Raw genomic sequence first — 57,671 nt, forward strand, 5'->3', positions numbered from 1 at the left:
AGCATGGATTGTTTGAAAGGGGAATATGCATGGAAGAAAGTGTGAAGGTTTTAGTCGTCGATGATGAAGATAGGATTCGGCGCTTATTGAAAATGTACCTTGAAAGGGAAGAATATACCGTTGATGAAGCAGAAAACGGAAAGGAGGCCCTGGAAGCTGCCTTAAAAGAAGATTACGATGTGATCATCCTTGATTTGATGATGCCCGAAATGGATGGTATCGAGGTTTGCCAGGAATTGAGAAAAGAAAAGAATACACCCGTCATCATGCTTACTGCGAAGGGTGAGGAATCAAACCGGGTTCAGGGATTCGAAGTAGGTGCAGACGATTATATCGTCAAACCTTTCAGTCCGCGAGAAGTGGTTCTCCGTGTGAAAGCAGTGCTGAGAAGATCTAAAGCAGTAAGCTACAATGAAACTGATACGCAAGCGAAGAATATTCTTGTGTTCAGTCATTTGACCATTGATTATGACGCACATCGGGTAACCGCAGATAATAAAGAAGTGAACCTGACACCAAAGGAATATGAATTGCTTTGCTTTTTGGCCAAGTCTCCGGATAAAGTGTTCAATAGGGAACAGCTCTTGAAAGAAGTGTGGCAATATGAATTCTTTGGAGATTTGCGAACAGTTGATACGCACGTGAAGCGTCTTCGAGAAAAGCTGAGCCATGTTTCCAAAGCAGCTGCAAAAATGATTGTCACCGTTTGGGGTGTCGGTTATAAATTTGAGGTGGAGGATGACTGATGTTTTGGCGTAGTGTAGTCGGAAAACTAGCAATAACGATTTTATTGCTAGTTTCTTTCGTTTTATTTGTTTTGACCATATTCTTGTTGGAGTTTTTCGAGAACTTTCATTTGGATGAGGCGGAAAAAGATATGCTGCAAACTGCATCCAAAGTATCTGATATGGTCGAGCAATATGGGGATTCTCCGCTTACCATAGACACAGCCAGCCGGATCAAAGACCCGGCGACAAGGCTTGTCATTTATTTTCCGGATGGAAAAACGTGGGTCTCAGACAGCGACGATAATGGACTGTCCTCGATAAGCAAACAGTGGTTGCTAAAGCAGACCAGGCAAAAACAAGTGCTTGAAAAAAATCAAAAAATGAAAAAACAAGTAGCGCTTCCCGACCACAAGTCTGGTGCATTGCTTGTCGGAGCACCTATTAATGACCGGCAGGCAGGTGTTTTCGTATTTCAATCACTATCAGTCGTGGACCAAACTAAAGCTGAAACAACCAAAATTATTTTTTTGGCTGCCGGAATCGCCATTATTTTGACAACGATTTTTGCGTTTTTCCTGTCAACGCGGATCACCTCGCCGCTGATCAAAATGCGGGAAGCAGCGTTTGACCTTGCAAGGGGTGAATTCAATACGAAGGTACCGATCTTGACCCATGATGAAATTGGAGAGTTGGCAATGGCCTTCAATCGAATGGGAAGACAGTTGAAATTTCATATCAATGCTTTGCGCCAGGAAAAGGAACAATTTGCAGGTATTTTAAGCTCTATGGCCGATGGCGTTGTCACTTTAGGCAGAAATGGGGAAATCATTGTTGCGAATCCACCCGCAGAATTGTTTCTGGATGCATGGGATTTTGGAAATGATACAATTATCAGCAACGAGAAAGATCGAAGGCTGCCAGCGGAATTGAACGATATTCTGCAAGAAGTCGTGCAATCAGAAAAAGAAGTTTCTAAAGAAATCAATCTGCAGGGAAGAACCTGGGTAATGATTATGACACCTTTATACGATCAGTCCTATGTTCGCGGTGCAGTCGCTGTAATCCGGGATATGACAGAGGAACGGCGTCTGGATAAACTGCGTAAAGATTTTATAGCGAATGTGTCGCATGAATTACGGACACCAATTTCTATGCTTCAAGGCTATAGTGAAGCGATTGTCGATGATGTCGCTGAGTCTAGAGAAGAGAAAAACGAGCTCGCTCAAATCATCTATGAAGAGTCTTTGCGTTTGAGCAGACTTGTAAACGAGTTACTTGATTTAGCCAGGATGGAGGCGGGCCACATCCAGCTAAATAAAGAGGATGTCAAATTAGATGAATATATCCAACGCATCATGCGAAAATTCAAAGGTGTTGCAGATGATAATATGATCAGCCTCCAGCTGCATAATCATTTAGTGAAAGACCACAGCTATTTCGATCCGGACCGCATCGAGCAGGTCTTTACGAATTTGATTGATAATGCGATTCATCACACTGATAAAAATGGCTTTGTGAAGGTAACCATCGATAATCATGGAAGCAAACTCTCTGTTTCTATAGAGGATAGTGGCAGCGGCATACCTGAAGAAGATTTGGCTTTTGTCTTCGAAAGGTTCTACAAGGCTGACAAATCCAGAAAAAGAAATAGTAAGAAGAAAGGAACCGGGCTTGGTCTGTCCATCGCAAAAAATATTATTGATGCACACCACGGCATGATAACAGTTAAGAGTAAATTAAACCACGGGACGACATTCTATTTTGAAATACCTGATGAAAGCTAATAGATTTTTGGCTTCGGCTATATTTACTACATGAATGGCGGTACAGGACGTTAAAAACAATATGGAGGAACAATATCGTGAAGAAATTTTTACTTCGCTGTTTTATGTTGGTTTTATTGACAGGCCTGCTAGGTGCCTGTTCGGTGCATGAAAACCAAAATGGCAGTGGTGATGGACAAACACAGCATCCCAAAAGCGGACAATCAAATGGAACGACTGTTAAAACCGAGTCTGTAAATATCATTTTGTCAGAAAATAAGGGAGAAACAACCATTGGGCAAAAAAAGATTGCAGTGAAGAAAGGCGATATTTTAATGGATGTTTTAAAAGAAAATTTTAAAATAGAAGAAGATAAAGGTTTTATCAAGAGTATAGATGGCATTGCACCAAAAAAAGGAGACAAGAAGGCTTGGATGTATTCCGTGAACGGAAAAATGGCGAAGGTTGGTGCGACGGATTATAAACTAAAACCCGGCGATGAAGTTGTTTTCGATCTGCAATCTTGGGAGTGAGCACTGTGAATATTTATAAGCTTACTTTGCTTGCCTTATTGGCGGCTCTGGGGGTAGCTGGACGTTCTTTTTTAGGGTTTATTCCGAACGTTCAGCCAGTTACCTCTTTAATCATCATTTGTGGTTTCCTACTGGGACCTATGTCAGCTGTGATGCTTTCCGTTCTCATTACACTGGCGTCCAATTTATTGCTTGGGTCAGGTATTTGGACCATTTGGCAAATCATATCCTGGTCCCTTATTGGACTGGCAAGCGGTTTGCTGGGTAAATATATATATCGCATGCGGCTGTATATGATTGCGATTTTTTCTGTGTTTTGTGGTTATTTTTATGGGTTCCTTATTTCACTTACAATGTATAGAATCTCGGGAGATTTTTTTCTTGCATACTATTTTTCCGGTCTGCCATTTGATACTTATCACGCATTAGGAAATGCCATTTTCATTTTCTTACTGTTTCCGATACTGTCAAAGTTCATCCGAAAATATGCCGCGAATCGCTTTGATATACAACATATCAAGGTGAAATGAATTGGCTTTTCGAAAGCCCGCTGTACGTTTTATTCATTGGCCACTGGCTGGAGAGCCATGGAAGGCAGTATCGGAAATATGAATTGAATCGCTCGGACATCCTTCATAAGCATCCAGGACATCGTCAATCAGGTCATCCGGTATTACGCTTGTTCCCTGGTTATTATCAAGCAATACTTGCGCAATGCCTTCTTCATCATATTCAAAAACCTCAGGCGCAGTTAACCCGCATGCGCCGCAAGCAATGCACGTATCCTTATCTACAATCGTGTATTTGTATTCCATTATCATTCCTCCATATTCCTTATGTTCAAATATTAAGGCTGGTTCAACGATTGAATGGATGACATCCTTCATTAAAAAGCTGCATACCTCGATATGACAGGAACATCATCCTTGAACCCGTCTCGGCAAAGTTGATACTATATAATAGATTGTAAGACGAATAACGTCCATATTCAATGAAAAATGACTTTTTATGAAGTGAATGGGAGAGACCTCATGGAAAAATATTTTTCTGTCATTATTGTCCATGCCTGTTTGCATATGCAACATGCGCGAAGCTATACAGCTATTTATCATTTATTGCAGGGAAAAAAATCCATACAGACACTGCAAGATGCGAAACTTTTCGATATGGAATCACTTCTTGGTGTATATAAACGATTATCCATCCCGGATTTCAAGCAGGAATTGCGAGAGTTGCTATATCATGGGATGATTGACTATGGTGTTGAGAACAAAAAAATAATCCACGTGACAGAACTGGGAAAGAAACGGCTTGAAGAATCCAATGCGAAGAGCCTACTGAGTCGTTTTCGTGGAATGGATTTTGCCGGAAAAGATGACATATTCATATTAAGATTAATGCTGCTGATACAGACATTGACAAATAGCAAAAAAGGGAATATGTCTTTTATACCCGTTGCTGATGATGAAGCTACCACCGGGTGGGTAAGAGCATTCTATTATAAGTATGCCGGGAAGCAGAGCCAGTTGCTGTCACTGCTATACAAGGATTTGCTTTTGGCATTAGCAGGATTGCCTGAACGAGAATGCGCAATGTTAGTGGATCAGCTGACAGGTTATGAACATTATGGATTAAGCACTTCACAGCTGGCAGAAAAATACGGTTTAAGCAAGCATGATGTAGTACTTTTATTGGCTTCAGTAAGGCATCTTATGCTGCATAATATCTTGTCAGCCCCACATCGGTTCAATATATTGCCCGCATTGCTCGACTTCATGCAAAAGAAACATGAGGTGATGACAAACACGGCCAATAAAACATACATGTTATATAAAAAAGGATATAATATGGAAAAAATTGCAGAAAAGCGCCGATTGAAAATCAATACGATTCATGATCATTTGGTAGAAATCGCTTTGTATGATCCGCAGTTTAATATTGATCCTTTCGTCCCCAAAAACATACAGCGTGTCATAGAAAGGGTAGTCGAGAATAACCCTTCCTTTAAATTAAGTACGATTAAAGAACAAGTGGGAGAGGATGTCAGTTATTTCCAGATTCGGCTAGTCCTTTGTAAACAGAAAACAAAAGAATAAACGGGGTAACTAAATGGAAAAATCCAGTAAACTTGAGCAGCAGCTTTTCAAATACTTTCATTTACGTGAATTTCGTGCAGGTCAAAAGGAAATCATCAGAGATATACTTCAGGGAAAAGACGTGCTCGGTGTTTTGCCAACAGGATCGGGAAAATCGATTTGTTACCAGTTGCCTGCAATGATGACCAGGGGGCTTACGATTGTCGTTTCACCACTTATCGCATTGATGATCGACCAAGTAAAACGAATGAAAGCCATTGGTTTGAAACGTGTAGCAGCGGTGAACAGTTTTTTGCAGGCTGAGGAACGCAGGTATATCTTGCAGCGTTTAGATGAATACAAATTGTTATTCGTATCACCGGAAACACTGCAGCAAAGGCAATTTCTTGACCAAATTTGCAACATTCATGTTCATACATTTGTCATTGACGAAGCCCATTGCATTTCTCAGTGGGGATATGAATTCAGGCCGGATTACATGCGCTTGGGAGAGGTTATTGAAAAACTAGGCAATCCAACAGTTCTTGCGCTCAGTGCTACGGCTACAGAAGAGGTGCAAAGAGATATTATACATGTTTTAAAAAAACCTGGAATCAATCGGCACATTTATCCAATCGATAAAGAGAATTTGGTATTCATGACGGAAAAGGTAGAAAATGAGAATGAAAAGCTGGAGAGCATCCTATCTTTGATAGCCCGTTGTTCGGGCCCGGTACTGGTATATTTCTCCAGTCGCCAAATGGCTGAAAAAATCGCTTCGCACATTTCCAGGCGGTCTCAGAAGAGAGTTGCCGCGTATCATGGTGGACTTGAACAATTGGATCGTTTATTGATTCAGCAACAGTTCATGCTTGGGCAGTTAGATGTGGTTTGCTGTACAAGCGCATTTGGAATGGGAATTGATAAGAGTGATATTCGTATGGTCATTCATTACCACATGCCACCGGATATTAAATCCTATATACAAGAGGCCGGACGTGCCGGAAGAGACGGGAAAAAGAGTCTATGTGTGCTGTTTTACGCAGAACATGACGAATTTTTGCTTCAACAATTGGTTGATATGGAAATCCCTTCTGAGGAGCTCATCACTCAGGCAGTACAAGTGTTTAAAAACGTAGATAAGTATTTGCCCGATTTTCAAGAGGAGTCATTTATAAGATTGCTTGGTCTCACAGAGTCTCAATGGCATTTCTTGCAGAATCAATTTGAAAAACATGATATGATGATAGGACATCATCATTTATTCAATGAAAAACAATGGAAAATCATAGAAGCGGGTATGCAGTCGCAAGCTAGTTCCCGCCGAACCCAGAAGAAGAAACGAGTATATGAAATGCTTGCTTTTATACATACTGATAAGTGTCTTCGTGCAGCACTATATAGACATTTTCAGTCCGACTTTACACAAACACCTATTTGTTGTAATAATTGTGGTTTTTCGTTTAGCGATTTAGATTTTCCTGTGAAACAGTCGGCACGTGAACTTGAAGCACCCTGGAAACAGAAGCTGCGGGATTTAATGTTAATCAACGACACAGACGAATAGAACCGGATAGACGCTTTTACCCTATACGGTTCTATAGCGATGGCCACGGCCATTTTGTGTTCATACACTGTCATTATCCTGTAAACATATTGCCAGGTGAGCCATTCTATATTGAAAGCGGGGGGAAGGTAGTGAAACAACGGAATAGTGAAAGCAGGGAGAGACAGTTTTCTTCGCAGGAGCAAACTTTGCTCACGGATGATCGTACAAGCGTACAACCTGAACAGGATGAAATACAGATTAGAGAAATGGATGTTCTAAACTTACCACCGAGGAGCGAAGTACATCAACATGCCGAGACAAGCTTCCATTTGAAGTTGAAACGTCCGCTCGCCCGTTTTATCATTGTCGTTTTATTGCTTGTATTACTATGTGTAGGAGGCATTTATTTGCAAAAGACGGGAATCATCGATATTATTTCTATATTCAAGTAGGTGATTTCATTTTGAATGATACATAGAAGAAGGCATGAGAGATTCGATTTATCCCGAAATCAAGCCAAAACATCTCATCCATTCCGATTTTGGTATCAGGCGTCTATAGGATGGCACTGTGAAGTTTCCAATAATAATATCAATAAATAGCGCATACTTTTGCAGATATTGAAGAGACTCGTCCATTGTTCATTATACCCTTCATTTGATCACACCAGCCCAGCTTCAAATGGTTCAAATCCTTGGTACATGCATTGCAGCATTTCGAACATTTGAAGTCGGCTATGCATCTCTTGTATTATAAAAGCTATGTCTCCTAATAAGGTTGTTTTTCTAAATAACAAAGAAGACTTGTATTTAAATCGCTATATATGCTGCATAGATCTGTCCAATCAGAGAAGGTCATTTTGCTTGGCACGCAGTATTCCCACATGCTTATGTGGTATGATGAAGAACTTATGTTTTTGTTCATTAGTAAAGACAATAAATGCCGTTCAACAATTTGAAAATCAGCATATACTATAAGAAAAGCTGGTCAAAATTCCACTGGTCAAGGGAGGGTACTTACATGCGCATCGAGCGGGTCTCCAATAATCAATTTACAATGTTCCTTACCTTTGATGATCTGATAGAACGAGGTTTCACCAAAGAGGATTTATGGTATGATGCAAAAGATGTACGTAATTTGTTTAGCGATATAATGTATGAGGCTAGTTTTGAGCTGGGTATTGAATTAGCTGGCAGTTTGCTCGTACAGGTGTATCTCATGCAAGCGCAAGGAATGCATGTCACTGTGACGCAAAAAGTTGCTGATGTGGATTGGGAAGACGATTTCATTGAAATGAAAGTGACACTTGATGAAAGCAATGAACTGCTTTTTTCATTTGCAGATTTTGAGCATGTCATCCAGGTTTCTCATTGCTTGGCCAATCTGAAAATTGGCGGGGGCTCTGTGTATCATATGAACGATAGATATTATATGCTATTTGAAAAAGCTGATTTAAAGCATAATATAACAGAGGATGTTATTGCAGTAATGTCAGAGTTTTCAGTGCCGAGTATTCTGACTTCTCACCGTTTGTTAGAATATGGGAAAACCATCATAGCAAATGACGCAGTGGATCAGATCATTCATCATTTCAAATGAAACAAAAAACCAGCGCATCCGTGTGAGGGCACCGTTTCCGGAACCGCTTTCACTTTCGGGTGGGAAAATGACTTTATTGTATTGCATATTTATGATGAAGGTGTATACTAATCACTGAGTAATGCATTATTACACTAATTCATTAGATATATCTAGGAGGTAAATTCATGGTAGCCGATCATGCAGCAGATTCTGCCCAAGAAAAACGTAAAGAGACAGATGTTCTCGAGTCAACAAGGACAGTCGTGAAGAACGCGTTGGAAAAATTGGGTTACCCTGATGAGGTTTTTGAATTATTGAAAGATCCGATTCGGATGATGACTGTAAGGATTCCAGTTCGAATGGACGACGGTACAATGAAAATGTTCACTGGTTATCGGGCTCAGCACAACGATGCCGTAGGACCAACCAAAGGCGGTGTGCGTTTTCATCCTGACGTGACAGAAGATGAAGTAAAAGCATTGTCCATTTGGATGAGTCTCAAAGCCGGGATAGTCGATCTTCCCTATGGCGGTGGGAAAGGCGGTATCATTTGTGATCCGAGAGAGATGTCTTTTCGGGAACTGGAAGGTTTGAGCCGCGGCTATGTGCGTGCGATCAGCCAAATTGTAGGGCCGACGAAAGATATTCCCGCACCAGACGTCTTTACGAATTCACAAATCATGGCTTGGATGATGGATGAATACAGCCGTATCGATGAATTCAACAGTCCGGGCTTCATCACGGGAAAACCGATTGTTCTTGGAGGATCTCATGGCAGAGAATCTGCTACTGCAAAAGGAGTTACGATCGTCATCAATGAAGCTGCCAAAAAAAGGGGCTTGGATGTAAAAGGAGCAAGAGTGGTTGTACAAGGATTCGGCAATGCAGGAAGCTTTTTATCAAAATTCTTGCATGATGCAGGTGCAAAAGTAGTCGGCATTTCTGACGCTTACGGTGCTTTGCATGATCCAAATGGTTTGGATATCGATTATTTGCTTGACCGTCGCGACAGCTTTGGTACGGTTACAAAGCTTTTTGACAATACAATTTCTAATAAAGATCTGCTTGAATTGGATTGTGATATTCTTGTTCCTGCTGCAGTCGAAAATCAAATTACAGAAGAAAATGCCCATCGCATAAAAGCTGATATAGTGGTAGAAGCGGCTAATGGGCCAACGACTATGGCTGCAACAAAAATTCTGACAGAACGCGGAAAATTACTTGTACCCGATGTATTGGCATCCGCAGGAGGAGTCACTGTATCTTATTTCGAATGGGTACAAAATAACCAAGGGTATTATTGGACAGAGGAAGAAATTGATAAAAAATTGCATGAAAACATGATTAAGGCGTTTAACGCCATTTATAATACATCGCAGACACGCCGTGTGGATATGCGTCTGGCGGCTTACATGGTCGGTGTGAGAAAAATGGCAGAAGCTTCCAGGTTCCGTGGTTGGGTATAACAAGCCAAATTGGCTTCATTTTAAAACGAAATGAATGACGGGCAAACTCTTATCTAGTATAATCAGATAAGAGTTTGCCTTTTTGCGAAAAGAAAAATATTCATGCTAGAGAAAGTAAAGTTTTTATTGTGAAAATGAAAAAGGAAGTGCAATACATGCAAAATGAAGAAGTCATCATCATTGGCGGTGGGCCTTGTGGTTTGTCATGTGCGATTGCGTGTCAGGAAAAAGGGCTTCATCCATTGATTATTGAAAAAGAGAATATCGTAAATACGATTTATCAATTCCCAACCCACCAAACATTCTTTAGCTCCAGTGATAAGCTGGAAATAGGTGGCATACCTTTTGTGAATGAAAAAAACAAACCAGTACGAATTCAGGCATTGACCTATTACCGGACTGTAGCGCAACGGAAACAGCTTCGTGTCCATTCATTTGAAAGAGTCACTGGAATACAAAGAAAAAATGGCCGCTTTCTCATTTCCAGTAAAAAACAGGGCAATAAAACAGGAGAGTATATGGCAACCAATGTCATCGTCGCTACTGGTTATTATGATCAGCCTAACTATATGGGGATTCCTGGAGAGGATCTCGATAAAGTGATGCATTATTTCAAAGAGGGTCACCCTTATTTGAACAAAGACGTTGTCATCATCGGGGGTAAAAATTCGGCAGTGGATGCTGCAATCGAATTGCATAAAGCAGGAGCTAACATAACTGTGCTCTATAGGGGAGACACCTATTCCAACAGTATAAAGCCATGGATATTACCGGAATTCGATTCGCTTGTTCGCAAAGGCCTCGTTGAAATGAAGTTTAATGCCTGTGTAAATAAGATCACCGAGTCACATGTATTTTATGAGGTGAACGGGATTGAAAAGAAAATAGAAAATGATTTTGTGTTTGCTATGACGGGTTACCGCCCGGACATTTCTTTTTTACAAAATGCAGGTATGGAAATTAATCCGGCCAACGGTAAACCAATTTATGACCAAAAAACGATGGAAACTAATATTCCTGGGCTATATATCGCTGGTGTAATTGCTGCCGGATATAACAATAATGAGATATTTATTGAAAACGGACGCTTTCATGGGGAAATGATTGCTAATCATCTTGTTTGAAGAAAAAAATTAGATGTTGTGACATCGCGTCATAAAAGATTCAATTTGTATCATTGTTGTCATAAAAATAAAGCGACTGAGCTTTTTATTAATGATATGGATTCCTCACGTATTGCCCGAAATAGTGTTTATCATCGTGCTGAAAATCACTCATTTTTCAATAGGAACGCTTTGCCTTTTCAGCGAGAAAATATGCTGTGGTGGGCAATGGTTCCTTTTTGTTTTTAAGCAGCCAGAACAGTTGACAAGCGTATACAGCCTCTGGATCGGGCCAGGTATGATACTTCACCAGTCAGAAAGCTTTAATGACGTCTCCCTTCTGTGAATCCGCCATGTACCCTTTCCCAAGCATATCCCGCCTGAAGCAATTGTTTTTCGGAAAAATGATTTCCAATGAATTGCATGCCGACTGGAAGTCCTTTGTGATCTAATCCCATTGGTACAGATAGGCTTGGCACCCCAGATAAATTGGCAGGAGAAGTAAATGGCAAGCAGCGTTTGATAACCTCTAAATTCTGGTCAACCCAATTCTCAGCGAACGCTGGTGTCGTAATCGGTATAGTTGGACCAAGCAGGATATCGACATTTTTAAAGGTCTCATGAAGTACATCTACCATTTTTCTGCGTGCTTGTTGTGCATGAATGTATTGTGTTGTGTTCGTGAGTGTACCAGCTAGGAAAAAACTCCGGATGTCTGGCGAATAATCCCCGGGGCATGTTTTCAACCAGCCGGAGTGTAAAGAGGAAGCTTCTCCAGTTACGGTTATATAGCCTGCGAACGGCGACATGGTTAGTTCGGGGATAACTATTTCTTGTATTATTGCGCCCAAATTTTGCAGTCTAGCTATTGCGTCATTGAATAGTTTCTCAACATCGGGGTCCAGTCCCTTTAAGTAATATGTAGGAATTGCTATTTTAATACCCTTTATCCCTTTGTGAAGCTCCTTTGTGTAATCAGGGACAGGAATGCGGACACTTGGCGGATTGTTTGCATCATAGCCTGCCATGTATTGCAGCAAGATTGCCAAATCCGAAATCGACCGTGCCATTGGGCCGGCATGATCCAATGACCAAGCTGTGGGAAAGATACCTTGTGTGCTAATGAGTCCAACAGTTGGCTTCATTCCATAAATGCCGCACATTGCTGCCGGCAGGCGGATGGAACCGAAAGTATCTGTTCCGGTTGCCAGTGTTGCCAGTCCTGCTGCCAGAGCTGCACTACTGCCACCACTTGATCCTCCTGGCATATGGCCCATATTCCATGGATTACGTGTTGTACCGAAGCAAGGGTCGGTCCCAGTCGATCCAGCCGCAAGTTCATGCATGTTCGTTTTCCCCAACATGACTGCCCCTGCTGCGTACAATTTGTCAACAACTGTCGCATTTTTATCTGGAATGAAAGTGGCAAAAAGTTTAGAGCCAACTGTCGTACGTATATCTTTTGTAAAGTAATTGTCTTTGATACCGACAGGAATGCCGTGCAGGGCGCCTTTATAGTGACCTTGCATGATATCTGTTTCTGCTTTTTTCGCTTGAAAAAGGGCTATATCGAAAAGGGGAGTAATATATGCCTTGAGAGTGGGATCAATGTGGTGAATGCGGTTGACGATATGTGTTGTCAATTCTACCGGAGATAGTTGCTTCGATTTGATCAAAGGGGCAAGCTCAGCAGCCTTCATAAAGGCCAATTCAGTCATTTCAGCAGCTCCTTATCAACAATCAAGAATGGAAATTCATGATAAGGAAGCGGAAATCGGTCTAGTGAAGGTTGTTCCTGAATAATCGTAAATAAAATAGAATGGATATAGGGGATATCATCCTCACAGAACGAAAAACCATACATTTTCAGTGTCTGCCGTATATAGTTTACTTCGTTCATACGACTTTTCCCTCCTATTTCTGACGTTGAAAAATAAAAAGATAGTGGGAAATAGGGATGGCTACTTCCCACAATTACGCAATTTATGTTCTGTCCCAAAATCGTTGTTCGGCAATTGCGGCTGCAAAGTCTTTTCCAAAGTCAGTGCTGTTATCTGCGAATACTACTCCTGCCAAGTTGTTCGCTTGCGAAGTTTGAATATAAGTTCTCCCTGAGGAAGCAACACCAATTGGTTTATAATGGGTGTACGCCACTTGTACGAAAGACAGGATATCCTGCTGGAATTTGGCCTGGTTTTTAGAATTGCCTCCAACGATGTATAGTGCATCAACCAAGTAAGGACTGCCAGTAAGAAAGGTTTTATCCACTTTGAGCTCTGTACCGCTTGCTCCTCTGACAGCACCAAGCTGTTCACTGATTATCTCGATAAAGACCCCATATTTCTGCAAAGTTTTAAGTGTATGCAACACTTCATTTTCATTGAATCCGTTGCCAATCAACACACCTACTTTTTGCGTATATGCATATTTAGGGGTATTAGCCTGGCTGAGAGAAGGGTAACTTGCAGAAACAGGTAAATTTTCACCACTCGGTCGGTCTACACCAACATTATCAGCAACGATACATGCCATCTCTTTATCGACCTTGACAAGCATATCAACCATTTGCTGGCGAACTGAAACGCTCTTTACACTTCCAATCTGATAGCTTAAACCTTCAATCGTATGCTGTTTTTCAACACGCGTCAAACTGTTCCAAAAAATTCGCGGCTGGGAAAAATAATCCTTAAATGAATCACTTCTGGCTCTAATTTTGTACCCCTCTACTTTTCCAGGGTAATCCTTATATCCGCCTTCTTCCGGGGGCACTGTGTATGGGGTGTTGTCTGCCAGTGAATTTTTATGGTAGTTAACTTGGTCAACATCAATTCGCTGCCTCATATAACCTCTTCGTTGGTTATTATGAAACGGACAAATAGGTTTATTAATTGGCAATTCAACATAATTGGCGCTGCCGAGACGATGCTGCTGTGTATCTCTATATGCCATCAATCTTCCTTGCAAGACAGGATCATTGGAAAAATCGATGCCAGGAACAACATTAGCTGGATTAAATGCAACTTGTTCAGATTCGGTAAAGTAATTATCAATATTTCTATTCAATGTCATCTTACCAATAATCTGGACAGGTACAAGCTCTTCCGGCCAAAATTTTGCTGGATCAAGTACATCAAAGTCAAATGCGAATTCATCCTCCATCGAAATCAGCTGTACACCTAATTCATACTCCGGATAAGCTCCACAGTCAATCGCTTGCCTCAGATCGCGACGGTGAAAGTCCGGGTCGAGTCCGCCGATTTTCAATGCTTCATCCTGAAGAAGAGAATGGACACCTAATACTGGCTTCCAAACGTACCTCATAAAGGTTGCTACTCCTTGTTCGTTCACAAACAAATACGTATTAATCGACCAAGACTCCATCATTCGATAGCTTCTAAGAATACCACGGTCAGACATGATCCACAGCACCATATGAAGCGCTTCGTCATTATTGGCTACATAATCCCAGAAACGATCGTGTGCCCCGGAAGCTGTTGGGATATCATCAGCTTGCTTTGCCTGATACGCATGCATCGCATCCGGAAATTTCATCGCGTCCTGATTGATTAATACAGGCATAGCTATCGTTGTCAGATCAACATTCCCTTCTTCTGTATATAGCTTTACACCCTGGCAACGTAAATCCCTTGCAGTATCGTAGGATCCTTTAGCGCCCTGAACAGTTGAAAAACGGATGGTTAATGGCGTTTTTTTTCCGGCTTCTTGCAGGAATCCCGCTTTCGTCACATGCCTCATGGACTGATAGCATTCAAACTCTCCGTATGCACTATAACCTCTGGCATGGACAACCCTTTCTGGTATTTCTTCGTGGACAAAATGTGACATCTTTTCAAAAAACTCATAATCCTGACGTAAACTAGGACCACGTATACCGGCCTTTAATTGATCCTGGTCCTGGGATCTTTTTTTTCCCTCCTGTGTCGTCATTGGCTTCCCTGAATCTTGGATACGGTTTTGATCTAGTTGCTGTTGTTTGATGTTATTATTAACAGGCTTTTGGTTTCTCGATGACTTTTCATCCATGCAATCACCTATCCTCAAATTATTTGACTCCATTTGTAATTTATGTAATCAGTACCAGGAATATTCTAATTTGGAAATGCTTACTATAATTAAATACAATATGATTTAACATAGATTGCCACGTTTTGTAAGTAGCGATATCCTGCAATAAGAAAGAAAAGATACGGGAAATGGAAATGAAACAGAGGAGGGGGATTGACCTGGAAAATCACTTTTACAACAAAACAAAAAAGCCGGCTGTCTCAAAAAAGTCAATAAAATGAAGGGCAGTCCTATGCATTTCTTTTTTTGAGCAGACCGGCTTTATGATAAACACTCTCGTCAAACCCCGTTTTTGAAAAAATCGTCGATTAGGGAGTGCTGTTTTGTATATTCGAGTGCGATGAGTAATTTGATCCGTGCTTTGGGTCCGGTGAGACCATTCGTGAAAATAATTCCCATATCCTTCAATTGTTTGCCGCCGCCATCATAACCATATGTCGGCTGGACAATTCCCTGATAGCAACGGGAAACCAGTACGATTGGGATTTCGTCCTCAATCACTTTTTGCAGCGCTGAAACTGTTTGTTTCGGGAGATTGCCTTGTCCCATTCCTTCAATGACTAATCCATCAGGCTTCAAAAGATGGATGGCTTGAATAACTTCCTGATCCATGCCCGCAAAAGCTTTTAATAAATAGACTTTTTTACTGATTTTGTTTACATTTTTATAGAGTGGTCTTGGCAATGTTTTATGATGGAATAAGACCATATCACTTGTGACCAATCCAATCGGGCCGAATTGCGGACTTTGAAAGGTGGCAATGTTGCTGGTCGATGTTTTAGTCACGTTTGCTGCTGTATGCACTTCATCATTCATAACCACCAGCACTCCTTGATTTGCTGCATTTTCCGAAACAGCAGTCCGGACTGCGGCTATTAAATTATATAATGCATCAGAACCGATTTCGTTGCTGGATCTCATTGCTCCGGTAATGATAATCGGTTTTTCGGTATCCATGACCAAATCCAGAAAGTACGCTGTTTCTTCCAGCGTATCTGTTCCGTGAGTAATGACTATTCCGTCATAGTCAGCTCTTTTTCCAGCGATGAATACTGCTAGCTCAAGCATATGAGCAGGAGTTATTTGCGGGGAAGGGAGAGAGTAAATAATCTCTTCATCGATTTCCGCAATATCTATAAGCAGATCAGAAACACCTGATAAAGGATGCACATTGGCCGGTAAAACACTGCCGGTTTGTTCGTCTTGCAGCATGGAAATCGTTCCGCCAGTATGTATGATCAATACCTTTTTCAATTCTATCACCCTAATTTCTTTCTTGAATTAGTATTCCCAACGAGTACTACTACATGTTACGATATCTATGAAATAAAACCACTGCTCAGCAGGCTGTTTTCCTGGAGTTTTCACAGCCATGCATGATAAATATGAAACGGGGCCAATACATATGTTTGCCATCTTATCAGCGGGGGTCGCTCCCGCTTTTGCCTTGATGTCATTTTTTTATTTGAAAGATCGCTATACGGAACCGTTGGCATTGATTCTCAGAGTTTTCATTTTAGGAGCGCTTCTCGTATTGCCGATCATGTTTATACAATATGCATTCCAAACGGAATGGCATGAATCTACTTTAATAGAATCATTTTTTATTGTTTCGTTATCAGAAGAATTTTTTAAATGGTTTATGTTCATCTATGTTATCTATCATCATACAGAATTTGACGCCCACTATGACGGGATTGTGTATGCTGTAGCCATCAGTCTGGGATTTGCCACAGTGGAAAATATACTTTATTTATTTGTCAATGGCATTCAGTATGCTTTTACAAGAGCTATTTTTCCAGTATCTTCCCATGCACTGTTCGGTGTGTTGATGGGATATTATTTTGGTAAGGCTAAAATGTATGACTTAAACAGGAGAAAAAACATATTCTTTGCATTCCTTTTCCCGTTCCTGCTCCATGGCACCTATAATTACATATTGAAAATAACAAGTGTAAATTGGTCGCTGCCGCTTGTACCTTTTATGATCATTCTCTGGATGATGTGCCTGCAGCGCATGAAAAGCGCAGCAGTGAAAACCCAGCCGTGAGGTTTCAGCAATCATAGTCTATAACAATAAACAGCCGCTGCCGCTTCAGGCAGCGGCTGTTTACTTATTCACCATGTATATCAAATTCACTGCCTGCATGATAAAGCAAGATACAAATTTGAGCCGCGATGAATAATTTAGCAACGATATCAAAAAATAGGCAAAACCGGATCAATATAGCAGGAGGAAAAAATATGACATTTAGAAGATGGGTTGCACTATTGATTATTTTAACCTTTTTTTCATTGGCCCTGCAACCTGTATTGCTTCACAAGCAAAAAGCTTACGGGTTTAGCTCGCAGGTGATTGCGAATGGAGCTATTGGGGACGATGTGATCGAACTGCAGGCAAGGTTGCAGTACCTTGGATTTTATAAAGGAAAGATTGATGGTGTATTTGGCTGGGGTACATATTGGGCATTGAGAAACTTTCAACAGGAATTTGGAATGAAGGTGGATGGCCTTGCGGGGACATCAGTGAAACAAAAGCTGGCAAAAGCAAGCAAATACGATAAGAATTATGTCAAAAAGCAAATGTATGCACAGAAGGATTTCACCTATTACGGAAGCAGTAATAATGGCAAGCAAAACACGCAGCAAACCAATAGCAAACCCGCCAGTGTCCCTCCAGGTTATTCGCAAAACGATATCAAACTGCTGTCAAATGCTGTACATGGAGAAGCAAGAGGAGAACCATATGAAGGGCAGGTAGCTGTAGCGGCAGTTATTTTGAACAGGGTTGACAGCCCTTTATTCCCTAATACGGTTTCCGGTGTCATATTCCAGCCTGGAGCGTTCACAGCGGTTGCTGATGGCCAAATTTGGCTGACTCCGAATGAAACCTCCAAAAAAGCGGTGATTGATGCGATCAACGGCTGGGATCCGTCAGGAAATGCCATTTATTATTTTAATCCTGATACAGCAACTTCGAGTTGGATTTGGAGCAGGCCACAGATTAAAAAAATTGGCAAACATATATTTTGTAATTAGAAAGGGTGATAAAAATGATTCGTTCCATCCTAATCGGCATATTGGCAGTTGGCGTAGCAGCGACAGCTTTTTGGGGCTACAAGGAACATCAAGAAAAAAATGCTGTATTACTGCAAGCGGAAAATACCTACCAGCGATCCTTTCATGAGCTTTCCTATCGGATGGATATCCTTCATGATAAGCTTGGAACAGCAATAGCGATGAATTCTGACTCAAGTCTTTCACCACAGATGACCGATATTTGGCGTGTGTCTTCAGAAGCACTTACGAATGTGGGGCAACTGCCGTTGACCTTATTACCTTTTAACAAGACAGAAGGTTTCTTGGTTGACGTTGGGAATTTCACTTATAAGACGGCGATACGGAACTTAAGTAAAGAGCCTTTAAGCAAGGATGAAACAAATAATTTGAAAAAGCTTTATCAGCAATCCGGTAATATAAAAGAAGAGTTACGTGATGTCCAACATGCCGTGTTGGACCATAACCTAAGGTGGATGGATGTACAGTTGGCTTTGTCCACACAGGATGAAAAATCAGATAATACGATTATCGATGGTTTGAAAACTGTTGAAAACACAGCGAGCAATTACGCCAATGAGGACAATCCATCACCTTTCATGCAAGCCTCCAATAAAAGGGAATCGTTTCAGAATCTGTCAGGAACAAAAATAACAAAAGATCAGGCATTGGATAACGGCAGCCGATATTTTGGAGTCGACAAACGGGATATTAAGGTAGCTAAAAATGGAAAAGGGGCAGCTTTGCCTTCTTATTCGCTTTCCTATCAGGATGGCAGAAAAAGAGGTTATATGGAAATGTCTCAAAAAGGAGGACACCTTATTTCGTTGCTTGTAAGCAGACCGATGACAGAAAAGAAGTGGAGCCTTTATGATGGGGCGAGAAAAGCACAAGATTTTTTGAAGGAAAACAAGATGGACGACATGAAATTGTATCAAAGCCAGGAATACGATCACACTGGTGTTTATTCCTTCTTGTATGAACAAGACGGGGTTAAAATCTATCCAGACAGCGTCAATGTCAAAGTAGCATTAGATCGTGGAGAAGTGGCAGGCTTGACTGCAGATAACTATTTCAAGAACCATGTCAAGCGAAATTTGCCAAAACCGAAGATCCCGGTTGAAGAAGCAAAGAAAAAAGTAAATCCGGCGTTGCATATTCAGGAAGATTCGATGGCGGTCATCGATAATGATTTGAATGAAGAGGTACTTGCGTATGAATTTCTCGGTGTAATGAATAACAACACCTACCGCATTTATATCAATGCGTTGGATGGCAATGAAGAGAAAGTGGAAAAATTGAGTGAGGCTGCTGTAAGCACATCATAAGCTGGTATCGGGGAAAAGACATTTTTCTTTTCCCTTTTTCCACTTTATTTGTCATAATATACGTATACATATAAAATTTTTGCGAATAAGGTGGTATATATGGAGCTTGGACAATTTATAAATCTGGAAATAAAAGATGCAAGCAGCCGTAAGCTGTTGAAATACCGCAGCAAAATCATTGATAAAGATAAAGATTTTCTTTATATCACCTACCCCGTGGAAGAACAAAATGGAAAAACAGCTTATTTTCCTTTAGGGACACATTTTCATGTTTCTTACATCGGTTCTGAGGAGAAAGTTTATCACTTCACCAGCGAAATATTGAAAAAAAGAAAGAAACCAATCCCAGCCATCTGTATCGCAATTCCAAAGGATAATGAATTGAAACGGATTCAGCGTAGAAAATTTGCGCGCATCGAAATTGTTTCAGATGTAGCCATCCATTCCACGGACGATTCTTTTCAGCCGTTCACAACAGTAACTACCGACCTCAGTGGAGGCGGCCTTGCATTCATCATACCTAAGCATATCAATATACATAAAACTTCAGTGAATATATGGCTGGCATTTGAACTTCATCGCAATATGTCTTACCTGAAAATTACAGGTGATATTGTAAGAATCATTGATGATGGAGACCACCATATCCGGTCAGCCTCGGTATCGTTCAAGGATTTGACCAGGAATGAAGAACAGATTATTATCAGGTATTGCTTCGAGAAACAGAGACAAGCTCGAAGAAAAGAATTGACATGACTATTTATAGATAAGCTGTTAAGGAATATGCCATAAATTCTCATGGTGTGTTATATTTATTTAGTGCATGAATATGATTTGAAATGCTTCATTATTTACAGGAGAGGAATGAATGGTTTGACCTTGAAAAAAACAATCCAAATCGCCATTGACGGACCTGCAGCTGCTGGAAAGAGTACTGTAGCCAGGAAAGTCGCTCAAGAATTGAAATATATCTACATTGATACAGGCGCCATGTATAGATCTATCACTTTAAAAGCGCTGCGGCATCATTTGGAGCTTGAAGATGAGAGGGTATTAACAGATTTGCTGAAAAAGACAGATATAGAATTGATACAAACTGAGGCGGGACAACGTGTGAAATTAGATGGGGAAGATATCACAGAGGATATACGCTCTCAAGAAGTATCCAATCATGTCTCCATTGTTGCCAAGCACCCGCTCATTCGTAAAGAAATGGTTTTCCGCCAAAAAAAACTGGCGGCTGAAAAAGGCGTCGTAATGGATGGAAGAGACATCGGTACGCATGTTTTACCAGAGGCGCAAGTGAAGATATTCCTGATTGCTTCAGTAGCGGAAAGGGCAAAAAGACGTCATATTGAAAATACGCAAAAAGGTTACGCTTCTGACCTTGAAGAGATTAAAAAGGATATCCAGAAAAGGGACGAGCTAGACAGTAAGAGAGAAGCCGCACCATTGATTAAAGCAGATGACGCAGTGGAAATAGACACGACATCTCGTTCCATCGAAGAAGTAACTCATCTTATTTTGCAAACAGCTGAAAAGAAAATAAATGATAAAACAAAAGAATCTTGATCACTTTTCATATTAGGGAAGTTGAAATTGGGGATAAATAGAGAGAATCGAGAAATTATTCGATAAATACAACTCCTTTGCTTGACAAATAAATACAATTATTAGAAGTTATAAAGAAGGGGTATATATTCACTAAGTGAGATGTACTTATATATTTTTTATAAGAAGGTATGTTTGAAGGAGGATATTTCATGACAGAACTTAACAATGATGTTCCAAATTTTAAACCGGGGGATAGTGTGAAAGGCACTGTTGTAAAGCTTGAAGACAAACAGATCCTTGTCGATATTGGTTACAAAACAGAAGGGATTGTACCGTTAAACGAGCTTTCCAATCTTAAAACAGAAAATCCCGGCGAAGTCGTAAATGTTGGAGACGAGCTTGAACTAAAGGTTAAAAAATGGAGCGATGATGAAATCATCCTTTCCAAAAAAGCACTGGATTCCGAGAAGGCATGGAATGACTTGGAAGAGAGGTTTGAAAGTCAATCCATTTTTGAAGTGGAAGTCAAAGAGGTCGTTAAAGGCGGCTTGGTAGCAGATGTTGGTGTTCGCGGTTTTATTCCAGCTTCCATGGTAGAAACATATTTTGTAGAGGATTTTAGTAACTATAAAGGCAAAACACTTTCGGTTAAAGTAGTTGAATTGGATAGAGGCAAAAATCGTGTGATTCTTTCCCACCGAATTGTTGAAGAAGAGGCAGAGGCTGCCAAAAAGAATGAATTACTTCAATCCATTGACGAAGGGCAGGTACTTGTTGGCACAGTAAGAAGATTGACCAATTTCGGTGCTTTTGTCGATCTTGGGGGAATAGACGGACTGGTGCATATTTCACAATTAGCCCATGAGCATGTAGACAAAGCCTCTGACGTTGTTTCAGAAGGGGAAGAGATCAAAGTGGAAGTGTTGTCCGTGGACAGAGACAGTGAACGGATTTCATTATCCCGTAAAAAAGTGCTGCCTGGCCCATGGGAAAATATCGAGGAAAATATAAAACCTGGTCAAACTGTCCAGGGGCTCGTCAAAAGATTGGTCAGCTTTGGTGCCTTTGTTGAAGTCTTGCCTGGCGTAGAAGGTTTAGTGCATATTTCACAAATAGCAAATAGACATATCGGTACCCCGCAGGAAGTACTCGAAGAGGGACAAAAAGTAGAGGTCAAAGTGCTCGATATCAACGAAAATCAGGAAAGAATGTCTTTGAGCATGAAAGAGGTAGAACAGGATAATGAAGAGAAAGAAATTCAGCAATACACAAAAGATGATGAAGAAAGCGGTTTTCATTTTGGCGATATCATCGGAGATAAGCTGAACAAATACAAATAACGAGGGAACTTGGCATTCGCTATATATTTGGTGAATGCCAATTTTTTTGATTCATTTTCCTGCTTTACAAAAGGTATATGCATATGGAAAAGGGATTTTACTTTTTCTTAAAGTGAAGAAGTTAATCAAAGCGACACATAAATGGTGAAACCAGGTTAGTGGTCAATTTTCTGACAATTATTAGCATCTTATCCTCACGTCCCGCAGCCATAATGAAATGGCGTCCATCTCTCACGAAAACACATGTGCCACGGTTGAAATTGTTGATAGCATCATTGACAAATGATATACAGTAAGCCCTCAGTTTAAAAATTTCTTTTTTCAGACATAATGAATACGGATAAAGCAACTTGTGGCATTTTTGTAAACATATTCGTTGTCAGTGATGGTCCATATTGTACGTAGGAGTTGAAAAAAGTTGGCTGAGGGTGTGCATTTTTTTTGGTTAAGTTGGATGTTTTGGGTGATAGCAGCTTGCTTTATGCCCCACTCAAGGAGAAATACCTTGGTAAAAGTGTGGATATTGGCCGCAATCGCCACAGCGAATACTTATTTAATTGTTGGGCAACTGACGTTATCTGCCACGTTAATGATACTTTTGACTGGTGCTTTTTTGCTGATTACAAAAACATACGCTACATATCTGAATTTGTTTACAGCTTTTACGGTAATGATCGTATATGACTGCATTTTGATATGGGAACACGAAGTACCAATGTGGCTGATTATGCCCAAATCTTTATTTTTACCCTTAATAATCGTAACCATTATCTTATATGTAGCAAAAGGTTTGATGAAGAGGGTGGCGATCGCAGTAGTCGGTGTTTGTGGAGGAGATTTATTTTATGGTGTGATGCTATCAAGTTATCATATCCCATATACCGCAGGAAGCAAAGCTTTTTTGGATGATTTTGTCGTTATTGTGGCTGTAATTATATGTCTTCAAATCCTTCATGAAATGTACTCATATGGAATGAAGCTCTTGCACAAACATACAACAGCCCCAGCAATATTGGAACAAAGGAAAAAAGATGCTCGCTAAACATACAAGGACAGCCTGTTCAGAATAAATATTTTGATTGTTTATATGATGTTCTTTTGCTAGAATGAATAAAGTCAATGAACAAGAGAAAGGATGTTCCTTTCATGAGGAAACCTGTTGTAGCAATTGTAGGCAGGCCGAATGTCGGTAAATCGACAATATTCAACCGGCTTGTCGGTGAGAGAATTTCAATCATAGAGGATAAACCGGGAGTAACCCGAGACAGGATTTATGCGCCTGCTGAATGGCTGGCTACAGAATTCGATCTGATTGATACTGGCGGTATTGATCTCGGAGACGAGCCACTCCTTGTACAAGTTCGTCAGCAGGCAGAAATCGCCATCGATGAAGCCGATGTAATTATTTTTCTGCTCAATGGCAAAGAGGGGATTACCGGCGCTGATGAAGAAGTGGCGAAGTTATTATTTAAATCCAATAAACCAGTGGTGCTGGGTGTCAACAAAATGGACAACCCTGAAATGAGAAATGAAATTTATGAATATTATGCAATGGGATTTGGAGAGCCTTTTCCGATATCAGGTTCTCATGGGCTTGGACTTGGTGATTTGCTTGATGAAGTTGTCAAACATTTTCCAAACATGGAAGACAATGATGATGAAACGGATACAATCCATTTCAGCCTGATTGGAAGGCCAAATGTGGGCAAGTCCTCACTAGTCAATGCGATTCTGAATGAAGATAGGGTAATTGTCAGTGATATAGAGGGGACAACCCGCGATGCGGTAGACACGAAATTGGTAAAAGACGGAAAAAATTACATCATTATTGATACGGCCGGTATGCGAAAAAAGGGCAAGGTTTATGAAACTACTGAAAAGTACAGCATATTGCGTGCCCTTAAAGCAATCGAGCGCTCGGATGTTGTCTTGATACTGATTGACGCAGAGACTGGCATTAGAGAACAGGATAAGAAAATAGCTGGTTATGCGCATGACGCAGGAAGAGCGATGGTAATCGTTGTCAATAAGTGGGATACAATCGAGACAACTGAGAAATCCATGAAGGAATTCGAAAGCAAAGTACGTGCACATTTTCAATTTCTTGATTATGCTCCGATCGTATTCTTATCGGCTAAAACCAAAAAAAGAATTCACACTTTACTGCCAGCAGTCCAGACAGCCAGTGAAAACCATGCTAAACGTATTCCGACAAATGTGCTGAATGATGTTATAATGGATGCGATAGCTTTGAACCCTACACCGACAATCAAGGGGCGAAGGTTGAAAATTCTTTATGCTACCCAGGTTGCGGTTAAACCGCCGGCCTTTGTTGTTTTTGTCAACGATCCGGAACTGGTGCATTTTTCGTATGAACGTTTCTTGGAAAATAAAATCCGGGAGGCATTTGGATTCATTGGCACTCCTATAAAATTATTTGCCCGCAAACGTCAATAAGGAGGACATAAAAGTGAGCAAAATCGCAGTCTTAGGCGCAGGAAGCTGGGGAACAGCTTTGAGTATCGTACTGGCTGATAATGGCCACGAAGTACGTTTATGGACTCATCGTAAAGAACAGGCCGAACTAATTAATGAAACACACAAAAATGAAAAATACCTTGAAATCATGATTCCTGAACAAATCAAAGCATATGATGATCTAAAAGCTGCGACTGATGGTGTAACAGCGATTGTTCTCGTCGTACCGACAAAGGCAATTAGAGAAGTATGTCATGAACTGGACGGCATACTGACCCATTCGCCGCTGCTTATTCACGCTTCGAAAGGTATTGAACCAGGATCATTAAAGAGAGTCTCACAAATGATCGACGAAGAAATGGCTGTCTACAATTATGAAGATATCGTTGTTTTATCAGGTCCAAGCCATGCCGAAGAAGTAGCGAAGAGGCATCCAACGACAGTTACCGTCGCGTCTTTGAATGAAGATCACGCTAGCATAGCACAGGATTTGTTTTTTAATGAAGCATTTCGTGTCTATACAAGTAATGACATGATTGGTATCGAATTAGGCGGTGCCCTCAAAAATATTATCGCTCTCGGTGCAGGAATATCTGATGGCTTAGGTTACGGCGATAACGCGAAAGCGGCTTTGATTACAAGGGGACTTGCCGAAATAACAAGGTTAGGCACCTCGCTTGGGGCTAATCCGCTTTCCTTCCTTGGATTGCCAGGTGTCGGGGATCTCATTGTCACATGTACAAGTGTGCACAGCCGAAACTGGAGAGCTGGCAATATGCTCGGAAAAGGAAAAAAACTGGATGAGATCCTGGATCAAATGGGCATGGTTGTTGAAGGTGTCAGAACTGCTGAAGCAGCATATAAATTCGCAAAAGCTGAGGGTGTCGAGATGCCGATCACATCCGGGATTTATCAAGTCCTTTATGAGGATAAACATCCTAAAGAGGTTGTAGAACAGCTGATGAATCGCGATAAGCGTGAAGAAATGGATGATTTGGCTTCTCTTTTACGAAATAAATACACACGATAAACTTTCACTTTGCATATACTGTCATGAATCATGGACAATATGCAAGGAGGAGAATGTGTGAACAAGAAGGGCAATTTATTCGACAAGATCAATCAAAAGACCAATATCGACCCCGGGGAAATCTATAAAGTTGCCGATTCAGTGAAGAATGCTGATTTTTCTGATGAACGTACAGTCAGAAATCTCGTACGGAGATTGGCTAAAATGGCGAATAAACCATTACCTAAAGAAAAAGAAGACAAACTAGTACAGTCTATTGTTTCCAATAATGTGCCGACCGATATGCAATCTTTGAGTAAAATGTTTAAAAAGTAACCGATTCTGGGCAAGTGAGGATGCATAACCTGACAGAACTGCATAAAATACAACGAACAAGTATTCATGCAATAGAGTTGTGATTGGGTATTATTTAGTCAGACCGAGATGAAGGTATGCCCCGGTTCATCTCGGTTTTTTTTGCAGTTTTGTATTCTCACGTTTAATATGCTTCATTCCATGACAGGCTTTATGTTATAATACGTGTGCTATACAGAATAGGAGTGAATGCAATGATGTCAGCCGGTTTGAAAGAATTGACCTCTTTTGTTGGAATAGCTTTGCTAATCCTGGCTATTGTCTTTATTCAAATCGCCAGAAACAAACTTAGTGGATGGTTTGCAAGAATCATTTCACTGCTCGCTTATCTATGCTTGGTCGTCGGCGGTCTCATAGTGGTTTACATTGTCTTTAGCGGCCCTACCCAGTAGTGTATCAGCAGGAGGAAAGCAAAAAAATGAAATATACATATGTAAAAATGGCAATTGGATTATGTTTGATTTTCTTTTTAAGTGGATGTTTATATCCTAAAGAAGAGTTGGATAAGAATAAAGTACCAAACCAGGATCAGCTGGATGCAATACAAAAGGCTGTAGATGAATATAGAGAGCAAACAGGCGGCCTGGTGCCAATTAAAACCAAACCGATGGAAACGCCGTTATATGAGAAATATATTGTCGATTTCACCATGCTGAAAGAGAAAAATTTAATTAGTGAGACGCCAGGGAATGCTTATGAGAATGGCGGTATCTATCAATACACCTTAATCACTCCAGAAAAAAATCCGACTGTTAAATTAATTGATTTAAGGATGTCTGAAGCCATACGTGATATCAATATAAAATTGGATCTTTATCGTGATAAACATTTGTATCCGCCGTTTGGAAAAAAAATAGCCTCAAATGTATATACGATAGACTATAAGAAATTGGGGCTGAACGAAGCTCCTTATGTAAAAAGCCCTTATTCTCAAAAAATCCTTCCGATTGTGATCAATACGGATGGAGATTTGTATGTAGATTATGGGAGTGAATTGGCTGACGCGCTGAAAAAGTACAAACATCATTATAAAAATGGTGACGATATCAGGGATATACTGGCCGAAAATACTCCCTTTGTCCCCGCTTATTCTTTGCCATATACAGTTAAAAACGGTGATCCGGTCTTCTTGAATAAAAAATAACAAAGAATTTCAGCATAAAGAAACGCTTGCAGCATATATTGTTGCAAGGGTTTTTTTGTGTAGCTTTTAAAAAGGGAAGTAAAGATTTTATTTGCAATAGCAAGGCATATTTCAATAGGACAACATCATAGACTTGTAATGTCAATAATCGCAGGAGCTACTTATGTGAAATTGCAAGTGAGATCGGGAGGGGATCGTTTGGAAAAGGTTGATATTTTTAAAGATATTTCAAAAAGAACGAACGGCGATATCTACCTGGGCATCGTTGGGGCTGTCCGTACTGGAAAGTCCACATTCATAAAGAAATTTATGGAACTGCTCGTTTTGCCTAATATCGCTGACGAAAGTGAAAGAGCCAGGGCACACGATGAGTTGCCTCAAAGTGCCGCAGGAAAAACCATCATGACAACAGAGCCGAAGTTCATTCCGAATCAAGCTGTATCAGTCCATGTTGATGAGGGGCTCGACGTCAATGTTCGTTTAGTGGATTGTGTGGGTTACGCAGTCGATGGGGCAAAGGGATTTGAAGATGAAAATGGACCAAGGATGATCCATACACCCTGGTATGAAGACCCAATACCATTTCATGATGCTGCAGAAATAGGCACCAGGAAGGTCATCCAGGAACATTCAACTATCGGTGTTGTAGTCACCACTGACGGGTCGATCGCAGAAATCCCGCGCTCAGATTACTGTGAGGCTGAAGCAAAAGTTGTGGAGGAGTTAAAAGAGGTAGGCAAGCCATTTGTGATGGTGATTAACTCGACTAATCCAACCAGCCAGCAAACAGAATTGTTAAGACAGCAATTGGTCGAGGATTATGATATTCCCGTATTGGCAATGAGTGTGGAATCCATGACAGAACATGATGTATATAATGTCCTGCGGGAGTCACTGTTTGAATTTCCAGTATTGGAGGTAAATGTAAATCTTCCAAGCTGGGTGATGGTACTTCGAGAAAAACACTGGCTTCGCCAAAACTATCAGGATGCAATACAAGCTACGGTAAAAAATATCAGACGTTTACGCGATGTAGACCATATTGTAAATGAGTTTGCAGATTATGATTATATCGAACGTGCAAATATTGCTGGAATGGAAATGGGCGAAGGTGTGGCAGAAATTGACCTGCATGCTCCTGACAGACTTTATGATGATATCCTGAAAGAAATTGTAGGGGTTGAAATTCGAGGAAAAGATCACCTGCTTGAATTGATGCAAGACTTCTCCTATGCCAAACGTGAATACGACCAGGTTTCCAGTGCATTGCAAATGGTTAAACAAACAGGCTACGGCATCGCAGCACCCAGCCTTGAAGACATGCAGCTGGAAGAACCGGAGATCATACGTCAGGGATCCAGATATGGGGTGAGATTGAAAGCTGTCGCTCCTTCGATCCATATGATCAAGGTAGAAGTGGAGTCCGAATTCGCACCGATAATTGGTACTGAGAAACAAAGTGAGGAACTCGTAAGGTATTTGATGCAGGATTTTGAAGAAGATCCGCTGTCTATTTGGGAATCCGATATATTTGGCAGATCGCTTAGTTCCATTGTCAGAGAAGGCATACAAGCAAAAATCGCACTGATGCCGGAAAATGCACGATATAAATTAAAAGATACACTGGAGCGAATCATCAACGAAGGTTCAGGCGGACTGATTGCTATCATACTATGACGCTCCCATGCAACAGCAACTCAATTCTGGTTGCTGTTTTTTTTATGCAGTCCTGAAATGATGAAGTTTTCGTTTATTTGGGTCTCCCTGAAACAGTTATCCCGGAAGAGGAATAATAGTTTTTAACTTTTTTTCATACAACGGCAGTAATTGAAGTATGCATGACGTATATCTTTCAGTAAGGCTTGAGATACTTGCCGGCTTTGTGGTGACCCGTTTTTCAATGAAAATATGAAATATCAGGTCCAAAAACAAGAATTTCATAAAAAAACAGATGAAATTATGATGTTTTTGTTGAAATTTCTCTTCATCTCGGTTATTATAAGCCTTGTCACCGTTGAAGTAATGGTGATTTCCCAGTATAAAAACCGGCAACTTGGTGAACAAATGAGGATATAAGTAATTTGTTCCAGACATTCTTTTAAGAGGAGGTGAATATCATGAACAAAACAGATTTGATTAATACTGTCGCTGAAAAAAGCGAGCTTTCCAAAAAAGATGCTTCCAAAGCTGTTGATGCAGTATTTGATGCTGTCATGGATTCACTTAAAAATGGTGAAAAAGTACAACTGATTGGTTTTGGAAACTTTGAAGTACGTGAACGCTCAGCACGTAAAGGTCGTAATCCGCAAACTGGAGAAGAAATTGAAATTCCAGCAAGCAAAGTACCAGCGTTCAAACCAGGTAAAGCCCTTAAAGATAGCGTAAAATAATACAGCTTACATAGGGCTGATAATAGGGTGCGTTTATGCGCACCCTATTATTTTTGTTTTTTGGCGTATTGTTACATAGAAAAACAGGGAATATTATAGAGAAATTGTTCCTGTAAACAAATCTCGCTGCATTTTTTACGTCGTACATTTTTAAGTGTCATGTTTCTTACTAGTATGTTTTGACAATACGCTGGAAATAGGCCATATTTGATGGAGTGGACACACATTTGTACGGACTGGCGTCAAGTCCCAACGTTATCATGGTGTTATTCCACCCAGTTTTAATAGAAAAAGCATTAACTTAGCATTCATTGAAATAAAAGGAGGAACTCATAAGGTGAACAGCGAGGCATTCAATAAAACCGACTTTTTTGTTATTAAGGCACTGGAAGATGGGGTGAATGTGATCGGCTTAACAAGAGGCTCCGATACACGTTTTCATCATACAGAAAAGCTTGATAAAGATGAGATAATGATCGCTCAGTTTACCGAGCACACATCTGCTGTCAAAATCAGGGGCAAAGCAGTGATACAAACCAGCCATGGAGAACTATCCAATATGGAAAAGTAAATGTCATAAGAACATTCACCTGATTATCCAACTCCTTTAGATTATGATATAATGTCTAGAGTGCTCATAAGGTATAGTCGAAAGGTTCGGGTGATTGTTTTGCATCAGATCATGTCTGAGATTGAGGAACTGAGAACACTAACAGAAAACGAAATCTATCACAAATATATGGAGTATTATATAGGCAAACCCCGGATAAACACGGAAAAATTATATGTATTATACAGCATAATGCAAAACGTACCTCTTCCGGAAATGAAAAAAAAACGCATTATCGTTACTGCTTCTTTGGTACAGCTTGCTTTAGATACGCATGATCTTGTTCCTGAAGACCATAAGGCAGAGGCCGATCAAGATAGAATATATACGCAACTTTCTGTTCTTGCGGGAGATTATTACAGTGGGCTGTATTATCAATTGCTCGCAGAAATAGGCGAAATTGGTTTAATCAGTGTTTTATCTACAGCGATCAGAAAAATAAACGAAGCAAAAATGAAGCTCCATTATAACGACTTCAGCAGCGAGAAAGAGCTAATCACGATCTTGAAAGAAATTAACGGCACTTTGTATGTGCATTTATCTGATTATATTGGGCCCGAACGAATCGCGGGATTTTTGAAAGAGTGGCTGTTTTTCCTTTTTTTGTCCGAGGAACAGAAACAGTATTTGCCGCTTTTTGAAAAAATAGCAGAAAACAACAAACATTTGCATCTGGATACCAAGGCAATTCGCCGGAAGAGCTTTGAAGAAGTTGTTGAATCAGCAAAACAGCTGCCGGCACCATACCAAGATTTACAAATGCATGCACGAACATTATTGAATAACCGCTAATCTCCAGTTGGAAAGGGAATGCTTTTATGGAACAAACAAAGGAAGAACGTGTACATCATGTTTTTGAAAAAATATATGATAATTATGATGCCATGAATTCTGTTATCTCTTTTGAAATGCACAAATCATGGCGCAAGGATGTCATGGAACGCATGCATGTGCAAGAAGGAGCTGCCGCCTTGGACGTATGTTGCGGTACAGGAGACTGGTCCATTTCACTGGCACAAGCTGTAGGGGATAATGGAAAGGTGTGCGGACTGGATTTCAGTGACAATATGCTGTCAGTAGCCGAACAAAAAAAACAGCAGCTTCAGTTGGACAATCTCACCTTTATACATGGCAATGCAATGAAACTCCCTTTTGAAGACAATACCTTTGACTATGTGACGATTGGATTTGGTTTGCGAAATGTGCCGGATTATTTGACTGTACTAAAAGAAATGTGCCGGGTGGTCAAGCCAGGCGGCCTTGCAGTCTGTTTGGAAACATCACAGCCGACGCTTCCAGTGTACCGTCAGGGCTATTACTTTTATTTTCGTTATATCATGCCTTTATTTGGTAAGTTTTTCGTGAAAAGCTATAAGGAATATGCATGGCTTCACGAATCCGCGAAAAATTTCCCTGACAAAAACAAATTGACCCAGATGTTCTTCGATGCAGGTTTTTCATTTGTGGATGTGAAGAGCTATACCGGCGGTGTGGCTGCAATGCATATGGGACATAAATCAATATAGACTTTTCTATAATCGGTAAAAGGTGAAAACCATGAAATTAGCTAAAACTTACAGTTATTTAAAAAAAGATCTGGAAAAAATTGAAACCACACTTGATGAAATCATACAAGCGGATCATCACATCCTGAATAGTGCTTCGAAACATTTACTCAAGGCTGGCGGAAAGAGAATCCGGCCACTATTCGTGCTGCTATCGGGGCAATTCAACCAAGCTGATAAAGAGCAGATTAAAACCATAGCGGTTTCTTTAGAACTGATTCACATGGCTACGCTTGTACACGATGATGTGATTGATAATGCCGCTATCAGAAGGGGCAAGCCCACGATCAAAAAACAATACGGTAACCGGGTCGCTATGTATACTGGTGACTATATGCTGGCACTGGCTTTGGAGAATATAACCAAAATCGATAATCCGCACATTCATCAAACATTGTCGAACGCCTTGGTAGAAGTCTGTATCGGTGAGATTGAGCAGATGAGATATAAATACATATGGAATCAAAATTTGCGAACGTATTTACGACGTATTAAAAGAAAAACCGCTTTACTGATTGCTACAAGCTGCAAACTCGGTGCACTGGCAGCAAACCTGTCAACGGCAGAAGTCAATAGACTTTATAAATATGGTTATTATATCGGAATGTCTTACCAAATCATAGACGATATACTCGATTTCACCTCAAATGCCAAAGAATTGGGCAAACCTGCTGGAAACGATTTATTACAGGGGAATGTAACTTTGCCGGTGCTGTTCGCTATGCAGGACAATCAATTCAAAAAGAAATTGCAGCGCGTATTTTCAGATGGGCAAACATCGTCGGAGAAGGAATTTGCAGGGGTGATTGCAGACATCAAGAAATTGGGAGCAATTGAAGCATCGTTTCGTATCAGCAACCTTTATCTTCAAAAAGGACTCAAATCACTATCTGCACTTCCTGATAGTCAATCGAAAAGGACTTTGGAAACTATTGCCCGTTATATAGGCAAACGGCGTTCATAAGTTATTGTCATATTCTTGAAAATCTGATAGAATTTTAACGGTTGAGTAAGTATTCATGACAAATGAGAGGTGCAAACATGGAAAAGACATTTTTGATGGTTAAGCCCGACGGTGTACAGCGCAATTTGATTGGAGAAATTGTACATCGTTTCGAGAAAAAAGGCTTCAAACTTTGTGCGGCAAAGCTGATGCAAATTTCAGATGAACTAGCAAAACAACACTACGCTGAACATAAAGAACGTCCATTCTTTGGCGAGTTGGTCCAATTTATCACGTCTGGTCCAGTTTTTGCAATGGTCTATGAAGGGGAAAATGTGATAAAAACAGCCCGTGAAATGATGGGTAAAACAAATCCGGCAGAGGCCGCTCCTGGAACTATCCGTGGCGACTATGGTATAACAGTGGGGAAAAATATCATCCATGGTTCCGATTCACCAGAAAGTGCCGAGAGAGAAATCAACTTGTTTTTCAGTGAAAGCGAAATCCTTTCATATACAAAACAAGATAATGACTGGATTTACTGATTCTCTCCATCAAGAGACCGTCCATACAGCCGCGTTTGGTCCCAAGCTAAACGTGGCTGTATTTTGTTAGAATGTCTTTGGAAAAGAGATGATTAGATAATGATTGATGACTACGCTGCGTTTACATACTTGATCAAAAAGAAATTGAACATCGACCTTTCATTATATAAAGAAAAACAGATGAGACGAAGACTCACTTCATTACGGGATAAGCAGGGTTTTATGGACTTCAGCTCTTTTTTTAAAGGTATGGAAGAGGATGATAGTTTATTGGCTGAATTCACTGACCGAATCACCATCAATGTGTCGGAATTTTTCCGTAATCCGCAACGATGGGAGATCTTAAGAGAACGTATCATACCACGTCTAATTTCAGAAAGAAAACAGTTATCAATTTGGAGTGCTGCTTGTTCGACGGGGGAGGAACCATATAGTCTGGCAATAACGATGAAGCATTTTTTCCCCCATATACCATTTACTATTCATGCCACGGATATGGATGAAAATGTGCTGCAAATCGCTAAGCTTGGCACATATAAACAACAAGCATTGAAAGAAATGCCGAAAGAGCTGATTCATCGATATTTCACATTCGAAAATGGCATTTACACTATCGACCCAGCTTTAAAATCGAACATTACATACCATAAACATAACCTGTTAGCAGATACATATCCAAAACATGTAGATTTGCTTGTCTGCCGTAATGTTTTAATCTATTTTACCGAAGAAGCTAAACAAAATATTTATCGTAAATTTAGTGAAGCTTTAACAGTGGGGGGGATATTGTTTGTAGGCAGTACAGAACAGATTTTTCACCCGGACGAACATCATTTTTCTTTAGCCGATACTTTTTTTTATAGGAAAGCAAAATAACTTTTTCTCTTATCGTCGCAGATAAGAGTTTTTTAATTGGTTATCAGAATGACAGCGTGATGTGTCGAGGTAGTTACAACACTAACCTAGTGCAGTATAGCTTTCTTATTCATCGACGAGAAAGGATTATAAATTTACTGCGTCTGGAAAATTCTACTAAATTGAGGCATTCCAATCTTTGAGACAAATCAAGTTTTTTTAAAAAATCTACGTTTTAGGTGGATAGATTAACAAAAATATTTTAATATGTGATATATTAGGTAAAATCATGATGAAGGAGTTGGGATAAAATGCGTTACCTTACAGCAGGGGAATCCCATGGCAAGCAATTGACAACCATTATTGAGGGTGTGCCGGCCAGAATGCCTATCACACCTGATGATATCAATGAATCGCTGTTGCGCAGGCAAAAAGGGCATGGTCGCGGGAAAAGAATGCAAATAGAAAAAGATCTTGTGGATATTACGAGTGGTGTGCGCCATGGTTATACACTCGGTTCGCCAATTTCACTCGTTATACATAATGATGATTTTAAACATTGGACTGACATCATGGGAGAAGAGGCTCCTGAAGAAGATAAGAAAATCAGAAGGATTGTTACCAAACCTCGCCCGGGTCACGCTGATCTCAACGGAGCTCTTAAATACGGACACCGCGATATGCGTAATGTACTGGAGCGCTCATCTGCGAGAGAAACTGCAGCGCGGGTTGCTGCAGGTGCAGTTGCCAAAATTATGCTTAAGCAGCTGGGAATAGAGGTTTGCGGGTATGTGAGGGAAATCGCAGGTATTATTGCTGATGATTCAATAAACTTACCGATTAAAGAAATGCAAGAAGTTTCAGAGCAGTCTCCCGTCAGAGTCTTAGACAAAAAAATTGAACAGCAAATGATGGATGCGATTGATAAAGCAAAAAAAGATGGTGATTCCATCGGAGGGGTCACAGAAGTATATGTTACCGGGATGCCTGCTGGAATCGGGTCTTATGTACAATATGACCGTAAGCTGGATGGACGCCTCGCAGGAAGCGTCATGAGCATTAATGCATACAAAGGCGTCGAAATCGGAATCGGTTTTGAAGCAGCTCGGAAGAACGGCAGTGAAGTACACGATGAAATCGCTTGGGAAGAGAAAAAGGGGTACTACCGTAAATCCAATCGTCTTGGAGGATTTGAAGGTGGGATGACCAACGGCATGCCACTCATCATTAAGGGGGTCATGAAGCCGATACCTACCCTTTACAAACCATTAAAGAGTGTTGATATCGATACAAAAGAACCCTTCACCGCCAGCGTGGAACGTTCTGATTCATGTGCAGTTCCAGCTGCAGCAGTCGTGATGGAACATGTCGTGGCATTTGAATTGGCCAATGCCTTGACAGAAACGTTTACCAGTGATCAATTTCCGAAATTACAACAGGAACTGGAGCGTTACCGGGAAGAAATCAGGTGTTTTTAAGTGTTGACCATTCAAGTGAAATCGTCGAAGAATGAGTACCCGATTCATATCGGAAAAGCCCTGTTAAAACATTTGGATGAATTAATCCCTTCTCATTATACGTCTGTATTCATCGTAGCAGATCAAACTGTCGCTAGCTTATATCTCAATCAAGTAATCAGCGGAATAAACCGCAAGAATGTCCATACGACAGTCATAGCTTCTGGAGAGACAAGCAAGAGTATTCATACATTTTACAACTTGCATACGGAGGCAATTAAAGCAGGACTTGACCGCAAATCTCTTATTATCGCTTTAGGCGGCGGGATGGTAGGGGACTTGGCAGGTTTTGTCGCTTCCACATTCATGCGGGGAATAGACTTCGTTCAACTGCCGACCACTATTTTAGCACATGATAGCAGTGTTGGGGGAAAAGTGGCAATCAATCATGAAGCAGGAAAAAATCTGATTGGAAATTTCCATTCTCCAGCAATGGTCATTTACGATGTTGCAACATTGCAAAGCCTGCCCGAAAAGGAAATCCGTTCTGGGTTCGCCGAACTGATGAAGGAGGCGATGATTGCGAATAACGGGTTTTATGATCAGCTGCTTTCTACAAAGCTACACAAACTTGATTATAGTTTCCTCACAGATTTCCTTACGGAGGGAATGCGGATCAAAGCGAAAATTGTGGAACAAGATGAAAAGGAAAATGGCGCTCGGAAGTTTTTAAATTTCGGGCACACTTTGGGACATGCACTGGAAGCCGAACTTGGTTATGGAAAAATGACCCACGGAGAAGCGGTAGCGAATGGAATGTTGTTTGCAGCAACGGTGAGTGAGCGACTGTACGGATGCGATCTGCGATTCAAGGAGTTATTGGGGTGGATGAGACAAAATGATTATCCAATTCTGCACGAAAATATGGATTGTGATAGTCTCTTGCTCCGAATGAAAACTGATAAAAAAAATATCTCTGGTCATGTACAGATGGTGCTGCTCAAAAAAATTGGCTGTCCTGTGACGAGGGAACTGGAGGATCATATACTCTTGGCGTATTTGAAAGAATTTTTGGGGGAGATGAGTCAGAGATGACACGTGGAATTAGAGGTGCGACAACTGTCAATAAGAACAATTATACGGAAATAATCTTTCATACCAAGGAATTGCTCAGAGAAATGACAATAAAAAATAATGTATCGCCCGAAGATATTTCTCATATGTTCATCTCGGCGACCAATGACATTACTGCAGCATTCCCGGCTAAAGCAGCCAGGGAGTTTCCGGGGTGGGGCCACGTTCCTGTAATGTGTATGCGTGAAATGGAAGTTCCCGGAAGTCTAGAAAAATGTATTCGAATCATGATGGTGGTAAACACTGAAAAGCCACAGACAGAAATGAACCATATTTTTCACCGTGATGCGAAAGAACTGCGTCCTGATTTGATTGCAGAGAAAGAGAGATGACCTTTTTCATGGAAAAACAAAAAATTATCGACAGTTTAAAACCGTATAAACAAGGAATGCAGATAAATGAAGTAAAACAAAAATATAATCTGGACAACATCGTAAAACTTGCCTCCAATGAGAACCCCTATGGTTTTTCATCGCTGGCAAAAGATGCGATCGTTTCTTCAATCAACGATATGGAATTGTATCCTGACGGTTATGCTGGCGCATTAAGGAGTGCTGTCGCAGAAAAAATTGGAGTCCATGAAAATCAACTTGTATTTGGGAGTGGCTCTGATGACTTGATCGGTCTGATTTGCCGCACTTACTTATATCCAGGTGCAAACACTATTATGGCTGCGCCGACTTTTGGTCAATATCGGCAAAATGTTCTTGTGGAAGGAGCAAAGCCTAAGGAGATACCACTTGCTGGCGGGTCTCACGATCTTAAGAAAATGGAACAGGTAATCGATGAAAATACAGAAATCATTTGGCTTTGTTCTCCTAATAATCCAACAGGGTGTGCCATTGAGAAACAAACACTGTATGACTTCCTTGCAACCATACCGAGTAATATCACAATCGTTTTGGACGAGGCATACTATGAATTTATGGACGAAGAAGATAAGCCTCATGTAGAACAAAAGCTGGGTTCATTTTCGAATGTAATTGTTTTACGCACTTTTTCAAAAGCATATGGGTTGGCTGGACTAAGAATTGGTTACGCTGTTTGCAGCAAGGAAAACAGCAACAAATTGAATGCGGTCAGGGCCGCCTTCAATACTTCTGCATTGGCGCAAAGGGCTGCTCTTGCAGCATTGAAGGATGATGCATTTCTTCAAGCTACAATCAAGAGCAATCAAAGTGTCAGGGATTCCTTCCAGGATTTTCTTGACCAGCTTGGCTGGAGATACGAGCGATCACAAACTAATTTCCTGCTTGTTCACACACCGACAAGTGGAGATGAGCTGTTTGAATATTTATTGCGTAAGGGATTTATCGTTCGGTCAGGGGAAGCGTTGGGTTGCCCCAATACAGTAAGAATAACGATTGGTAAGCAGGAAGACATGGATGAACTGCAAAAATATCTGAAACAATTCAACCAGGAAGTGAAAGGGTAGACGTCTTGTGAAAAATCATATATTGGTTGCCGGGCTGGGCCTGATTGGCGGATCGATTGCCAAGGCCCTTGCTGCGCAGCCTGATAATCATATAACCGGATATGATATTGATGAGGAAACACTCAAAAGTGCAAAGGAACAACATATTATTGATGATTTTGACCAGTCGTTTGAACGTTTGGCTACAGAAGCAAACATCATCATTTTAGCCGCTCCCATTAGCATGACAATCTCCCTGCTGAAAACATTGGACCAATGCCATTTTGAAAATGATGTCATTGTCACAGATGTATCCTCTGTAAAAGGCGTAATCATGGAAGCGGCTCAGCATTTATCGAATAAGCGTTTGACTTTTATCGGTGGGCACCCGATGGCGGGTTCTCATAAAAAAGGTATTCATGCAGCTAAAGCCCATTTATTCGAAAACGCGATTTATGTATTATCTCCTACATACAATGTGGATCATGACAAACTGCAGCAACTGAAACAGGTGCTTCAACCACTCAATAGCCGGTTTTTAGTATTGCAGCCGACTGAGCATGACGAGATGACAGCGGTGGTCTCGCATTTTCCTCATCTAATCGCTTCCGCTCTTGTGCACCAAGCAAGAAATTGGGAGGAGACACATGACAGGCTTCCAGTACTGGCAGCCGGAGGATTTCGAGATATAACAAGGATCGCCTCAAGCAACCCGACATTATGGCAGGATATATTTCAACACAATCAATCAAAAATGGCTCCTTTGCTGCAAAACTGGATTAGAGAAATGGAGTATTTGTACAAACTTTTAAAGGAAAATGATAAGCATGCCATGACAGTATATTTGGAGCAGGCAAAAACCTACAGGGATGGCTTGCAGTCAAAACATCAGGGTGCGGTTCCTTCTTTTTATGACTTGTTCGTAGATATACGAGATCAGACAGGCGCCTTGGCGGCAGTTGTACAAATACTAGCGGAGAACCAAATTAGCATATCTAATATACAGATTTTAGAAATAAGAGAAGGCATCACTGGAGCGTTGCGTATCACTGTAACCAGTGAATCTGCGCAAGCGGCAGCCGGTGCCATACTAAAGAAAAAAGGATATGAAATTTCATTTACTCCATCGTAAAATTGGTTAAGAATATATAAAGCAGACGAAAGGTGTTGCATAGATTTGAACAAATTATATTACGATAATTCACCACTGCTTGGTAAAATCCGTATTCCAGGGGATAAATCAATTTCTCATCGTTCCGTCATGCTTGCCAGTCTTGCAGAGGGAGAATCCCATATTACAAATTTTCTCAGCGGCGAAGACTGTATGCGGACAATTGAAATATTCCGCGCGATGGGTGTCAAAATTGAACAGAGTGGATCTAATGTAACCATTGAAGGAAAAGGTGTCCATCAATTGGCAGAACCAGCAGTACCGTTATATTTTGGGAATTCCGGAACAACAGCAAGACTGATGCTTGGGATTCTGGCAGGTCTGCCTTTCTTCACTACAGTATACGGAGACTCATCGTTAACCAGACGCCCGATGAATCGTGTTATTCACCCTTTGAAAAAAATGGGAGCATCTATCGACGGGGCAAAGCAAGCCTCATACTTACCGTTGGCTATCAGGGGCAGGGATTTACAAGCAATGACGTACGAGCTGCCTGTTAGGAGTGCACAAGTGAAGTCTGCGCTTCTATTGGCTGGGCTGTTTGCAAATGGAGACACTACAATCATGGAAATGGCCCCGACCCGCAACCATACAGAAAATATGCTCCGTGCTATGGGAGTACCAATCGAGGTTCAAGATGAAAAATGTATCACTATGACATCGGGTCATACCCTTAGGGGAAAAGATATAGAAGTACCGGGGGACATTTCCTCAGCTGCGTTTTTTCTGGTTGCAGCCGCAATCACCCCTGGGAGCCATATTGAGCTGATAAACGTAGGATTAAATGAAACACGTACAGGATTGTTGCAAGTTTTACAGGAAATGGGAGCAGATTTGAAAATCAGTAACGTGCATGCCTCCGGGGGAGAAATGATTGGTGATATAGAAATTTCGTATCATGAGCTAAAGGCCGTCGACATCGGCGGGAGTCTGATACCGAAGTTAATTGACGAATTGCCTGTTATCGCTTTGCTGGCCACACAGGCAGAAGGCGTAACGACCATTTACGATGCTGAAGAATTAAAAGTGAAAGAAACAGATCGAATAAAAGCTGTCTACGAGACATTATCCGAGTTGGGCGCGGACATTAGACCTACTGATGACGGCTTGATCATACGCGGCAAAACAACTTTGCAAGGCGGCAGTACGAAGTCTTATCATGACCATCGCATCGCAATGATGACAGCCATTGCATCCATTATTGCTTCCGATGAAGTACAGATTGATGATTTGTCCTGTGTCGCCATTTCTTATCCTGAATTTTTCTCACATTTAGATAAGTTACTTGGAATTCAGCTATCAGAATAGAATAATTGCCGGTTTCGGGCTGAAAAGTTTAAAATAAAGAATCTGTTATCATGCAGATTCTTTATTTTACTTCTTAGAGTAGAAATTATACTATGGATGAAGAGGAATCAAAGGAGCGTAAAAATATGGACACAATCATGCAGGCAGTTCGTTTAGTGGAAAATAACCAGGTGGAAAAGGCATTGGAAAAACTTGAAAACTTTTTGCCGCTCGCGGATGAAGAAGAAAAATATACCATTGCTCAGTTATATCTGCAATGGGGTTATTTAACGGAATCCAGTGAGATATTGCACCAATTGCTTGAAATATATCCGGAGGAAACCGAGTTGCGAATCATGCTTGCCCAGATTTATACCGAGCTGGAGCAGGATGAAGAAGCAATCCAGCAATTGAGCATGATTGATGCGGATGATGAAAGTTATGTACAAGCATTGGTCCAGTTAGCTGATTTATACCAGTCCCAAGGGATTTTTGAAGTTGCCGAACAGAAACTGTTAACTGCCAAAAGGATACAACCTGATGAAAAAGTGATTGATTTCGCTTTGGGTGAATTGTATTATTCCATAGGCGAATACCAACATGCCATTGTATATTATGAGCGTCTCGGCCAGATAGAATTTGCCGAAGTATCGATAACCGAGCGTTTGGCAGAATCTTATGCTTCTGCGGGAAAATACGAAGAGGCGCTTCAGTTTTACAAAGAATCCGATCTTAAAACTCCTGATGCGCTATTCAAATATGGTATTACCGCTCAGCAGGCGGAACGGTCGGATATTGCCATATACACATGGGAAAAGGTGATTCACCTCGATCCGTATTACCATACGGCTTATTATCCTCTTGCCAAAGCGTATGAAGAAGAAGAGCTATTAGATAAAGCGTATAAAACAGCACAAAAAGGTCTCGATATGGATGAATTTAATAAAGAACTATATTATTATGCGGCAATATTGGCAAAGAAACTTGGGAAGGGACAGGAAAGCGAAGATCTTGTTCGCAAATCGATTGCCCTGGATCCCGATTACAAAGAAGCGATATTGTTTTTGATAGCTTCCTTGAAAGATAAAAATGATTCACATGGGATCATAGAACTGGTTCAGGAAATTCAGAGAACCGGTGCAGAAGATGCGGCCTATGACTGGGAAGCGGCCACGGCTTTTAACCAAATTGAATCCTATGAAGATGCATTAAAATATTACCAACGTGCATATATTAACCTTAAAGATGACAGTGAGTTCTTGAAAGAATATGGTTATTTTCTCAGCGAAGAAGGGAGGAACGCAGAAGCGTGCGACGTATTGCGAAATTATCTTGAAATCGTACCAACTGACATAGAAACGGAAGAATTCGTACACCGTCTTCAACAGCAGTCATAAACAAGAGGCAAAAGAACAGGTCACTCACCAGATAGCATCGGGGGGAAGAATGTATGCAAACTCCTATTTCTGTAAACGAAAAAAAAATCTTCATTCAATGGTTTCTCAATCAATATCAGTTGAAAAAAAGAGAAAGTGTATGGATCCTCAACTATCTAATCAATCATGACGATATTTTAGAACATATTCATTTTGTTCGTGAAGCCAAGCTTTGTCCCAGAAGCATCATTATTTCATCTGAATGTTCCAAGGAGGTACCATTTCGATTCTATAAAAATCATATCGTTACAACGGATGCGGAAAAGTCTTTCCATGATATACGCCTCAACAGAGAAGAGGATTTGTTCATTGAAGTGCATTTTAAAAATGATCGTCAGAACGCCATGTATGTTTCTGTTTTGGAAGAGAACCCTTTCATTCCAAAGGAGCATACTATTACTCCGCAGGATGAACAAGTCGCGAATGACATTCTTCGCTTTGTGCTTTATGAATATAAAATGAAACGCATAAAAGAACTGATTGACAAAGCGCTTGATGAAAGAAACAGTTCTGAATTCCTCAGGCTGTCTCAAGAACTTTCCAAATTGGAAGCTATGCAGTCCCAGACGTAATTTGTCTTGGGTTGCTTTTTTTTGGCAAAATAAGATAATATTGGGATTGGGATTAAAAAGCAATCAACTCGCACACAATAAATAAAGGAGTGTATTAATCTTTGCAATGGAATAAAAATGATACAGATCAATACCTGCAGGCAAAAGAGTATATTGATACAGTCGTTATGGCTTTGATACCTTTTCAATTGAGTAATGACCAGGAATTGTCCAAGCTGGCGTATCAAGATGAAGTATTGCAGATTTTTGCCAGTGAAATCACCCGTGAATTGTCAGGAAGGACGATGCAGGTCCCTGCCTATCATTATCTAAAATCCGCTAACAGAGAAAGTGAAACGGACCGGATCAATACTTGGATTCAAGACAGTGCGAAACAACCATTCCAGCATACATTCCTGCTTACTTTTGACGCTTCCTGGAAAAAACAGGAACGGGAATTGAATGGTAATTTACTATGGTTACCTGGAATACAGTCGGGGGACATTCACTCGAAAGAAATAAGACAATACATTCATGACCAAGTGATGCAAATAAGTGAATTGATACAATCGTACTGGTAATTACCATTCGTTTTAATGGTGTGCCAGGATACTGCTCAGTCGATTTCTTTTATAGTGTTATATATTGACCAAGCAGGTAGTTTGCGCTATCATGGTAATGTCCTAGTAATGTGAAGTTAGTCAATTTATGTCCGTGATTATAGTAAAGAGGGGGGAAAATCATGAGTGATGAAAAACAACAAGTGACCCGTCGACAATTTCTCAATTACACACTGACTGGTGTTGGGGGCTTCATGGCCGCCGGTCTGCTGATATCTCCGTTGCGTATGGCTATCGATCCAGTATTGCAGCCGTCTAAGTCTGGTGATTTGGCGAATGTAGGCCTGGCAGTCGAGGATATTAAAAACGAACCGACACGAGTTGACTGGAAGATTGATCAAGTTGATGCATGGTATGAATCCAAAGTGAGTCAAACAGCATGGGTTTACAAAAATGACAAGGGCGATATCGTAGCACTTTCCCCAATTTGTACGCATCTTGGGTGTACTGTGTCATGGGAAGGGAATGATCAATACCCAAATGAATTCTATTGTCCATGTCATGGTGGTAGATACACCAAGGATGGAACGAACATCCCGGGTACACCGCCATTAGCACCACTGCATCCATATGAACAAAAAGTAAAAGATGGCATGCTATATCTTGGCAATCCACAACCAAGAAAGGAGGCGTAATGAATCATGTTTCAAAAGATGTATGATTGGATCGATGAACGCATTGATATTACGCCTATTTGGCGGGATATCGCTGACCATGAAGTGCCAGAACACGTTAATCCGGCGCATCATTTTTCCGCATTTGTATACTGTTTTGGCGGATTGACTTTCTTTGTGGTAGTCATCCAAATTTTATCCGGGATGTTTTTGACAATGTATTATGTACCTGACATCGAAAACGCTTGGAAATCCGTTTATTATTTACAAACACAAGTAGCCCATGGCCAGATTGTGCGAGGTATGCACCACTGGGGAGCTAGTGTGGTTATTGTCATGTTACTATTACATACACTGCGGGTATTTTTCCAAGGTGCTTACAAGAAACCGCGTGAACTTAACTGGATAGTCGGCGTATTGCTATTCTTCATCATGCTTGGTTTAGGCTTCACCGGTTACTTGCTACCGTGGGATAATAAAGCATATTTCGCCACTGAAGTTGGCTTGAACATCGCAGGACAAGTTCCGTTGATTGGCGACTGGCTCAAGATTCTTTTGGCTGGAGATGCAAATATCGTTGGTGCACAAACATTGACCAGATTTTTTGCAATCCACGTATTTTTCTTGCCTGGTGCGCTATTTGCCTTATTGGCAGTTCACTTTATTCTGATTCGCAGACAAGGTATTTCCGGACCACTATAAAAAGGAGGGTAAGCCGTGAAAAGAGGAAAAGGAATGAAGTTTGTCGGCGACTCAAGAATCGTCGATGGACAGAAAAACAGAATTCCAAAAGACTACTCGGAATATCCAGGCAGGACAGAGGCCTTTTGGCCAAACTTCCTGTTGAAAGAATGGCTTGCTGGTTCCGTGTTCCTTGTGGGATTTATGACATTGACATTGGCGCATCCATCTCCATTGGAAGGGATGGCTGACCCGACGGCAGCTGGTTATATTCCATTACCAGACTGGTATTTCTTATTCTTATACGAACTACTCAAATATGAATTTGCAAGCGGACCATACGTTATTCTAGGGATTATTGTCATTCCGGGATTGGCATTCGGATCTCTGCTTCTGGCACCATTTCTTGATAAGGGTCCAGGCAGAAGGCCGCATCAACGTCCGGTTGCAGTAGGTATGATGATTCTTGCATTGGCGGCAACTTGCTGGCTGACTTATGAGTCTGCAGCCCATGTTGACTGGAAGGCACGAGCTGAAGCCAATAAACCAATTCCGAAACAAGACGTGGAAATTGACACTGATGACCCGGGATATGCCGTATTCAAAGATAATTGTATGTCTTGTCACGGTGAAGATTTATCGGGTGGTGCTGCTGCTCCGTCATTGATTGGTATCGATAAAACTGCCGACGAGATCGCAGATATTGCCAAAAATGGTACTGGAAACATGCCTCCGGGTGTGTTTAAAGGTTCCGACAAGGAATTGAAGCAGCTGACAGATTTTATTGTGTCCGCAAACAAAGATGCTAAGTAAAGTAACGTTTTTTTATGGAAACACCTTTGCCCCTCGTTCAGGCAAAGGTGTTTTTTGGCAAATGTCAACCTCATACAAATCGTTGCTGGTTGGCTGCAACGAATGGGAACCAATTCCGAATCAAATCATCTCTCTAAGCACCTACATAAAACGAAATCGGGTTAACGAATAAGGGACATATCATATTTTATGTTTACAATTGATGCTGCAAGCTTTATCATACGTATCTCTACTCAAGAAAGGATAAACATATGCTGCGGATTTATTTACTGAACAAACAATTTCTTATTTTATTATTCATTGTGAACTTGCTTGGTACCATTTACGGTTATATATGGTACGAACCACAACTGGCCATCACACCTGCCAAATTTTTGCCTTTTGTACCTGACAGTCCAACTGCAAGCCTCTTTTTTACCATCTTTTTATTCTTTTTTATTTTTGGCAAGAATACGCCATATATTGAAGCGCTGGCAATCATGTCCTTGTTCAAATATGGTATATGGGCAGTGGTGATGAATATACTGACATGGTATGTCGACGGAGGATTGAGCTGGCAGGGATATATGCTGATTTTCTCTCATGGCGCGATGGCTTTGGAAGGACTGCTCTATGCGCCTTTTTATAAGATAAAATTACGTCATCTTGTTGTTGCTGGTATTTGGGTACTTCACAACGATATCATTGATTACGTTTATCAAATGATGCCTATCTATGCCTCGCTCTATAATTATATGAACGAGATCGGCTATTTCACTTTTTGGCTGAGCATACTCTCCATCCTGGTAGCTTATTGGATGACCCAAAAGAAAAATCAGCTGTCATGAAGCTATGTATATTTAAATGTTTCCTCACATAGATTAGATTAAAAAGTCTGTGAGGGGATTCCTATGAAGAAGTTCTCTACAAGATCAGTACCTGCAGCAATGATCATAGGGATATTGACGCTGTTTATCCATACTAAGGTGTACGCAGCAGCTGAGGCGGGAAGCAAAGGGACACAAATGTCCGTTTTTTACTGGATCATTTGCATTGTCGGAGGTTGTATAGCCCTTACATTAACTTATGTAAGTTGGAGAAAATATGAAGCAGAAGCAAAAAAAAAGAAAAATGAAGATCATTCAGTTGATTAATCATGAAAATTTGACTATAATTGACCTTAAGGATTCAATTAATGTATGGAGGAGAGAATGATGTTTGCTGGATTTGGTGGATATCTGATTTATATCTTATTGTTGATGCTCATACCTTTATGGGCGCAGTCGAAAGTTAAAAAGACTTATCAGAAGTATTCCAAGAAAGCAACTTCTTCGCTGATGTCCGGTGCAGAAGTAGCCAGGAAGATATTGGATGATAATGGATTATTTCATATCGATGTAACGGAAACAAGAGGTTTCCTATCGGATCACTATGACCCGAGAAAAAAAGTTGTTGTTCTTTCCAGTTCGAACTTTCATGGCCAGTCGATGGCATCATCGGCTGTTGCCGCTCACGAAGTGGGACATGCTATACAGGATGCCGAAGATTACGCATTCATGCGCTTTCGAAGCGCATTGGTCCCCGTTGCAAATTTCGGTTCCAATATCTCGTTTTTTCTGATTATCGCTGGATTCATTTTAGGCATGATGCAGCTGGCAGTAGTCGGTGTCATATTCATGTCGGCAGCAGTATTGTTTCAGCTTGTGACGCTCCCTGTTGAATTCGATGCTTCCAATCGTGCAATGACGCAGTTGGTTTCAACGGGTATTATCAGGAATAATGAGGAAAGGGAAACGAAGAAGGTTTTGAATGCCGCTGCATTGACCTATGTTGCGGCTGCATTGGTAGCTGTAGCTGAATTGTTAAGATTTGTCTTGATGATTGTTGCAAGCAGCAATAATGACTGAAGTGAAGAAGGTGTCTTGCAGTATCATTGCAAAGACACCTTCTTTTATTCTTCACGCAGCGGATTTTTATTTTCATCCAGTGTGAAACCTTCCCCGATAACATCATGGACAGTATCGACCGCAACAAAAGCGATCGGATCAATAGAATGAATGATATTTTTTAGACGGACAATCTCATTCCTGCCAACTACACAGTAAAGAACATCCCGCTTTTCCCCGGTGAAGCTCCCCCGGCCATTGAGAACAGTCACCCCACGATCCATATCCTTCATAATCTTGTATGCGATTTCTTCACTTTTTGCGGAAATGATAGTTGCACCTCTCGCAGTATAAGCGCCTTCCTGAATAAAATCAATCACCCTTGCACCTACGAAAACTGCGACTAACGTATACATTCCTTCTACCAAATCGAGAATTGTCAGGACTGAGGTGGTGATAACAACAAAATCGAATAAAAACATTGTTTTACCCATACTCCAGCCGACATACTTATTTACGATTCTGGCGATGATATCTACACCACCTGTCGTGCCGCCATACCGGAATATGATTCCGAGCCCCGTGCCGATGAACACACCAGCAAACAACGCTACAAGTACCATGTCATGCTCCAAATGGATAACAACAAATGGATAAACTTGAAAAATCCGCAGAAAGACAGAAACCGCAATAGTTCCAATAATCGTGTAAAAGAATGTGTTTCTTCCAAGATATTTCCACCCTATGAAAAATACGGGAATATTTAAAATGATATTCGTTACGGCAGGATCCCATTTGAAGGCGAAAAATAACAGAAGAGTTATTCCGGTAAAGCCACCTTCACTAAGGTTGTTTTGCATATTGAAGTGAACAATACCAAAAGAAAAAATGGCAGATCCGATCAAGATGAAAAAAATATTTTTAAGTTTTAAACCAAATATCATCAGAATGTCTCCTTTCTTTAAAAATGATTCCCTAATAGCAAGGTTTATAGTATGTATAATAGCATCACGTTTACATACACTTTTTTCATTATAATGAAATTGAACCAATTTCACAACGGAACCTGCCAAATTTTGGAGATTGCTATCTTTTTTTGATTATCCCTCTTCGCAAGTGTGAATAACTTGTCAAATATACTCGTTTTAAGCTAACATGAAAGAAGATATATACTCAAGCAGGGGTGCGATAAAATGGATACAAACACTTTAACCACCACGCAAGTCCAAGAAAGAGTGGATGCGTACATTTCTCAATTTAAAGAAGGTTATTTTTCACCATTAGCACTAATGGCACGATTGACAGAAGAAGTTGGTGAACTGGCTCGAGAAGTCAACCACTACTATGGGGAAAAACCGAAGAAAGCATCTGAGAAGCCAAAGTCGATGGAAGAGGAACTTGGAGATGTTATTTTTGTTCTTACGTGCTTCGCTAATTCACTTGGAATCGATCTCTCTGAGGCTTTTTCTATTTCCATGAATAAAATTGAAACACGCGATAAAAACCGCTGGACAAAGAAATAAATGAATCTGAGAAAGAGGCAATTCTTCTGATACTTAAGCATAAAAGGTCTATTTGTCCTTTCAAACCATTCAATTTATATTCGTGTGAAACATATTAACAACGCAGAACAACATGTAAAATGGAGGTCAATCATGACAACATCAATAATTATCGCCGGTCCAAGAGGTAAAATGGGCTCCGAGGCAATCAACATGGTTTTAGAAGAAAAAGAATTCAGTTTGGTAGCTTGTCTGGACCATAAATATGCGGGGAAATCTATCGCTGATATAGAAGGGCTGCCCGATATAGATGTCCCTATCTATACAGATCCGGAAAGGTGTTTCCAAGAGAAGCAGGCAGATATTTTAATCGATTTGACAGTCCCGGGTGTCGGATATGAGCATACAGAAATTGCTTTAAATCATGGAATACGCCCAGTTGTCGGCACTTCCGGGTTTACAAATGAACAAATTGACAGACTTTCCGAGGTAGCCAAAGAAACGAAAACCGGCTGTATTATTGCTCCAAACTTTGCTATTGGAGCCGTATTGATGATGCAATTTGCAAAAATGGCTGCAGCATATTTGCCCGACGTCGAAATCATTGAAAAACATCATGATCAAAAAGTTGATGCACCTTCCGGGACAGCGGTGAAAACAGCTGATATGATCAAAGAAACCCGAAAATCCAAGAAACAGGGACACCCTGAAGAAAAAGAAAATATGTCTGGTGCCAGAGGAGCTGAAGATGATGGCATCCATATCCATAGTGTGCGGCTGCCAGGACTGGTTGCACATCAGGAAGTCATCTTTGGCGGACCAGGACAGATGCTGACCATCACACACGATTCACTCGAACGCAAATCATTTATGTCAGGAATTAAACTGGCCATTGAACATGTGAAAAATATGGATGAGCTCGTTTATGGTTTGGAAAAAATCATGATCCAGCAGTAAAAAAGGACGAAAGGGAGTGGGCTATTTGAATATCGCTTTAATTGCTCATGATAAAAAGAAGCCGGAAATATTAAAATTCGCTACCGCCTACACCCATATTTTGAAAAAACATCAGCTTTTTGCAACAGGCACAACTGGAAAACAAATTGCGGAAGCATGCGGTTTGTCAGTACATCGTTTCCAATCTGGCCCTTTGGGAGGGGACCAGCAAATCGGAGCTATGATCGCAAATAATGACATGGATGTTGTGATTTTTTTTCGCGATCCTTTGACAGCTCAGCCTCATGAGCCGGATGTCAGTGCTTTAATGCGGTTATGTGATGTTCATTATATTCCGTTGGCAACCAATCTGGCAGCAGCCGAAATTGTGATCAGAGGCATGGAGCGTGGGGATTTCTCATGGAGAAATATCGTCAAACAGCAGCAAAAGGATAGTAAACAATGAAAAAAATAGGAATTACTTGTTATCCAACTGTCGGTGGGTCAGGAGTGATAGCCACAGAGCTTGGTATGCTTTTAGCGGAAGCAGGCCATGAGATCCATTTTATTTCATCCAGTCTGCCTTTCAGGCTGGATCGGATTCATCCATCCATTTTTTATCATGAAGTCGAGCTGAGTCATTATCCAGTTTTCCAATACCCGCCGTATGATCTGGCGTTGGCGAGTAAGATGGCTGAAGTGATCGACAGGGAAAAACTTGATATCCTGCATGTGCATTATGCCATGCCACACGCCATTTGTGCCATTCTCGCAAGAAATATCGCCCAGCATGATGTGAAAATCGTCACTACGCTACACGGTACAGATATTACAGTGCTCGGTATAGAGAAAACTTTTGCAAAAATGATCAAATATGGTATTGAGGCTTCTGATGCGGTCACGGCCGTTTCAAAGAGTCTCGTCAATCAGACGCAAGATATGCTGCAGACCGAAAAAGATATATCTGTTATATATAACTTCGTAAATGAGAAAGAATACCAAAAACGTGAAAATGATGCTTTAAAGCAAAAGTTCCATATTAAAGAACATGAGCAGGTCATTATTCACATCTCCAATTTCCGGAAAGTGAAACGCATTGATGATGTTATCAAGACATTCGATATAATACAAGAACAGCTTCCGGTAAAACTGCTGCTTGTTGGGGATGGTCCTGAATACACGGAAATGACCAAGCTTGTACAACAGTTGGGCCTGGAGGATAAGGTATTGTTTTTAGGAAAACAAAAAAACGTCAGCGAATTGTTGTCAATATCAGATCTAATGCTCCTCATGTCGGAAAAGGAAAGCTTCGGGCTTGTACTGCTGGAAGCGATGGCTTGTGAAGTGCCCTGTATTGCTACTAATGCGGGCGGCATACCAGAAGTTGTCGAAGATGGAAAAACGGGTTGCATTGTTGACGTAGGTGACACCAAGCAAGCTGCCGATTTCGCTTTACGCTTGCTAAGAAACCCTCAGCAGCTGGAATCATTCTCCCTTGCTGCATCTGCCAGAGCAGACCAGTTATTTCATTCCAATGAAATAGTGCGCCAATATGAAAGGTTGTACGATGATTTGCTCTTAAATTGAAATGTTAGTGTGGTGATAACATGCTCCCTGTAAATTTCTCCCATGCCGTTCCTATTATGGAGCGTCTAGAAAGTGACGGACATCGAGCGTATTTCGTGGGTGGGTGTGTACGCGATGTACTGCTCGAACGCACTATAGGTGATATAGACATCGCAACGTCTGCGAAACCGGAACAAGTACTGGCTTTGTTTGAAAAAGTTATCCCAGTCGGCATCAAACACGGAACGGTCATTGTGAGATATGATAACGAATCTTACGAAGTGACAACATTCCGTGTCGAAGGGAGCTACACAGACAGCCGCCATCCGGATGCTGTATCCTTCATCGATGAGATAGATCTTGATCTCGCCCGAAGAGACTTTACCATCAATGCGCTTGCGATGGACAGAACTGGAAATATCATTGATTTGTTTGGTGGAAAAAAGGATCTGCAGAGGCAAAAGATAAGGACGGTTGGAAATGGCTATGACCGTTTTGCAGAAGATGCACTGCGGATCGTTCGTGCTCTACGTTTTTCAAGCCAACTTGGTTTCTCCATCGAATCAGACACAATGAAAGCAATCCGTGCCTGCCGGTCACAAATAGACAAAGTGGCAACTGAACGAATAACAAATGAGATGACAAAATTTTTTGCTGGTTCTTCAGTAAAAAATGGTTTGGTTAATTTGAAAGAGACTGGTATCTATAAATTTTTACCCATTTTCAGCCAGCATCCTACATTGCTTGACATGCTTCCTGAACATATGGAACCGTTAGGCTCATTTGATGAAGTCATTGCAATGTTTCACTTCCTGAAACCTGATATATCTATTTCCAATTGGGTGAAAGCGTGGAAATGTTCCAATCAAATTAAACACCGGGCCGAGAAGCTGGTAAACAGTTTAAAATATTATCAGCATCACGGTGTTGACAGATGGTTTGTTTACCAGATAGATTTTGACGTACACGAAAAGCTAATGAAACTTATCAGATTGTTATTCCAAAACAAGCCACTTGATGCATCATGCTTTCAACAACTGTACGAAAGGCTTACTATCCATAGCCGAAAAGATTTGGACATTGATGGTAATGACCTGACTGCTTTATTTCCAGAAAGGAAAAAGGGACGATGGATTCACCAATTACTGGAAAAATTGGAAAAAGAAGTTGTGTCAGGAAAAATAAGGAATGATAAATCATCGCTAAAGGAATGGGCCAAATGCAATCAACAAGAAACAAACTAATTGAATTGCTGGCGAAAAACCAGCATGAATATATATCAGGGCAAGAGCTGTCGGAACAATTACAAGTGTCTCGAAGTGCTGTCTGGAAACATATGAAGCAGCTTGAAAAAGATGGCTACAGGATTGAAGGCGTTTCAAATAAAGGCTACCGTATACTAACTTTTCCGCAAAAAATCAGCGAAAACACGTTGCAATGGGGTCTGGATACCAAATGGATTGGCAAATCAATCATACATAGACAAATAACTTCGTCAACTCAAGATGTTGCCCACCAGGCTGCGATAGATGGAGCTCCTCACGGTACTGTCATCATTGCTGATGAACAGACAAGCGGAAAGGGAAGAATGCAAAGACAGTGGTTCTCCGCTGCGAATAAAGGAATTTGGATGAGTATTCTGCTGCGGCCGCAAATACCATTGCAAACCTCTCCACAATTGACTTTGCTGTGCGGTACAGTACTTGCGGCTACTTTTGAAAAAGAACTGAACGTGAGACCATTTATCAAATGGCCAAATGATATTTTGATCAATGAAAAAAAGGTAGCAGGCATCCTTACCGAAATGCAGGCAGAACAAGATCGCATCCAATATGTTGTTGTCGGCATCGGCATTAATGTCAATCAGGAAAAGAAAGATTTCCCGGAAGAAATTGCTCAAAAGGCTTCTTCATTAAAAATGGAAACCGGCACTTCTCTAGATTTGCATAAAATGATCCAAGAAATATTGAAACGTTTTGAAAAAATGTATGACCAATACATGCAAGCCGGATTTGCATTTGTGAAGGCTTTATGGGAAGGCTTCGGCTTCAAAATCGGGAAAGATATCATTGTAAGGACGATGAACAACGAACGAAAAACAGCTTTTCTTGGCATCGCCGAAGACGGTGCTTTACTAGTTAAAAATGATCAAGGGGAAAAAGAAAAACTGTATGCGGGAGAAATCGAGTGGTTTAAAAAGGAGGAGTAATGCATGCTTGGTAAATTTGATCTGCTTAAAATGAAAGAAAAGAACAATAAACTGACAATGGTTACAGCTTATGATTATCCAAGTGCGAAAACTGCAGAAAAAGCAGGAATGGACATGATTTTGGTTGGCGATTCACTTGGGATGGTCGTGCTTGGTTACGATTCCACCGTCCGTGTTACAGTAGATGACATGTTGCATCACGCAAAAGCAGCGAGGAGGGGCGCACCAAATACCTATTTGATTGTAGACATGCCTTTCATGTCTTATCACGTCTCTCTTTCATCATCTTTGGAGAACGCGCGTCGTTTATTTCAAGAAACTGGTTGTCAGGCATTGAAACTAGAAGGTGCATCACCTGAAACACTGGAATTAATTTCCAACCTTGAAGTGGCAGGAGTGCCTGTAATTGGACATATCGGTTTGACTCCGCAATCGTTCAATGTTTTGGGGGGATTCAAAGTACAGGGGAAAGATCAACAAGCTGGTGAAAGGCTGTTAAAGGAAGCCAGGCTATTAGAAGAGAATGGGGCAGCCGCAGTAGTTTTAGAATGTGTTCCGGATGAGTTGGCTAAAATCATCAGTCGAGCGCTTTCTATTCCGACGATCGGAATCGGAGCCGGAAAACACTGCGATGGACAAGTTTTAGTATATCATGACCTTTTACAATACGGTGTTGACAGACTGCCTAAATTCGCTAAAGGCTATGGAGACTTCAACACTACTGCTGTGGACGCTCTAGCATCCTATATTAAGGAAGTAAAAAACAATACATTCCCTGACGCTGACCATTCTTTTTTGACCAAAGATAAAGAATCATTACCAAAAATGGGGTAATTCATGATGCAAATTATTCGTACGATCAAAAAAATGAAGCAAGCAATCAAAATACATGCCGCAGAACAGATTGGTTTTGTTCCGACAATGGGCTTTTTCCATGAAGGTCATTTGGAGCTTATGCGGCAAGCACACAAGGAAAATGACATAACGGTCGTCAGTGTATTTGTCAATCCGATGCAATTTGGGCCGAATGAAGACTTTGAGAGTTATCCAAGGGATGAACAACGGGATATCGAGCTCGCTTCAGAAAATGGAGCAGATATTATTTTCATGCCTTCAATAGAGGAAATGTATCCTAGAAGCCCGATCATTTCGATGGATATCCTTGAACGTACGAATGTTCTTTGCGGAAAGTCTCGCCCTGGACATTTTGCCGGCGTTGTCACTGTTCTAAGTAAATTATTCCATATCATTCAGCCCCAAAAAGTATATTTTGGCATGAAGGATGCGCAACAGACCGCGGTGGTTGCTGCTTTGATAGAAGATTTGAATTTCCCAATCGAGTTGGTCGGAGTTCCAACTGTCCGGGAACCTTCCGGATTGGCAAAAAGCAGCCGTAATGTTCGCTTATCAGAAAAGGAGAAATCTGAAGCGCCAAGTTTGTATCAAGCATTGCAACTGGGAAGAAAAATGGTGCTTGACGGCGAAACAAATCCTGCTATCATTAAAAAAGAGGTCAGCAGCTACATTGCTGAGCAAACGACAGGGGAAATCGATTATACAGAACTTCTCTCGTATCCTGATTTGCGTCCGGTAACTCCGGCGGATCGTAAGTGGATTCTGGCGGTTGCTGTCCAGTTTTCAAAGGCGCGTCTGATTGACAACCTGATTTTTGATACTGATTGATAAAGGGGATAACGGAATCCTATGTTTAGGACAATGATGAAAGCGAAAATACATCGAGCTACTGTAACAGAAGCTAATTTGAATTATGTAGGAAGTATTACGATTGATGAAGAAATTTTAAAAAAGGTCGATATTTTGCCTCATGAGAAAGTTCAAATCGTCAACAATAATAACGGTGCACGTCTCGAAACATATGTCATTGCAGGAGAAGGCGGATCAGGTGTGATTTGTTTGAATGGGGCTGCTGCAAGGCTGGTTCAGCCTGGAGATAATGTTATTATCATAGCCTATGCGATGCTGAGCCAGGAAGAACTGCCTGCGTTTAAACCACGGGTAGCAATCATGGATAGCACCAATAAAATCATTAAACTGATGGAAAAGGAAGCGCCATTAACTGAATTGCATGAGCTGGTTTAATTGCTCGAGACGCTTATCCCATAACGGTAAGTGTCTTTTTTAACAATAATGAAAATACATTTATGAATTTGCAGTAAGAGGTGGGAAGCTTGGAAAAATTTGTTGTCATCGATTTGGAAACGACCGGACATTCAGCAGTGAAAGGTGATAAGATCATCGAGGTCGGGATTGTTGTCATAGAAAAGGGTGCAATCACAAAAGAGTTTTCCACGTTTTTAAACCCTGGCAAAGAAATTCCTTCCTTCATTTCCAATCTCACCAGTATTACGAACCAGGACGTTGCCGAGGCTCCAATGTTTGCAGAGGTTGCAGAGGAAATTGTCTCCTACTTTCAAAGCGGATACTTGATTGCACACAATGTACCTTTTGATTTAGGCTTTCTGAACCAGGAACTGAAAATGGCTGGCTTACCTGCTCTGCGTAATCCTGTACTGGATACAGTGGAACTAGCACGAGTATTGTATCCGCAGGCGCCAAGCTATAAATTGGGAGAATTGGCTGCATTGCTGGATATAACACATGACAAGCCGCATCGAGCTGTTTCAGACGCTTACGTAACTGCTAAGTTACTTTTACGGCTAAAAGAAAAATTGGAGCTGCTGCCATATGAGACCATCGAACATCTGTTGAAGCTTGAGAAAACTTTCAAGTCGGATCTATCGGAATTGCTTAGGAAGAGGCAGAATGACTTGTTATTTTCAACCTCCGATGATTTTGATGTGTATAGAGGGATTGCTTTGAAAAGGATAAATGAAACAGGCGAATCCTATTTTGAAGAGCAAGTCCTACCTCCTTTTGGTGAATATTTGGATGATGTATATGAGGAAAATGGTTATTTGGAAAAAATGTTGACAAATTTTGAAAAACGCTCTGGACAACGGGAGATGTCAGAAACGATTTTCGATGCATTCCAGACTGGCCGCCATGCTTTGATTGAAGCCGGGACAGGAACTGGTAAATCACTGGCCTATTTGATCCCCGCCATATTTGAAGCAATCAAACATAATAAGCGAATCGTCATAAGTACATATACGACACAGCTGCAAACGCAGTTAATGGAAGAAGATATACCTTTGGTAAAAACCATTCTCCCCTTTACATTTTCTGCAGCCTTGCTGAAGGGAAAACAGCACTTCATCAGTTTGGAAAGACTGGAAGAGGAATTGTTGGCAGATGAATACAACTACGATATCGCACTGACTAAAGCGATGATTCTTGTTTGGCTAACCGAGACAGTCACTGGGGATATAGATGAGTTACACTTGCCCACAAGCGGAAAATATTTTGCTGGCAACATATCAGCTGAATCAGAAGGCCAGTCTGACCAATCTTCCTCATGGACTAACAAATCGTTTTATCAAAGGGCCAAAAATAAAGCGATAAAGGCTGACATCGTCATTACAAACCATGCTTTATTGTGTACGGACATGTATCATGAATACCAGTTTCTGCCGTCATATGACCATTTAATCATTGACGAGGCACACCATTTGGAGGAAACAGCTTCGAAACGGTATGGTTTAAAGCTGGACTATGTTCACATGTTATATGAACTGAACAAGATTGGTGCTGCCACCGAAGATAAATGGCTGGCTTCTTTACTTGATGAATTTACTGAATTAGCCGATTTAGAAGCCATTCGAAGATGGGATGGACAATTCGAAGCTACGAAGCATGAAATCGATGATTTATTTCGTATGATATTTCAATATGTATCAAGCCAAAACAAGTCAGACAAATCCTTAAGTGATATTGGCCGCATCCAGTACCGTCTGCTCTCGGAAGATGATAAGAATTCTGCATGGCAGATCATCCAGGAAATGGCTGGAAGATTGCTGTCACTGTTGAGAGATCTGGGTGAAATTTTACAAGAAATTGAAAGAAATATTGATCCAGATAAAAAGACGACCACTGTACAATTAAAGAATAGCAAGGATTCCTTAGCAAAGTTTTGTGAATATATCCAGGAATTATTCCTCCAGCCAGCAGAAGGTACTGTCAGATGGGTGGAAATTGAAGCTAAAGGAGCAAAAAATGCTGTTTATGTTTATGGAGAGCCGACTAATATTTCTGGACTGCTTGCGGAAGACTTATTCGCCGTAAAAAAAAGTGTGATCCTGACTAGCGCTACTCTTACCATGAATGGCTCATTTTCTTTCATGAGACAGCGTCTTGGCCTCCCAAAAGAAGCAGTGGATACAAAAGTCATTCCGTCTCCCTTTTCATATAAGGATCAAG

General features: G+C 40.9%; 61 protein-coding genes (1 of these 61 only partly in view). 55 read left to right on the forward strand and 6 right to left on the reverse strand.

Annotated elements, in window-relative coordinates; translation table 11 throughout:
- The first annotated feature begins 29 nt into the window (after positions 1-29).
- The 4 genes from ACFSMW_RS04745 (at position 30) to ACFSMW_RS04760 (ending at position 3,554) form a co-directional block, all read left to right on the forward strand.
- Positions 30-746, forward strand: coding sequence for a response regulator transcription factor (locus ACFSMW_RS04745; RefSeq protein WP_390353460.1), 717 nt, complete (start codon positions 30-32; stop codon positions 744-746).
- Positions 746-2,512 (forward strand): ATP-binding protein, encoded by a 1,767-nt coding sequence (locus tag ACFSMW_RS04750; protein ID WP_390353461.1) that lies wholly within the window; start codon positions 746-748, stop codon positions 2,510-2,512. Before ACFSMW_RS04745 ends, ACFSMW_RS04750 begins: the two co-directional genes overlap by 1 nt.
- Before the next feature lie 77 nt (positions 2,513-2,589).
- Positions 2,590-3,024, forward strand: a complete 435-nt coding sequence (locus ACFSMW_RS04755) for a DUF4430 domain-containing protein (protein ID WP_390353462.1) — start codon at positions 2,590-2,592, stop codon at positions 3,022-3,024.
- A 5-nt stretch (positions 3,025-3,029) separates the two neighbouring features.
- Complete coding sequence (locus ACFSMW_RS04760; RefSeq protein ID WP_390353463.1) at positions 3,030-3,554, forward strand: ECF transporter S component; 525 nt, start codon at positions 3,030-3,032, stop codon at positions 3,552-3,554.
- Between the two features lie 33 nt (positions 3,555-3,587).
- Here ACFSMW_RS04760 and ACFSMW_RS04765 read toward each other — a convergent pair whose 3' ends face one another.
- Positions 3,588-3,839 carry a ferredoxin gene (locus tag ACFSMW_RS04765; RefSeq protein WP_390353465.1) on the reverse strand — a complete coding sequence of 84 codons (252 nt, stop codon included), beginning with the start codon at positions 3,837-3,839 and terminating at the stop codon, positions 3,588-3,590.
- Between the two features lie 216 nt (positions 3,840-4,055).
- Between ACFSMW_RS04765 and ACFSMW_RS04770 the strand changes: the two genes are divergently transcribed.
- The 6 genes from ACFSMW_RS04770 (at position 4,056) to ACFSMW_RS04795 (ending at position 10,819) form a co-directional block, all read left to right on the forward strand.
- Positions 4,056-5,120 carry a YpbB family protein gene (locus ACFSMW_RS04770; protein ID WP_390353466.1) on the forward strand — a complete coding sequence of 355 codons (1,065 nt, stop codon included), beginning with the start codon at positions 4,056-4,058 and terminating at the stop codon, positions 5,118-5,120.
- Positions 5,121-5,133: 13 nt separating this feature from the next.
- Entirely contained in the window at positions 5,134-6,666 is a 1,533-nt protein-coding gene (locus ACFSMW_RS04775) for a RecQ family ATP-dependent DNA helicase (protein WP_390353468.1), read from the forward strand.
- A gap of 131 nt (positions 6,667-6,797) precedes the next feature.
- The gene (locus ACFSMW_RS04780; RefSeq protein ID WP_390353469.1) at positions 6,798-7,100 is read left to right on the forward strand and encodes a hypothetical protein; all 303 of its coding nucleotides are present in this window, start codon (positions 6,798-6,800) and stop codon (positions 7,098-7,100) included.
- 568 nt (positions 7,101-7,668) lie between these two features.
- A complete protein-coding gene (locus ACFSMW_RS04785) occupies positions 7,669-8,247 on the forward strand; it encodes a genetic competence negative regulator (protein WP_390353471.1) in 579 nt (192 codons plus the stop codon).
- A 167-nt stretch (positions 8,248-8,414) separates the two neighbouring features.
- Positions 8,415-9,695: a Glu/Leu/Phe/Val family dehydrogenase gene (locus tag ACFSMW_RS04790; RefSeq protein ID WP_390353473.1), complete on the forward strand. Its 1,281-nt coding sequence runs from the start codon at positions 8,415-8,417 to the stop codon at positions 9,693-9,695.
- 155 nt (positions 9,696-9,850) lie between these two features.
- The gene (locus tag ACFSMW_RS04795; RefSeq protein WP_390353474.1) at positions 9,851-10,819 is read left to right on the forward strand and encodes a YpdA family putative bacillithiol disulfide reductase; all 969 of its coding nucleotides are present in this window, start codon (positions 9,851-9,853) and stop codon (positions 10,817-10,819) included.
- 302 nt (positions 10,820-11,121) lie between these two features.
- Here the strand turns inward: ACFSMW_RS04795 and ACFSMW_RS04800 are convergent, their stop codons facing one another.
- The 4 genes from ACFSMW_RS04800 to ACFSMW_RS04815 form a co-directional block, all read right to left on the reverse strand.
- Positions 11,122-12,516, reverse strand: coding sequence for an amidase (locus ACFSMW_RS04800; RefSeq protein WP_390353476.1), 1,395 nt, complete (start codon positions 12,514-12,516; stop codon positions 11,122-11,124).
- A complete protein-coding gene (locus ACFSMW_RS04805) occupies positions 12,513-12,698 on the reverse strand; it encodes a hypothetical protein (protein ID WP_390353478.1) in 186 nt (61 codons plus the stop codon). Before ACFSMW_RS04805 ends, ACFSMW_RS04800 begins: the two co-directional genes overlap by 4 nt.
- A gap of 83 nt (positions 12,699-12,781) precedes the next feature.
- Complete coding sequence (locus ACFSMW_RS04810) at positions 12,782-14,842, reverse strand: catalase (protein WP_390353479.1); 2,061 nt, start codon at positions 14,840-14,842, stop codon at positions 12,782-12,784.
- 321 nt (positions 14,843-15,163) lie between these two features.
- A complete protein-coding gene (locus ACFSMW_RS04815) occupies positions 15,164-16,138 on the reverse strand; it encodes an asparaginase (RefSeq protein WP_390353481.1) in 975 nt (324 codons plus the stop codon).
- Between the two features lie 151 nt (positions 16,139-16,289).
- Between ACFSMW_RS04815 and prsW the strand changes: the two genes are divergently transcribed.
- From prsW to ACFSMW_RS04990, 35 genes are all read left to right on the forward strand, one after another.
- A complete protein-coding gene (gene prsW / locus ACFSMW_RS04820; protein WP_390353932.1) occupies positions 16,290-16,934 on the forward strand; it encodes a glutamic-type intramembrane protease PrsW in 645 nt (214 codons plus the stop codon).
- Between the two features lie 194 nt (positions 16,935-17,128).
- Positions 17,129-17,923, forward strand: a complete 795-nt coding sequence (gene sleB / locus ACFSMW_RS04825; protein ID WP_390353482.1) for a spore cortex-lytic enzyme — start codon at positions 17,129-17,131, stop codon at positions 17,921-17,923.
- A 14-nt stretch (positions 17,924-17,937) separates the two neighbouring features.
- Positions 17,938-19,269 carry a germination protein YpeB gene (gene ypeB, locus ACFSMW_RS04830; protein ID WP_390353483.1) on the forward strand — a complete coding sequence of 444 codons (1,332 nt, stop codon included), beginning with the start codon at positions 17,938-17,940 and terminating at the stop codon, positions 19,267-19,269.
- Between the two features lie 99 nt (positions 19,270-19,368).
- The gene (locus ACFSMW_RS04835) at positions 19,369-20,025 is read left to right on the forward strand and encodes a flagellar brake protein (protein ID WP_390353485.1); all 657 of its coding nucleotides are present in this window, start codon (positions 19,369-19,371) and stop codon (positions 20,023-20,025) included.
- A 108-nt stretch (positions 20,026-20,133) separates the two neighbouring features.
- Positions 20,134-20,841, forward strand: coding sequence for a (d)CMP kinase (cmk, locus tag ACFSMW_RS04840; RefSeq protein ID WP_390353487.1), 708 nt, complete (start codon positions 20,134-20,136; stop codon positions 20,839-20,841).
- Positions 20,842-21,032: 191 nt separating this feature from the next.
- On the forward strand, positions 21,033-22,163 hold the full coding sequence (rpsA, locus tag ACFSMW_RS04845; RefSeq protein WP_390353488.1) for a 30S ribosomal protein S1: 1,131 nt from the start codon (positions 21,033-21,035) through the stop codon (positions 22,161-22,163).
- Between the two features lie 418 nt (positions 22,164-22,581).
- A complete protein-coding gene (locus tag ACFSMW_RS04850; RefSeq protein ID WP_390353490.1) occupies positions 22,582-23,205 on the forward strand; it encodes a YphA family membrane protein in 624 nt (207 codons plus the stop codon).
- Between the two features lie 104 nt (positions 23,206-23,309).
- Positions 23,310-24,620, forward strand: coding sequence for a ribosome biogenesis GTPase Der (gene der / locus ACFSMW_RS04855; RefSeq protein ID WP_390353492.1), 1,311 nt, complete (start codon positions 23,310-23,312; stop codon positions 24,618-24,620).
- Between the two features lie 13 nt (positions 24,621-24,633).
- Positions 24,634-25,671 (forward strand): NAD(P)H-dependent glycerol-3-phosphate dehydrogenase, encoded by a 1,038-nt coding sequence (locus tag ACFSMW_RS04860; protein WP_390353494.1) that lies wholly within the window; start codon positions 24,634-24,636, stop codon positions 25,669-25,671.
- A 57-nt stretch (positions 25,672-25,728) separates the two neighbouring features.
- Positions 25,729-25,986: a stage VI sporulation protein F gene (locus ACFSMW_RS04865; RefSeq protein ID WP_390353496.1), complete on the forward strand. Its 258-nt coding sequence runs from the start codon at positions 25,729-25,731 to the stop codon at positions 25,984-25,986.
- 233 nt (positions 25,987-26,219) lie between these two features.
- Positions 26,220-26,417 carry a DUF2768 domain-containing protein gene (locus tag ACFSMW_RS04870; RefSeq protein ID WP_390353498.1) on the forward strand — a complete coding sequence of 66 codons (198 nt, stop codon included), beginning with the start codon at positions 26,220-26,222 and terminating at the stop codon, positions 26,415-26,417.
- A gap of 26 nt (positions 26,418-26,443) precedes the next feature.
- On the forward strand, positions 26,444-27,169 hold the full coding sequence (locus ACFSMW_RS04875) for a hypothetical protein (protein ID WP_390353500.1): 726 nt from the start codon (positions 26,444-26,446) through the stop codon (positions 27,167-27,169).
- 198 nt (positions 27,170-27,367) lie between these two features.
- The gene (spoIVA, locus tag ACFSMW_RS04880) at positions 27,368-28,846 is read left to right on the forward strand and encodes a stage IV sporulation protein A (protein ID WP_390353933.1); all 1,479 of its coding nucleotides are present in this window, start codon (positions 27,368-27,370) and stop codon (positions 28,844-28,846) included.
- 440 nt (positions 28,847-29,286) lie between these two features.
- Positions 29,287-29,559: an HU family DNA-binding protein gene (locus ACFSMW_RS04885; RefSeq protein WP_390353502.1), complete on the forward strand. Its 273-nt coding sequence runs from the start codon at positions 29,287-29,289 to the stop codon at positions 29,557-29,559.
- A 337-nt stretch (positions 29,560-29,896) separates the two neighbouring features.
- On the forward strand, positions 29,897-30,130 hold the full coding sequence (mtrB, locus tag ACFSMW_RS04890; protein WP_390353504.1) for a trp RNA-binding attenuation protein MtrB: 234 nt from the start codon (positions 29,897-29,899) through the stop codon (positions 30,128-30,130).
- 99 nt (positions 30,131-30,229) lie between these two features.
- Complete coding sequence (locus ACFSMW_RS04895) at positions 30,230-30,961, forward strand: heptaprenyl diphosphate synthase component 1 (RefSeq protein WP_390353506.1); 732 nt, start codon at positions 30,230-30,232, stop codon at positions 30,959-30,961.
- Positions 30,962-30,987: 26 nt separating this feature from the next.
- The gene (locus ACFSMW_RS04900) at positions 30,988-31,695 is read left to right on the forward strand and encodes a demethylmenaquinone methyltransferase (RefSeq protein WP_390353508.1); all 708 of its coding nucleotides are present in this window, start codon (positions 30,988-30,990) and stop codon (positions 31,693-31,695) included.
- A gap of 31 nt (positions 31,696-31,726) precedes the next feature.
- Positions 31,727-32,698 (forward strand): heptaprenyl diphosphate synthase component II, encoded by a 972-nt coding sequence (hepT, locus tag ACFSMW_RS04905; protein WP_390353510.1) that lies wholly within the window; start codon positions 31,727-31,729, stop codon positions 32,696-32,698.
- Positions 32,699-32,775: 77 nt separating this feature from the next.
- Positions 32,776-33,222 (forward strand): nucleoside-diphosphate kinase, encoded by a 447-nt coding sequence (ndk, locus tag ACFSMW_RS04910; RefSeq protein ID WP_390353512.1) that lies wholly within the window; start codon positions 32,776-32,778, stop codon positions 33,220-33,222.
- 99 nt (positions 33,223-33,321) lie between these two features.
- Complete coding sequence (locus tag ACFSMW_RS04915; RefSeq protein ID WP_390353514.1) at positions 33,322-34,098, forward strand: CheR family methyltransferase; 777 nt, start codon at positions 33,322-33,324, stop codon at positions 34,096-34,098.
- Positions 34,099-34,388: 290 nt separating this feature from the next.
- Positions 34,389-35,555 (forward strand): chorismate synthase, encoded by a 1,167-nt coding sequence (gene aroC / locus ACFSMW_RS04920; RefSeq protein ID WP_390353516.1) that lies wholly within the window; start codon positions 34,389-34,391, stop codon positions 35,553-35,555.
- Positions 35,556-36,629: a 3-dehydroquinate synthase gene (gene aroB, locus ACFSMW_RS04925; protein WP_390353518.1), complete on the forward strand. Its 1,074-nt coding sequence runs from the start codon at positions 35,556-35,558 to the stop codon at positions 36,627-36,629. It abuts the gene before it with no gap.
- Entirely contained in the window at positions 36,626-37,000 is a 375-nt protein-coding gene (gene aroH / locus ACFSMW_RS04930) for a chorismate mutase (RefSeq protein WP_390353520.1), read from the forward strand. Before aroB ends, aroH begins: the two co-directional genes overlap by 4 nt.
- Positions 37,001-37,008: 8 nt before the next feature.
- Positions 37,009-38,103 (forward strand): histidinol-phosphate transaminase, encoded by a 1,095-nt coding sequence (gene hisC, locus ACFSMW_RS04935; protein WP_390353522.1) that lies wholly within the window; start codon positions 37,009-37,011, stop codon positions 38,101-38,103.
- 7 nt (positions 38,104-38,110) lie between these two features.
- Positions 38,111-39,214, forward strand: coding sequence for a prephenate dehydrogenase (locus ACFSMW_RS04940; RefSeq protein WP_390353524.1), 1,104 nt, complete (start codon positions 38,111-38,113; stop codon positions 39,212-39,214).
- A gap of 45 nt (positions 39,215-39,259) precedes the next feature.
- The gene (gene aroA, locus ACFSMW_RS04945; protein WP_390353526.1) at positions 39,260-40,561 is read left to right on the forward strand and encodes a 3-phosphoshikimate 1-carboxyvinyltransferase; all 1,302 of its coding nucleotides are present in this window, start codon (positions 39,260-39,262) and stop codon (positions 40,559-40,561) included.
- A gap of 125 nt (positions 40,562-40,686) precedes the next feature.
- Complete coding sequence (locus ACFSMW_RS04950) at positions 40,687-41,937, forward strand: tetratricopeptide repeat protein (RefSeq protein ID WP_390353528.1); 1,251 nt, start codon at positions 40,687-40,689, stop codon at positions 41,935-41,937.
- 53 nt (positions 41,938-41,990) lie between these two features.
- Entirely contained in the window at positions 41,991-42,548 is a 558-nt protein-coding gene (locus ACFSMW_RS04955) for a ReoY family proteolytic degradation factor (RefSeq protein ID WP_390353530.1), read from the forward strand.
- Between the two features lie 101 nt (positions 42,549-42,649).
- On the forward strand, positions 42,650-43,108 hold the full coding sequence (locus tag ACFSMW_RS04960; protein ID WP_390353532.1) for a DUF2487 family protein: 459 nt from the start codon (positions 42,650-42,652) through the stop codon (positions 43,106-43,108).
- Between the two features lie 161 nt (positions 43,109-43,269).
- Positions 43,270-43,782 carry a QcrA and Rieske domain-containing protein gene (locus ACFSMW_RS04965; RefSeq protein WP_390353534.1) on the forward strand — a complete coding sequence of 171 codons (513 nt, stop codon included), beginning with the start codon at positions 43,270-43,272 and terminating at the stop codon, positions 43,780-43,782.
- Between the two features lie 6 nt (positions 43,783-43,788).
- Positions 43,789-44,463: a menaquinol-cytochrome c reductase cytochrome b subunit gene (qcrB, locus tag ACFSMW_RS04970; RefSeq protein ID WP_390353536.1), complete on the forward strand. Its 675-nt coding sequence runs from the start codon at positions 43,789-43,791 to the stop codon at positions 44,461-44,463.
- A 15-nt stretch (positions 44,464-44,478) separates the two neighbouring features.
- Positions 44,479-45,255 (forward strand): menaquinol-cytochrome c reductase cytochrome b/c subunit, encoded by a 777-nt coding sequence (locus tag ACFSMW_RS04975; protein ID WP_390353538.1) that lies wholly within the window; start codon positions 44,479-44,481, stop codon positions 45,253-45,255.
- Between the two features lie 251 nt (positions 45,256-45,506).
- Positions 45,507-46,082, forward strand: coding sequence for a lipoprotein heptaprenylglyceryl N-acetyltransferase LhaT (lhaT, locus tag ACFSMW_RS04980; RefSeq protein WP_390353540.1), 576 nt, complete (start codon positions 45,507-45,509; stop codon positions 46,080-46,082).
- A 63-nt stretch (positions 46,083-46,145) separates the two neighbouring features.
- Positions 46,146-46,388 (forward strand): sporulation protein YpjB, encoded by a 243-nt coding sequence (locus tag ACFSMW_RS04985; RefSeq protein ID WP_390353542.1) that lies wholly within the window; start codon positions 46,146-46,148, stop codon positions 46,386-46,388.
- A gap of 60 nt (positions 46,389-46,448) precedes the next feature.
- Complete coding sequence (locus tag ACFSMW_RS04990; RefSeq protein WP_390353544.1) at positions 46,449-47,141, forward strand: zinc metallopeptidase; 693 nt, start codon at positions 46,449-46,451, stop codon at positions 47,139-47,141.
- A gap of 44 nt (positions 47,142-47,185) precedes the next feature.
- Here the strand turns inward: ACFSMW_RS04990 and ACFSMW_RS04995 are convergent, their stop codons facing one another.
- The gene (locus tag ACFSMW_RS04995; RefSeq protein WP_390353546.1) at positions 47,186-48,064 is read right to left on the reverse strand and encodes a YitT family protein; all 879 of its coding nucleotides are present in this window, start codon (positions 48,062-48,064) and stop codon (positions 47,186-47,188) included.
- Between the two features lie 249 nt (positions 48,065-48,313).
- Here ACFSMW_RS04995 and ACFSMW_RS05000 point away from each other — a divergent pair, with 249 nt between their 5' ends.
- The 10 genes from ACFSMW_RS05000 to dinG all read left to right on the forward strand — a co-directional run.
- Positions 48,314-48,643, forward strand: a complete 330-nt coding sequence (locus tag ACFSMW_RS05000) for a nucleotide pyrophosphohydrolase (protein ID WP_390353548.1) — start codon at positions 48,314-48,316, stop codon at positions 48,641-48,643.
- A gap of 132 nt (positions 48,644-48,775) precedes the next feature.
- Positions 48,776-49,579, forward strand: coding sequence for a 4-hydroxy-tetrahydrodipicolinate reductase (dapB, locus tag ACFSMW_RS05005; RefSeq protein ID WP_390353550.1), 804 nt, complete (start codon positions 48,776-48,778; stop codon positions 49,577-49,579).
- A 25-nt stretch (positions 49,580-49,604) separates the two neighbouring features.
- Positions 49,605-50,024: a methylglyoxal synthase gene (gene mgsA, locus ACFSMW_RS05010; RefSeq protein ID WP_390353552.1), complete on the forward strand. Its 420-nt coding sequence runs from the start codon at positions 49,605-49,607 to the stop codon at positions 50,022-50,024.
- Positions 50,021-51,145, forward strand: coding sequence for an N-acetyl-alpha-D-glucosaminyl L-malate synthase BshA (gene bshA / locus ACFSMW_RS05015; RefSeq protein WP_390353554.1), 1,125 nt, complete (start codon positions 50,021-50,023; stop codon positions 51,143-51,145). Before mgsA ends, bshA begins: the two co-directional genes overlap by 4 nt.
- A gap of 20 nt (positions 51,146-51,165) precedes the next feature.
- Positions 51,166-52,368 (forward strand): CCA tRNA nucleotidyltransferase, encoded by a 1,203-nt coding sequence (locus tag ACFSMW_RS05020; protein WP_390353555.1) that lies wholly within the window; start codon positions 51,166-51,168, stop codon positions 52,366-52,368.
- Entirely contained in the window at positions 52,344-53,333 is a 990-nt protein-coding gene (locus ACFSMW_RS05025; protein WP_390353557.1) for a biotin--[acetyl-CoA-carboxylase] ligase, read from the forward strand. The genes ACFSMW_RS05020 and ACFSMW_RS05025 overlap by 25 nt, the downstream gene beginning before the upstream one ends.
- Positions 53,334-53,336: 3 nt before the next feature.
- Positions 53,337-54,167 carry a 3-methyl-2-oxobutanoate hydroxymethyltransferase gene (gene panB / locus ACFSMW_RS05030; protein ID WP_390353559.1) on the forward strand — a complete coding sequence of 277 codons (831 nt, stop codon included), beginning with the start codon at positions 53,337-53,339 and terminating at the stop codon, positions 54,165-54,167.
- A gap of 6 nt (positions 54,168-54,173) precedes the next feature.
- Positions 54,174-55,016 carry a pantoate--beta-alanine ligase gene (panC, locus tag ACFSMW_RS05035; RefSeq protein ID WP_390353934.1) on the forward strand — a complete coding sequence of 281 codons (843 nt, stop codon included), beginning with the start codon at positions 54,174-54,176 and terminating at the stop codon, positions 55,014-55,016.
- A gap of 21 nt (positions 55,017-55,037) precedes the next feature.
- A complete protein-coding gene (gene panD, locus ACFSMW_RS05040) occupies positions 55,038-55,433 on the forward strand; it encodes an aspartate 1-decarboxylase (RefSeq protein ID WP_390353561.1) in 396 nt (131 codons plus the stop codon).
- 80 nt (positions 55,434-55,513) lie between these two features.
- Positions 55,514-57,671, forward strand: partial view of an ATP-dependent DNA helicase DinG gene (gene dinG, locus ACFSMW_RS05045; protein WP_390353563.1) — the 5' portion only. It continues 638 nt past the right edge of the window; only the first 2,158 of its 2,796 coding nucleotides appear in the window; its start codon is at positions 55,514-55,516; the stop codon falls past the right edge of the window.

It is taken from the genome of Tigheibacillus halophilus (assembly GCF_042683165.1).
GTDB classification, from domain to species: Bacteria; Bacillota; Bacilli; order Bacillales; family Amphibacillaceae; genus Tigheibacillus; species Tigheibacillus halophilus.

Excerpts from the sequence above, each read along its gene's own strand:
- ACFSMW_RS04745 (WP_390353460.1), top strand. The coding sequence starts at position 30 with ATGGAAGAAAGTGTGAAGGTTTTAGTCGTCGATGATGAAGATAGGATT.
- ACFSMW_RS04750 (WP_390353461.1), top strand. The coding sequence starts at position 746 with ATGTTTTGGCGTAGTGTAGTCGGAAAACTAGCAATAACGATTTTATTG.
- ACFSMW_RS04765 (WP_390353465.1), bottom strand. The coding sequence starts at position 3,839 with ATGGAATACAAATACACGATTGTAGATAAGGATACGTGCATTGCTTGC.
- ACFSMW_RS04770 (WP_390353466.1), top strand. The coding sequence starts at position 4,056 with ATGGAAAAATATTTTTCTGTCATTATTGTCCATGCCTGTTTGCATATG.
- ACFSMW_RS04775 (WP_390353468.1), top strand. The coding sequence starts at position 5,134 with ATGGAAAAATCCAGTAAACTTGAGCAGCAGCTTTTCAAATACTTTCAT.
- ACFSMW_RS04785 (WP_390353471.1), top strand. The coding sequence starts at position 7,669 with ATGCGCATCGAGCGGGTCTCCAATAATCAATTTACAATGTTCCTTACC.
- ACFSMW_RS04790 (WP_390353473.1), top strand. The coding sequence starts at position 8,415 with ATGGTAGCCGATCATGCAGCAGATTCTGCCCAAGAAAAACGTAAAGAG.
- ACFSMW_RS04795 (WP_390353474.1), top strand. The coding sequence starts at position 9,851 with ATGCAAAATGAAGAAGTCATCATCATTGGCGGTGGGCCTTGTGGTTTG.
- ACFSMW_RS04800 (WP_390353476.1), bottom strand. The coding sequence starts at position 12,516 with ATGACTGAATTGGCCTTTATGAAGGCTGCTGAGCTTGCCCCTTTGATC.
- ACFSMW_RS04805 (WP_390353478.1), bottom strand. The coding sequence starts at position 12,698 with ATGAACGAAGTAAACTATATACGGCAGACACTGAAAATGTATGGTTTT.
- ACFSMW_RS04810 (WP_390353479.1), bottom strand. The coding sequence starts at position 14,842 with ATGGATGAAAAGTCATCGAGAAACCAAAAGCCTGTTAATAATAACATC.
- prsW (WP_390353932.1), top strand. The coding sequence starts at position 16,290 with ATGTTTGCCATCTTATCAGCGGGGGTCGCTCCCGCTTTTGCCTTGATG.
- sleB (WP_390353482.1), top strand. The coding sequence starts at position 17,129 with ATGACATTTAGAAGATGGGTTGCACTATTGATTATTTTAACCTTTTTT.
- ypeB (WP_390353483.1), top strand. The coding sequence starts at position 17,938 with ATGATTCGTTCCATCCTAATCGGCATATTGGCAGTTGGCGTAGCAGCG.
- ACFSMW_RS04835 (WP_390353485.1), top strand. The coding sequence starts at position 19,369 with ATGGAGCTTGGACAATTTATAAATCTGGAAATAAAAGATGCAAGCAGC.
- cmk (WP_390353487.1), top strand. The coding sequence starts at position 20,134 with ATGAATGGTTTGACCTTGAAAAAAACAATCCAAATCGCCATTGACGGA.
- rpsA (WP_390353488.1), top strand. The coding sequence starts at position 21,033 with ATGACAGAACTTAACAATGATGTTCCAAATTTTAAACCGGGGGATAGT.
- der (WP_390353492.1), top strand. The coding sequence starts at position 23,310 with ATGAGGAAACCTGTTGTAGCAATTGTAGGCAGGCCGAATGTCGGTAAA.
- ACFSMW_RS04870 (WP_390353498.1), top strand. The coding sequence starts at position 26,220 with ATGATGTCAGCCGGTTTGAAAGAATTGACCTCTTTTGTTGGAATAGCT.
- ACFSMW_RS04875 (WP_390353500.1), top strand. The coding sequence starts at position 26,444 with ATGAAATATACATATGTAAAAATGGCAATTGGATTATGTTTGATTTTC.
- ACFSMW_RS04885 (WP_390353502.1), top strand. The coding sequence starts at position 29,287 with ATGAACAAAACAGATTTGATTAATACTGTCGCTGAAAAAAGCGAGCTT.
- ACFSMW_RS04900 (WP_390353508.1), top strand. The coding sequence starts at position 30,988 with ATGGAACAAACAAAGGAAGAACGTGTACATCATGTTTTTGAAAAAATA.
- hepT (WP_390353510.1), top strand. The coding sequence starts at position 31,727 with ATGAAATTAGCTAAAACTTACAGTTATTTAAAAAAAGATCTGGAAAAA.
- ndk (WP_390353512.1), top strand. The coding sequence starts at position 32,776 with ATGGAAAAGACATTTTTGATGGTTAAGCCCGACGGTGTACAGCGCAAT.
- ACFSMW_RS04915 (WP_390353514.1), top strand. The coding sequence starts at position 33,322 with ATGATTGATGACTACGCTGCGTTTACATACTTGATCAAAAAGAAATTG.
- aroC (WP_390353516.1), top strand. The coding sequence starts at position 34,389 with ATGCGTTACCTTACAGCAGGGGAATCCCATGGCAAGCAATTGACAACC.
- aroH (WP_390353520.1), top strand. The coding sequence starts at position 36,626 with ATGACACGTGGAATTAGAGGTGCGACAACTGTCAATAAGAACAATTAT.
- hisC (WP_390353522.1), top strand. The coding sequence starts at position 37,009 with ATGGAAAAACAAAAAATTATCGACAGTTTAAAACCGTATAAACAAGGA.
- ACFSMW_RS04950 (WP_390353528.1), top strand. The coding sequence starts at position 40,687 with ATGGACACAATCATGCAGGCAGTTCGTTTAGTGGAAAATAACCAGGTG.
- ACFSMW_RS04955 (WP_390353530.1), top strand. The coding sequence starts at position 41,991 with ATGCAAACTCCTATTTCTGTAAACGAAAAAAAAATCTTCATTCAATGG.
- ACFSMW_RS04965 (WP_390353534.1), top strand. The coding sequence starts at position 43,270 with ATGAGTGATGAAAAACAACAAGTGACCCGTCGACAATTTCTCAATTAC.
- qcrB (WP_390353536.1), top strand. The coding sequence starts at position 43,789 with ATGTTTCAAAAGATGTATGATTGGATCGATGAACGCATTGATATTACG.
- lhaT (WP_390353540.1), top strand. The coding sequence starts at position 45,507 with ATGCTGCGGATTTATTTACTGAACAAACAATTTCTTATTTTATTATTC.
- ACFSMW_RS04985 (WP_390353542.1), top strand. The coding sequence starts at position 46,146 with ATGAAGAAGTTCTCTACAAGATCAGTACCTGCAGCAATGATCATAGGG.
- ACFSMW_RS04990 (WP_390353544.1), top strand. The coding sequence starts at position 46,449 with ATGTTTGCTGGATTTGGTGGATATCTGATTTATATCTTATTGTTGATG.
- ACFSMW_RS04995 (WP_390353546.1), bottom strand. The coding sequence starts at position 48,064 with ATGATATTTGGTTTAAAACTTAAAAATATTTTTTTCATCTTGATCGGA.
- ACFSMW_RS05000 (WP_390353548.1), top strand. The coding sequence starts at position 48,314 with ATGGATACAAACACTTTAACCACCACGCAAGTCCAAGAAAGAGTGGAT.
- dapB (WP_390353550.1), top strand. The coding sequence starts at position 48,776 with ATGACAACATCAATAATTATCGCCGGTCCAAGAGGTAAAATGGGCTCC.
- bshA (WP_390353554.1), top strand. The coding sequence starts at position 50,021 with ATGAAAAAAATAGGAATTACTTGTTATCCAACTGTCGGTGGGTCAGGA.
- ACFSMW_RS05020 (WP_390353555.1), top strand. The coding sequence starts at position 51,166 with ATGCTCCCTGTAAATTTCTCCCATGCCGTTCCTATTATGGAGCGTCTA.
- ACFSMW_RS05025 (WP_390353557.1), top strand. The coding sequence starts at position 52,344 with ATGCAATCAACAAGAAACAAACTAATTGAATTGCTGGCGAAAAACCAG.
- panB (WP_390353559.1), top strand. The coding sequence starts at position 53,337 with ATGCTTGGTAAATTTGATCTGCTTAAAATGAAAGAAAAGAACAATAAA.
- panC (WP_390353934.1), top strand. The coding sequence starts at position 54,174 with ATGCAAATTATTCGTACGATCAAAAAAATGAAGCAAGCAATCAAAATA.
- panD (WP_390353561.1), top strand. The coding sequence starts at position 55,038 with ATGTTTAGGACAATGATGAAAGCGAAAATACATCGAGCTACTGTAACA.